Origin of the sequence: Micromonospora sp. C81 (assembly GCF_018070425.1) — a bacterium.
Classification (GTDB): Bacteria; Actinomycetota; Actinomycetes; order Mycobacteriales; family Micromonosporaceae; genus Micromonospora; species Micromonospora zamorensis.
Map to the genome: position 1 here is coordinate 57,180 of NZ_JAGPXS010000012.1, position 57,304 is coordinate 114,483.

Below are 57,304 nucleotides of genomic sequence, written 5' to 3' on the forward strand. Positions count from 1 at the left end.
CTTCACCGCTTCTGCGACATGACCTGCGCGACGTTTCCCGCAGGTGCCGGCACACAGTTACGTTGCGACCGTCCCGATCGAGGCAGCCGCCTGTTTCCTGAGGGCCGCGGTCGCCGAGGACGGTGGGTCTTCTCGGTCGGTTTGATGCGCAGTGGCGTCTGTGTACCGGTGTCCCCGCCGTCAGGCCGGGTACTCGGAGGTCCCCGATCGCGGGTGCTCGGAGGCGCCCGGTCATGGGTGCTCGGAGGCACCCGGTCGAGGGTGTCGGAGGTTCCCGGTCGCGCCCGATGGAGGTCGCCATGTCGCACGGTCCCGACGAGGAGAACCCCAGGCTCGACAAGGAGGTCCGGGAGGCCGAGCGTCGGCTCGGCGACGACGCCAAGCCGTCGGACGACGCACTGACCGACGACGACGCCCGGGTGCCGGACGACGCCCCCTCCGAGCAGGACCCGGGCACCTGAGCCGGACGAACCGTCCGTGAACCCGACACGTGCGCTCCCGACCGATCCGGCGCCGGCCGCCCGCCCGTCGGCGATGCCGCCAGCCCCGCCCGTCAGACCCTCCGCCCGCCTGCCCGTCAGGCCGCCCGCCCGTCAGGCCACCGACTCTCAGGCCATGATCGACTCGGCTTTCTTGAAATCGGGGTATCGCAGGCGGTCTGACACCGCGACTTCATGAAAACCGAGTCGATCAACCGCACGCCGGCAACCCGAGACGGGCAAATCGGGTGACGTGCTGTCGGCGGTGCGGGTGGAACGCCCACGGGCCTGCCCTGCGGAAGATGCCGGACAGGCCCGTGGTCGTAGGGAAAAGCGGTCAGTGCTTGAGGGTGAACGTGAAGTCGCCGGAGAGCTTGCCGTTCAACCGGACCGCCGAAACGAGCTTCCCCTGGACGATCAGTCTCTCGACCTCGCCTCGGGTAAGACCGCAACCTTCAGCGATCAGTCGTACTGGTCGGACCGGGATCCGCGCCGCGAAGCGGACCGAGACGTCGATCGTCTCGCCGTCCGGGTGATCCGATCCGCCGGTGTCGAGGCGCCAGGCGCCAGTCCAGTCGAGGGCGATGCGGTTGGCGCGCTGCACGTCCGGATCCTGGAGCAGATCGGCTGTCAGTCCAGGGTCGTTGCCGTGCAACCGGTCCAGCAACTCCGGTGGGATGGTGCGAACTGTCATTCGCTCCAGGACGGTGAGCTTTGCCGTCTCCCCGCAGGCGGTGCAGAGCGCGAGGAGCCAGACGTCGATGAGTTTGTGGTTGGCGTTGACTCGAAATTTGCCGCTTGGCCGGAGGCGTTCGGACGCGCACGAGCGGCAACGGCGGTTGATGAGTGGCAGGCAGGTGGGCACGACGGCCCAGTTTCTGAGCACAGAGGTACACCGGTTTCAGTGAGAGGTCCGCAGCAAAAAGCGGCGCGGCGCACACGGCGCGACGCGCGACAGATCAGCGCTTGGGATGTCTCACAGGGTGTACAACGGCACGTCCTTGCCTAGACGACCTGGTTGCGCGCACGGTAACGGCGCCCAGCGGCGCCGATCCACTGGTTTTCGAGCGCTTCAGGACCGTCCGACCGGACAGGTGCCGGTTACGACAAGGTCAGACGGTGGGGACCGGCAGCACCGCGCCTTCGACCGCGGACCGGTGGGCCAGCTCGATCAGCTCGACCGTGGCGACCGAGTCCCGTGGGTCCACCGGCATCGGCGCGCCGTCGCGCAGCGCCGTCGCCACCTGCGCGTAGAAGCTCTGGTACGCACCGGGTTCCGTCGGCACGGGTCGGAGGTCGCCGTCGACACCGAGCTTGCCGTACCGCTCCGGCGGGACCTCGCCCCAGCCCGGCTGGTCCGGCCGGCCGCCGTCGTGCAGCGCCGCTTCCTGCACGTCCAGCCCGTACGTCGTGTAGCCGGCCCGGTCGCCCAGCACGCGCAGGCGGGGGCCGAGTTGAGCGGTGACCGCGCCCATCCACAGGTGCGAGTGGACCCCGTTGGCGTGGGTCAGCGCCACGAAGGCATCGTCGTCGACAGCTGCGCCCGCGCGGCGACGGTCCACCTCCGCGTAGACGCGGTCGACCCGGCCGAAGAGCTGCACCGCCTGATCGACGAGGTGGGCGCCGAGGTCGAAGAGTGCGCCGCCGGCCTCCTCGGGACTGGCAAGCTCCCGCCAGCCCGGCTTGATCGTCGGACGGAACCGCTCGAACCGGGACTCGAAGCGCAGCACCCGCCCCAACTCGCCCTGCTCGACGAGGCGGCGGGCGGTCAGGAAGTCGCCGTCCCAACGCCGGTTCTGGAACACCGTCAGCGGCACCCCACGCTCGGTCGCCTCGTCGACCAACGTGCGACCCTCGGCAGCAGTCGCGGCCAACGGCTTGTCGACGACGACCGGCAGGCCGGCTGCGAGCGCCGCCCGTGCCATCGGCACGTGCAGCCGGTTCGGCGTGGCCACCACGACCAGGTCCAGAGCGTCCGGCGTACGCCAGAACTCGTCGGCGTCGTCGACCAGGCGGGCGTCCGGGAAGTGCTGCCGGGCCTGCTCGCGCCGCTGCGGGTCGCGGGTCACGATGGCGTCGAGCCGCAGCCCGGGCGTCGCGGCGATCAGCGGTGCGTGGAACACCCGGCCCGCCAGCCCGTACCCCAGCAGGCCAACCCGCAGCGCCTCCGCCATGCCGTGCCCCCATCTCCCTGGTCCGCGCCCGACGTGGCGGCGGTACCGCTGAGGAAAACCTATCGCCCCGAGCGACCCGACCCGATCTCGGCCCGACGCTGGTCAGCTCGCCGGGTCGGCCCGCAGGTAGGTGAGCACCGCCAGCACCCGACGGTTGGTGTCGTCGCTCGGTGGCAGGTCGAGCTTCAACAGGATGTTGCCGACGTGCTTGCCGACCGCCGCCTCGGTGACGTGCAGCCGGAGGGCGATCGAGGCGTTCGACCGGCCCTCGGCCAGCAGCGCCAGCACCTCGCGCTCCCGGGCGGACAGCGCGGCGAGCGGATCGCGGGGGCGGTGCAGCAGTTGCCGGACCACATCGGGGTCGATGGCGGTGCCACCGGCCGTGACCCGGCGCAGCGTGTCGACGAACTCGGTGACCTCGGCCACCCGGTCCTTGAGCAGGTACCCCACCCGTTGGCCGTCTCCGCTGTCCAGCAGCGCCGCCGCGTACCCGGTCTGCACGTACTGGCTGAGCACCACGACGGGGAGGTGGGGTCGTTCGGCGCGCAACGCGACGGCTGCGCGCAGCCCGTCGTCGCGGCGGCCGGGCGGCATCCGGATGTCGGTCAGCACCAGGTCCGGTTCGTGCTCGCGGGCGGCGTCGAGCAGGTCCGGCGCGGAGCCGACCGCGGCGCAGACCGTGAAGTCGAAGCGGGTCAGCAGCGCGACCAGGCCCTCCCGCAGCAGCACCTCGTCCTCGGCGAGCACCACCCGGGTCAGCGACGGCACGGCAGCTCCACCCGGACCAGGGTAGGCCCGCCGGGCGGGCTGGACAGCAACAGCCGTCCGTCCACTGCGGCGACCCGGTCGGCGAGACCGGTGAGGCCCGTACCCCGGGTCGGGTCGGCACCGCCCCGGCCGTTGTCGGACACCTCGACCACGAGGTCGCCACCGGCCCGGGTGAGACGGACGTCCGCGCTGGTCGCGCCGGCATGCCGGACCACGTTGCCGAGAGCCTCGGACACCACGAAGTACGCGGTGGTCTGGACGATCTCCGGTAGCTCGTCGTCGAGGTCGGCGCGGACGGTGACCGCGACGGTGGCCGCGTCGGCCAACTCGCGTACGGCGCCGGCCAGGCCGAGGTCGGTGAGGCTCTGCGGCCGGATGCCGTGCACCAACTGGCGCAGCATCACCATCAGGCCCCGGGCCTGCTCGTGCGCGACGGCGAGCGGCCGGGCGGCGGGGGAGTCCTCGGGTACGTCCAGTCGGGCCAGGCCGAGTTGAAGGGTGAGGCTGGTCAGTCGCGGCTGCGCGCCGTCGTGCAGGTCCCGTTCGATCCGGCGGCGTTCGGCCTCGTACGCGCCGACCAGCCGGGTGCGGGACCGGGCGACCTCGCGCAGCGCCGCGGCGTCGACCGGCGAGGCCAGCGCCCACCGGGCCACGGCGGCCTGGGCGGCGGCGAGCAGACCGACGGCGTACCAGAGCACCGGGATCAGCAGCACGCCCACTATCGCGTACGGGATGGCTTCGCCTGTGGTGTCGATCGGCTGCCAGATCACGACGGGCTGGTTGGAGTCGCCGGCCAGCCAGGGGCTGGTGATCATCCCGAGGTCGAGCAGCACCACCACCAGGAACACCCAGTACGCGACCGGGGCGACCCCGCCGAGCCAGAACAGGTAAGCCACCTCCCGCCACCCGGCGGCGCTGCGGTAACGGGCGGCCAGGCCGGGCCACGGTGACGTGGGCAGTGGGCGGCCGTCGACAAGCCCCAGCCGCCACCGCTCGATGACGGCCACCGGGAAGCTCATGAGGGGCGCCAGCGCCAGCAGGGTGAGACTGCCGACCGCCAGGAACAGCATGAGCGGGATGCCCGGCGGCCGGCCGTGCAGCAGCAGCGCGTTGAGGGCGGCGAAGAGGGGCGCGCCGATGACGAGCAGCCCGACGGCGAGCACGCCCGCGATCGGCAGTGTGCTGACCAGGTAGGCCAGTGCCCGCCATGGCCAGGCGGAGACCAGCCAGTCGCGGCGACGCAGCGCCCTGGCCAGGTGAGAAGGGCTTTCCGGGGTCATGCCAGAGACGCTAATCGGGGACGACCACGCGCCCCAGCCGTCCAGATCCACTTTCCGGGGTATGCCCAGCACTACCCACCGAACGCCCGTGCGGCGCTGTCCGACGACAGCGAGGCCAGCTGACCCGGGCGCGCTGGCCGTTGCGCGTCAAAGCGGCGTCACGATCGCGCCGATCGGCGTAGCGGAAACGTGAAAGCCCTGGCCGGCGGTGCCCCCGTCGCGGTGCCATTGCCTTCGGCGGGCCCGAAGTACGGGTCTCCGCCCTCGCCGGAGGCGTGCTGTGGTTGTCGATCAGGAGCAGAAGACCGCCGTGGTCGGCGGGTCGACCCCGACCGGGGTGAGCGTGGCGATCGGTTGGACGGTGCTGATCGGCGCCGCGCTGCTCGCCGGGGCGCTGTTCTCCCCGGCCGAGCTGCCCGCTCGGACGCTGGTCATGTCTGTTGTCGCCGGGGCGTACGCGGCGGTGGTGGCCGATCTTCGCGCGGTCGTCGCGGTGACCGGGCTGGGCATGGCGACCTTCGTCGGCTTCCTGGCCAACCGCTTCGGTGATCTGAGCGCGGGCGGGGACGCCTGGTCGTACGCCGTGGTGATCGCCTTCGCGGCCACGCTCGGCGCGGGTTACCGCTGGTTGCGGTCGGTGCCCCCGGCGGCCGAGTGACCGCCGGCAGGGCCGGGGTGCGGCCAGCCGCGCGGCGTACGTCGTACGCCCGCGTTGTTAGGATGGCCGCACCATGGCAAGTGAGCGCAAGGCGACCGCGGACCCGGCCCGCAGCCTGGCCATCCTCTGGCGCACTCGGGAGCCGACCAGCCGCAGCGCCGGGCCCGGCCTCAGCGTCGACCGGATCGTCCGGGCCGCGATCGACATCGCCGACGCGGAGGGCCTCGACGCGTTGACCATGCGACGCGTCGGCGAGGCGCTGGGCGTCGGCACCATGTCGGTCTACACGTACGTGCCGGGCAAGGCCGAACTCGTGGACGTCATGGTCGACACCGCGTACGGCGAGATGCCGCGACCCGCTGTCGAGGGTGACTGGCGGGCCCGGCTGGAGCGGATCGCCCGCGACAACCTGGCGCTCTACCAGCGGCATCCCTGGATGCTGCGGGCCGAGACGACCCGACCGGTGCTCGGCCCGCACCTGCTGGCCAAGTACGACTACGAGCTCGGCGCGGTCGTCGACATCGGTCTCAGCGACGTCGAGATGGACGCGGTGCTCACGCTCCTCCTCGGCCACGTGAAGAGCGCGGCGCGGGCCGCCTCCGAGGTGGTCGACCTGGAGCGCCAGTCCGGCATGACCGACGGCCAGTGGTGGCAGTCGCACGCGCCCTGGCTGGAGACGTTCATGACGGCCGGCAGCTATCCGATCGCCTCCCGCGTCGGCACCGCAGCCGGTCAGCAGCACGGTGCCGCGTACGGCCCGGAGTACGCCTTCGAGTTCGGTCTGCAACGCGTCCTCGACGGGATCTCGGTGGTGGTCGCCGAGCGGGCGGCCAGCCGGTGACCGGCCCTGCAGAGCTAGCCTGATCCGTCGCCGTCGCCCGCCGCGCTTCGGGCCAGCCGGGCGAGCGAGCGCGCCGACGGGCCACCCGGCTCGGCGTGGTAGACGACCAGCGACTGGGTGGTGCCGCTGATGGTGAACTTCTCGTAGCGCAACTCCAGCTCGCCCACCTGCGGATGCCGGAACACCCGTAGACCACCGCCCGCGCGAACGGTGACGTCGTGTCGGGCCCACAACCGCCGAAACCGCTCGCTGCCGGCCGTCAGCTCCTCGACCAGCTCGGTGAGCCGGGGATCGTCCACCTCGGCGCCGACCTGTGCGCGCAGGCCGGCCACCGCGTTGGCCGCGACGGCCGTCAGGGCCGGGTAGAGCGCCGGCACGCTCGGGTCCAGGAAGACCGCGCGCAGCAGGTTCACCCCGGCCGTGAAGATCGGTGCCAGCGCGGTCGCGACGGGGTTGGCGAGGAGCACGTCCAGGTGTCGCCCGTGCACGAAGGCGGGGGTCTCGCTCCACGAGCCGACCAACTGCCTGATGCCCAGGGGCACCCGCTCCTGCCGGCGCACAGCCGGACCGGTCGGCGCCGGCCGGGCCAGGCCGTACAGGTGCGCCGCGGCCTCCGCGTCCAGCATCAGTGCGCGGGCCAGAGCATCCAGCACCTGCGTCGACGGGTGCCGGTCGCGGCCCTGCTCCAACCGCAGGTAGTAGTCGACGCTGATGCCGGCGAGCAGGGCAGCCTCCTCGCGCCGCAGGCCGGGCACCCGCCGACGGCCGTGCGCGGGCAGCCCGACGTCACCCGGCCTGATCAGCTCGCGCCGGGCACGCAGGTATTCGCCCAGCGGGCCGGCTGTGCTCACCCGCTCATCGTAGGAGCCGCCACCGGTGCCCATCCTGGTCCTGCCAGTCCCAGGAAAAGCAGGGATCCGGCTGGCACCGGCCGCCTGGGTGACAGTGTCGGGGTAAGCGTGATCGAGAGACGGGACAGCAATGACAACTCGGATCAACACTCCCTTCGGTTTCGCCTCGACCGCCGACGAGGTCCTCGCCGGTGTCGACCTGACCGGCAAGCGGGCCGTCATCACCGGAGGCGCCGCCGGCATCGGCGTCGAGACGGCCCGTTCGCTCGCCGCCGCCGGCGCCGAGGTGGTGCTCGGGGTACGCCGGGTCGCCGCCGGCGAGCAGGCCGCCGCCAACATCGCCGCCAGCATCGGTGCGGACCGGGTCAGCGCCCGCGAGCTGGACCTGGCCGACCAGGATTCGGTACGCCGGTTCGTCGCCGGCTGGGACCAGCCCCTGCACATCCTGGTCAACAACGCGGGGATCATGGCGCTGCCCGAGCTGGAGCGCACCGCCGAGGGCTGGGAGATGCAGTTCGCCACCAACTTCATGGGGCACTTCGCCCTGACCGTCGGTCTGCACGACGCCCTCGCCGCGGCCGGTGGCGCCCGGGTGGTGTCGGTCAGCTCCAGCGGGAACCTCTTCTCCCCGGTGATCTTCGACGACCTGCACTTCGCGTTCCGGCCCTACGACCCGCTGCTCGCGTACGGGCAGTCCAAGAGCGCCGAGGCGTTGCTCGCGGTCGAGGCGACCCGCCGCTGGTCCGGCGAGGGCATCCACGCCAACGCGCTCAACCCGGGCGCGATCGCCACCGGGTTGCAGAAGCACACCGGCGGGCTGCGTACGCCCAAGGAACGGCAGAAGACCCCGCAGCAGGGTGCCGCCACCTCGGTGCTGCTCGCCGCGTCCCCGTTGCTGGACGGCGTGGGCGGTCGCTACTTCGAGGACTGCGCCGAGGCGGCGGTCGTCACCGAGCGCCCTGCCGACTACACCGGTGTGGCCGCGTACGCAGTCGACCCGGGTAACGCCGAACGGCTCTGGAATGTCGCGTCGGACCTGATCTCTCATCGCGTCGGCACCACCGGCCGCTGAGTACGACGCGCCGATGGATGACACGCCGCACCAGCAGCGGCCCGGTCGGCACGACGTCGTGGAGTTGCGGGTCCACGGCGTGTCGGGGGCGCGACCGGAGCAGGTCCTCGGTCGGGCGCACGTCCGGCAGGTCGCGGGTGACGACAGCGGTGGTTTCCACCGCGTCGCCGAATCGGAGGACGCCGAGCCGGACGGTGTGACGCTGGAGGCGTACCGGTGGGGTGACCTGCCCTCCGGCACCGTGGCCCGGACGCTCTCGCTGGTCTTCCTGTTGCCGTTCATGCTCAGCAACGTGGCGGTCTGGATGCGGCCGACCGGCCGTCGCAGCGGCGCCGGGGTCACCGTGCTGTGCCGGCTCCTCGCCCTGAACCTCACGGTGCTGTACGTGGTGTCCATCGGCGGGGTGGCCCTCGACCTGCTCGCCTGGCGGTGTCTGGGCGCGGCCCGGTGCCGTGGTCCCTTCGACACCATGGCGGGGTTGGACGGACGGGAGATCGGGCCGCGGTTGGCCGTGCTCGCCTTGCTGCCGATCGCCGCCGTCGCCTTCCTCCGGCTGCTGGGCACCCGTCGGCCCCGTCCGGCCGGCAACCCGTTGTGGGCCGTCGAGCCGATGGTGGGACGGCTGCGCGCGGTCCACGTCGCCGCCGCGCTCGCGGTGCTCAACCTGATGCTGCTCGTGGCCCGGACCGCCGACGGTGCGACGGCCTCGACGACGGTGCTGCTGGCGCTCAGCGCGGCGGTGCTGCCGGTCTGCGCCGTTCTGCTCGCCGTCCCCGGCCTGCTGGACCGGGCGGCGACCATGCGGATGGTCACCCGGACCGCCAGCACGGTGGGCGCGGTGGCCGTTGCTCTGAGCGTGGCCACCCTCGTCGCCGTCGCCCTCGACGAGCGCCCCTGGCCGTCGTCGGACGGGCTGCCGGGCTACGACGAGGTCGTGAACTGGGCGCTGCTCACGCAGATGACGCTGCTGGTGGCGCTGAGCGGGCTGGTGCTGTGGCACCAGGGCCGGGGAGGCCGCCGCAACGCGCTGCCGCGGGGGCTGGGCGCGGCGGTGGTCGCGGCCATCGCGGTCGGCCTCGGCAGCGCGTTCGCCGCCAACCTCGTCTACCAGAGCGGCAACCTGCTCGGCGGCTACCGCGGCGACGGTGGGCCGCCGCTGCCGTACCAGTGGACGCTGTTGGCCTTCTTCGTGCACGTCATCGCGGGCGTGGTGTTGTGCGGTGGGCTGACCCTCCTGTCGCGACGCCGCCGGTGGCGGGCGGCGGCGGCGATCACCGCCCGCGACTTCCCGGCGGTGGGGCCGGAGGGCGCCGAGCGGCTGCGCCAGGTGACGAGGGCGGTCGCCCGCGCGCGGTTCGTCGAGTGGCTGGGACTCCTCGCGATCACGTACGCGGCCCTCTCGGTGATCGGTCTGGCCACGAGCCTGTTGAGGCTGACCGACCTGGCACCGGACCAACTGGCATGGCGTGTCCTCGGGCTGCCAGCCGGGGCCGTCGGCATGGGTCTCGCCCTGGGCAGTTATCTCGTCGCCGCGGTGCTGGTGGCCCTGATCCTCGGAGGCGTGTTCGCCTACCGCACGGCGTGGTTCCGCCGGCACGTCGGCATCCTGTGGGACCTGGGTACCTTCTGGCCCCGGGCCGCGCACCCGTTCGCACCGCCGAGCTACGCCGACCGTGCGGTGCCGGAGCTGGCCGACCGGATCACCCACCTGACCGCGCGGCACGACGGGGTGCTGCTCTGCGGGCACAGCCACGGGTCGGTGCTGCTCGCCCTCGCGGTGCTGCGGCTGCCCCCGCGGGTACGCCAGCGCGTCGTCCTGCTCACCTACGGGTCGCCGCTGGACCGCCTGTACGCCCGGCTCTTTCCGGCCTATCTCAACGAGACGGTGCTCCGCGCGGTGGGGGACCGTGTCGAGTGGCGGTGGCTCAACCTGTGGCGGGACACCGACCCCGTCGGTGGTTGGATCTTCGCCCCACACCGGCCCGGCGACCCGCCTCCGGACCCCGCCGACCCGGCCGGCCGGGTCGACCGGCGGTTACGGGACCCACAGGGCCTGCTGCCTCCTCCGGGGGAGCGCCGTCCGCCACCGGTGCGGGGGCACCATCCGGGCGAGTCCGATCCCGAGTTCCGGGCGGCGATGAGCGAACTCGCGGCACGCCTCCGTCGCGGTGACTGAGGCTTCCTGGCCGGGCAGTGCGAGGTCCGGTGCTGTTCAGGGATCCTCGGGTGAACGATCGGTCTCCGCCACCATGGCTCGGACCTTGCGCAGGGTGGCGTCGGGCGACTGGATCGCGGCCCGCCAACGGTCCAGCGTCCGGGTGAGCACCCGGACCGCGAACTGCAACTTGTTGACCTGCTCGCGGAGCACGCCCAACTCGGATCGTGCGCTGAGCGCCTCGCCCTCCAACTGGGTGATCCGGGACTGCAACGGCTGCACCAGGGTGAGTGCGGCCTCGGTGAGGGTGTCGGCGGCGTCGGCCCTGAACTTGCCCCGCTGCACCACCACAGTGGCGATCGCGGCCAGGCCGGTGCCTCCGCCGAGGATGGCGAGCACACTGAGCGCCATCTGCACCCAGTGCGGTGCGACTGGCGGCGGGGAGCTACTCACGTGGCACCTGCCGGCACCTTCTCGTAGCCCACGATCTCGCAGGCCCGCACCAGGCGGCGCAGGTCGACGGCGATCTGCGCCGCCCGCCAGAGCGACCCGATCGTCACCGCGATGACGAACGACGTCGCGACGATGGACTGTCGCCCCGACATGGCCACCACTGCCACCGCGTACATGCCGGTGATCGTGCCGAGCACCAGCACGGACGCGAGTTCGATGCCCAACCCGGTGGAGAGCCGGCCGGGCCACACGATGCCCAGCAGCCCGCCCACACCCACCGCGATGAGACCCAGCTCCCAGGCGACCTGGATGGGCACCGGCATGGCCGTCTGCACGGAGGTCGGCCGGACCTCGAGGGTCATCATCAGCACGCCACATACGGGTGCCGCGGCCAGGACAGCGATCTCGTACGGCTGGTGGCGGGATCGGATACGGAGGTTTCCCACGGCAACTCCTTGGTCGAGGACCGGCGTCCAGCAGCGGCCGGTGGGCCGGTGCCGTTCGGTGGGTCGCGACTGTGGAGCGGCGGTTCCGTGCGGCGTGGCCCGTTGGTGCGCTGCCTGTGGACGGTCGTTGAGCGAGAAAGCTGCGACTCGCCGTCGTTGGCTGCCGATATCTGCCTGTGTAGCACCGATGACCGGTTGTCGTCCACCAGGTGCAACGTCGTGTTACCGCAGCTCAGAGCCCATTTCGGGTCGGATTCGAGCGCGTCGGGTCGCCCGGAGCGCGGCGACCCGACCGCACCATCACCTCGGTGACGAAGAGTGTCGGATATCTTGCCGAGGGTGACAATGGTGCGATCGGGGCGCCGATCGGGTCAGCGGGCGAGCAGGGCCCGCAGTGCCCGGACCACCTCGGCGGGTGCCTCCTCCGCCATGAAGTGCCCGCAGGTGACCGTCCGATGCTCCAGATCCGGAGCCCAGGCGCGCCACACCGCCGCCGCGTCGTAGCCCAGCGCGGCACCCCAGTCCTGCTGAAGCACTGTCACCGGCATCCGCAGCTGGTTGCCGGCCTCCCGGTCGGCGGTGTCGTGGGCGACGTCGATCCCGGCCGACGCCCGGTAGTCGGCGACGATCGAGGTGACCGCCTCCCGGGACGCGCGCAGGTACTCCGCCCGGACGTCCGCCGGCATCGCCTCCGGATCACGGGTCCAGACGTCCAGGAAATGGCCGAAGAAGGCGTCCGGGCTGCCGCCGATCAGCGCTTCCGGCAGACCGGGCGGCTGTGCCATCAGGTACAGGTGGAACGCGACGGCGGCGGAGGTGCCGTGCAGCACCTCCCACGTGTCGAGGGTGGGCACCACGTCGAGCAGCGCGAGATGGCTGATCACCTCAGGGTGGTCGAGACCGGCGCGGAACGCGACCAGGGCACCACGGTCGTGGCCGGCCAACGCGAACCGTTGGTGGCCGAGCGCAGCAGCCAGCGCCACGACGTCGGCGGCCATGGTGCGCTTGGCGTACCCGTCGCCGTCGGGGTCGAGGGGCTTGTCACTGTCGCCGTAGCCTCGCAGGTCGGGGCAGATGACCGTGTGGTCGGCGGCCAGGTCGGCCGCGACGTGCCGCCACATGAGGTGGGTCTGCGGAAAGCCGTGCAGCAGCACGATCGCCGGCCCGGAGCCGCCCACGGCGACGTTGAGCGTCACACCGTCGGCGACTGTCACACGGCGGTAGTCGAATCCGTTGATCCTGGGGTCCACGGGAAACCTTCCTGGTGAGCGGTGCCGGCAGGGGCGGTGGCCCTCGCCGTCGTACCTGGTCGAGCCTGCGCGGTGGTGATCAGCAGGCGATCAGTGCCGAGTCAGTGCGGTCCGCCCGGCGCGCCTAGATTGATGCCATGACCAGGCAACCGGCGGCACCGGACGCGGTGACCTTCGGCGTCCTCGGGCCGGTGACCGCCGTGACCGCGCGTGGCCCGGCCCCGCTGCGCGGGCACCGGCAGCGCCTGGTGCTGGCGCGGCTGCTGATCGCCCACGGGCGGGTGGTGCCGGTGGAACGTCTCGTCGACGACCTGTGGGAGGTCGCAACCGACGGCGCGGTGGGCGCCATCCGCACCTTCGTCGCCGACCTGCGCCGGGCCCTGGAGCCCGACCGACCACCCCGGCAGCCGCCCCGGATCCTGGTCACCGAGCCACCCGGGTACGTGCTGCGGGCCGCCCCGGAGGCGGTGGACGCCGGACAGTTCGAGGCGGCCGTCGGCGAGGCGGGCCGGTTGCTGGCGGCGGGACGTCCCGCGCCGGCCCTGGCGACGCTCGACGGGGCAATGCGGCTCTGGCGCGGGCCCGCGTACGCGGACTGCGCCAACGAGCCCTGGGCGGTCGCCGAGATCAACCGGCTGGACGAGTTGCGGATGCTGGCCGTCGAACGGCGCGCGGAGGTGCTGCTGGCCTTGGGTCGGCCCGACGAGGCCGCCGCCGACCTGCCGGCCCACCTGGCCAGCTATCCGCTGCGCGAGGATGCCTGGCGGTTGCTCGCGGTGGCCCGCTACCGCGCCGGGCGACAGGGCGACGCGCTGGCCGCGCTGCGCGAGGCGCGACACGCCCTGGTGACCGAGCTGGGCGTGGACCCCGGGCCCGAGCTGCGCCGGTTGGAAGCCGACATCCTGGCCCAGGCGCCGCACCTCACCCCGGCCCTCGACGACGACGCCACCCCCAGCCCCGTGCGACCCGTCGAACCGGGTCCGGCGCGGCAGCGCCCGTTCGTCGGTCGGGACACCGAGCTGGATCGCCTGCGGCAGGCCGCCGAGGCCGCGTCCCGCCGCCGCGAACCCACCCTCGCGCTGCTCAGCGGCGACCCGGGGGCCGGCAAGACCGCGATGGCCGAGACCCTCACCGAGCGGCTCGCCGCCGAGGGCTGGACCACGGCATGGGGACGCAGCCCGGAGTACGAGGGCGCGCCGCCGGCCTGGCCGTGGACCCAGATCACCGACGCGCTCGCCGGACCGGCCGACGGCCTTGTTGCCGACGATGGCTCGGGTGACCCCGCCGGGACGCGCTTTCGCCGACACCGTGCGGTGGCGTCCCTGGTCTCGGCGGTCGCCGACCGCGGGCCGGTGCTGCTGGTCCTCGACGACCTGCACCGTGCCGACGGCGACACCCTGGACCTGCTGACCGCCCTGCTCACCGGCCCGCAGCCGGCCACCGGGCCGGTCTTGATCCTCGGCACCTACCGGGCCACCGAGATCAGCCCCGAGCTGACCGCCGCCCTGGCCCGCGCCGCCGGGCTGGAGCCGATCCGGGAGTATCTCGCCGGCCTGCCCGTGTCGGCGACCGACGAGTTGGCCCGAGCCGTCGTCGGTGCGGCACTGGACCCGGCCACCGCCCGGTTGATCCACGATCGCAGCGGCGGCAACCCGTTCTTCGTCCGGGAACTGGCCCAGTTGTACGCGAGCGAGGGGGAGGCAGCGCTGGCCGCGGTGCCGCCCGGGGTGCGCGACGTGATCCGGCACCGGTTGGCGCAGCTACCCACGCCGACGCGTACGGTGCTGCGGCAGGCAGCCGTGCTCGGCCGGGACCTCGACCCGGAGGTGCTCGGTGCGCTGGCCGGTGACCCCACCGCCGTGCTGGACGCCGTCGACCGCGCCCTGCAAGCCGGTTTCCTCACCGAGCGGGAGCCCGACGGGCGGCTGCGCTTCACCCACATCCTGGTCCGCGACACGCTCTACGCCGACCTGTCCACGCCGCGCCGCGCCGCCTGGCACGCAGCCGTCGCGGAGGTGCTGCGACAACGGGAGCCCGTCGAGCCCGCCGCGCTCGCGCACCACCTGCTCCGCGCCGGCGGACCGGTCGCCGCCGGTCGCGCTGCGGCGTACGCCCGCACAGCCGCCGAGCAGGCCGAACGGGGCGGTAACCCGCACGAGGCCGCCCGCCTGTGGGGGCAGACGATCGAGGCGTACGACCGCGCTGGTGCGGGCGAGCAGCGCGAGCGGTTGACGGCGTTGCTCGGTCTGGGACGCGCGCTGGCCGTGACGGGCCGCCTGGCCGAGGCGCGACGACGGCGTGCCGAGGCGATCACCGCCGCCGAGTCCGTCGGCGATCCGCTGCTGATCGAGGAGGTGCTGGCCGGCTTCGACGTGCCCGCCATCTGGACGCGCAACGACGACGACCTGCTCTCCGGGCACATCGTCCGCGCTGCCGAGCACGCCCTGACCGCTCTCGGCCCGACCGGTTCGGCTCGGCGCAGCCGGCTGCTGAGCACCCTCGCGCTGGAGCTGCGCGGCACCACCACCGACCGGGGCCGCCGTGCGGCGCACGAGGCCGAGACGATCGCCCGGACCGTCGGTGACCCGGGGCTGCTGGCCTTCGCGCTCAACGCCCGCTTCATGCACTCCTTCGACCGCGTCGGCCTGGCCGCAGAACGGGCCCGGATCGGCGCCGAACTGGTCGACCTGGCGGCCCGGCACCGGCTGGTGACCTTCGAGGTGCTCGGTCACCTCGTCCTGGTCCAGGCACACTGCGCGCTGGCCGACCGGCCCGCTGCCGACGCGCACGCCCGCGCCGCCGACCGCCTCGCCGAACGGTACGAACTGCCGCTGGTCGGCGTCTTCACCAGCTGGTACGCGGCACTGCGCCTGGCTCTGGACGGCGACCCGGCCGCGGCGGCGGACGCGTACCGGTTGGCTGCCGACCGGCTGAGCGCCGACGGCATGCCGGGTCTGACCCGCGGGTTGCTTCCGCTCGCCCTGCTCGGCCTGCGGCTCGCCGAGGCCGTCGGCGGTGACGGGCCGCACGCCGGTCCGGACCAGCCGATCCCCGGGCCCGACGGCGCGGACTGGGCAGATGGGCCCGGCGGTGCCGGGTGGGCGGACGGGCCCGGCGGTGCCGGTTGGGCAGATGGGCCCGGCGGTGCCGGGTGGGCGGATCTGGACTGGGGGCCGCACGAGCCGTGGGTCCGGCCCTTGCTGCTGCTCGCCGACGGTGACCGGGACGCTGCCGAGGCGGCCCTGCGGACTCTTCCGGACGGGCCGCACGATCTGCTGCGGGAGGCGCGGCTCTGCCTCGTCGGCCGGGCGGCGCAAGCCCTCGGAGACCGGGTCACGATGGAACGGGTCTACGTCGAGCTGCTCCCAGCGGCGGATGAACTGGCCGCCGGCAGTGGGGTGCTCACCGTCGGCCCGGTGGCCGGGCACCTCGCCGCCCTGGCCGACGCGCTGGGCCGCGACGAGGAAGCGGCCGCGCACCGCCGCGCCGCCCGCGCGGTCACCGCCCGGGCTCGCGCCGTCACCCCGGCGCCCTGACCGCCTGGGCCCGCGCCGTCACCCCGGCGCCCTGACCGCCGTCCGCTGCCGGCGGCGACTTGCCGATTCGCGTCGGAACCCCGCGGCGGGTGCGGTCAGATGGAACCACCGGCGCGTCCACCGTCGGCCGTCGATCAAGGGGGTACGCCGTGGAGGTGCTCGTCCTGATCGTGGTGCTGGGCGCGACCGTCCTGATCGGCACCACCCTCGGCGGTCGGTACCGGGTCGCCCCGCCGGTCCTGCTCATCGCGTTCGGGGTGCTGCTCGGCCTGACGCCGCCGCTGTCCGAGGTGACCCTGGAACCCGACCTGGTGCTGCTGATCTTCCTGCCGGCGATCCTGTACCGGGAGAGCCTCACCATCAGCCTGCGCGAGATCCGGGCCAACCTGCCGGTGATCGGGCTGCTGGCCGTGGTCCTGGTGGTGCTCACCATGGTCACGGTGTCGTTCACCGCGCAGGCGTTCGGGGTGAATCCCGCCGCGGCCTGGGTGCTCGGCGCGGTCCTCGCCCCGACCGACGCGGCGGCGGTCACCGGTCTCGCCAAACGGCTGCCCCGGAAGCTTCTCACCACCCTGCACGCGGAGAGCCTGATCAACGACGGCACCGCACTGGTGGTCTTCGCCGTGGCCGTGGGTCTGCTCAGCCAGAGCGCGGAGCCGGGCGTGCTGGGCATCGGCGAGGAGTTCGTCGGTGCCAGCGTCGGTGGCGTGGTCGCCGGTCTGCTGGTGGGCGCCGCCGTGGTGCTGATCCGCAAACGGCTCGACGATCCGCTGCGCGAGGGCGCGCTCAGCGTGCTGACACCGTTCGGCGCCTTCCTGCTGGCCGACTCGGTGCACGCCAGCGGTGTGCTGGCGGTGGTGGTCGCCGGCCTGGTGCTGGCCTATGCCGGCCCCCGGGTGATCCGCGCCCGGTCCCGGGTGCTGGCGTACGCGTTCTGGGACCTGTCCACGTTCCTGATCAACGGCGGTCTGTTCGTCCTGCTTGGCACGCAGATTCCTCGCGCGGTCCGGGGCATCACCAGCACCTCGGCCCAGCGGGCTCTGCTGATCGTGGTGATGGTCACCCTGGCCGTCGTCGGCACCCGCCTGGCATTCGTCTACCTGACCGCGCAGGTCGCGAAGTTGCGGCGCCGCCGGATCCTCGACCCGAGCCAGGGGCCGTCGAGCTGGCGGGTGGGAACAGTTGCCGGCTGGGCCGGTTTCCGGGGCGCCGTGTCGCTCGCCGCGGCCCTGGCCGTCCCGACGATGACGGCCTCCGGTCGACCGGTGGTCGAACGAGACCTGATCATCTTTGTCACCGCGCTGGTGATCGTGCTGATCATGCTCATTCAGGGCACCACCCTGCCGCTGGTGGTGCGCTGGGCCCGGCTGACCGGCGACCCGGAACGCGTCGACGAGACCCGCAACGCCCGCCGACGGGCCACGGAGGTGGGCCTGGCCGCTCTTCCCCGGGTCGCCGCCGAGATCGGCGCCCAGCAGGAGGCGGTGCAGAGGTTGGAAGCCGAGTACCAGCGGCATCTGGCGGACCTCAACGAGAGTGGCGGGAGCACGGCCGAGGAGCGCCGGCTGGAACGCAGGCTGCGCCTCGGGGTCCTCGCCCACAAGCGTCGGGAGGTCACCCGACTGCGGGACAACCGGGAGATCGACGATCTCGTGCTTCAGGAGCTCCAGGCCGCGCTGGACAACGAGGAGATCCGGCTGCTGGGTCGCGGGCCCAACGAGTGAGGACCTGCGCCCCGGCTCCCGGTCGGCTCAGAGCACCTGGGCGAGGAAGCGGCGCAGCCGAGGATGCTCGGCCCGCTCGAAGACCTGCCCGGGCGGACCGGCCTCCAGCACCACGCCCCGGTCCATGAAGGCCACGGTGTCGGCCACCTGCCGGGCGAAGCCCATCTCGTGGGTGACCACCACCATGGTCATGCCAGCGGCGGACAGGTCGGCCATCACCGCGAGGACGCCCTTGACCAGCTCCGGGTCGAGCGCGGAGGTGGCCTCGTCGAAGAGCATCACCTCGGGTCGAAGTGCCAGCGCCCGGGCGATCGCGACCCGCTGCTGCTGACCGCCGGAGAGCTGAGCTGGTCGGGAGTTGGCCTTGCCGGCCAACCCCACCAGCTCCAACTGGGCCCGTGCCACGGACTCCGCCTCGTCCTCGCCGAGCTTGCGGAGCCGGCGCAGCGCGAGGGTGACGTTGCGCAGCACGCTCATGTGCGGGAAGAGGTTGAACTGCTGGAACACCATGCCGACCCGCTGCCGCAGCGCGTCCGGGTCGTCGCCCAGCACGCTGCGTCCGTCCAGCAACACGTCGCCACGGTCCGGCTCGATCAGCCGGTTGATGGTGCGCAGCAGTGTGGACTTACCCGACCCGGACGGGCCGATCACGCAGGCTGTTGCTCCGCGCGGCACCGTGAGGTCGACGCCGCGCAGCACCCGGTTCGGCCCGAAGGCGAGGTGCACGTCGCGGACGTCGAGGCTGACCGAGGTGGTCGTGTCGGTGCTCATCGCCGGTCTCCTTCGGTCGGGGCGTACGCCGGGGTGGTGTCTTCGTCGTCCTCGTCTGTCGGCGCGGCGGCCGGCCGACCGTTGCGCAGCCGTCGGTCGATCCAGTTGACGACGTGCGTCAGCGGGACGGTCAGCGCCAGGTAGAACACCCCTGCCAGCAGCAGCGCCGACTCGTTGCCGGTGGTGGCCGCGTAGTCCTGCCCGATCCGGAACAGCTCCCGCTGGCTGGCCACCAGCCCGAGGAAGTAGACCAGACTGGAGTCCTTGATCAGCGCGATGAGCTGGTTGACCCAGGCCGGCAGCACCCGCCGGATGCCCTGCGGGATGATCACCAGCCGCATCGAGTCGGACCAGGAGAAGCCGAGAGCACGGGCACCCTCCAACTGGGCGGCCTCCACCGACTGGATGCCGGAGCGGAAGATCTCCCCGATGTACGCGGCGGCGATGAGCGACAGCGCCAGGATCCCCAGCGGGTAGGGGTCCGGTCCCCAGACCTGCATGCCCAGCGGGGCCAGCCCGACGCCGATCAGCAGGATCGTGGCCGCGGCCGGCAGGCCACGGAACACGTCGGTGTAGACCCGCGCCGGCCAGCGCAGCCACCGGCTGCGGGAGATTCCGGCGACGGCCAGCAGCAGGCCCAGCACCGAGCCGAGCAGGGCGGCGGAGACCGCCAGGATCAGCGTGTTGGGCAGCCCGACGGTCAGCATCTCGGGCAGAGCCTCGCCCATCGCCTCCCAGTCGAAGAAGGTTTCCCACAGGGTGCTCAACGGATCCATCGGTTGCCTCTCCTACCGCCCTGCTCGCTCGTCACCGGTTCAGGACGCGGTCGACGCGGACGCCGACGGCGCAACGGACGCGGACGCTGACGGCGCAGCGGACCCGGACGCCGACGGCGCAACGGACGCGGACGGTGCCGCCACGGTGCCGCTGCCCGGCGTGAAGTCCGCCGGGATCGGCCGGCCCGGGTAGTACTGCGCCTGCAACCGGCTCCACGTGCCGTCCGCGATGACCTCGTCGAGGCCCTTGTTCAGCGCCTCGCGCAGCTTGTCGCTGCCCTTGGCGACGGCGTACGCGGTCGGCGCCGGGCTGAGCTGCTTGGCAGCCACGGTGATCTTGCCGTTGCTGTCGGCGGCCGACTTCTCGCCGATCTCGGCCGGGGCGATCCACGCGTCGGCGGTGCCGGCCTTGAGCTGGTTGATCGCGCCGTTGTAGTCCGGCACCCGCACCGGGTCGAGCTGCTTGCCGCTGGCGTAGTCGTCCTGGACGGTGCCCTGCACCACCACGACCCGCTTGCCGGCGAGCTGGTCGAAGCCGGTGATCGGGGAGCCGGCCGGGACGTCCAGGCCGAAGTAGCCGAAGTCGTAGCCGTTGCCGAAGTCGACTGTCTTCTTCCGCGCCTCGGTGATGGTGATCGAGGAGCTGCCGACGTCGAACTTGCGGTTGTTGACCTGGGAGAGCAACGCGGAGAAGTCGGTGCCGACGAACTCCACGGTGAGGCCGAGCTTGCCGGCCACAGCGGTCAACAGGTCGTTGTCGAAGCCGGTGAACTTCCCGTCCTTGAGGAAGACGTTCGGCGGGGCGTCGGTCAGGGTGCCGGCCCGCAGCACGCCCGGCTGGGCCAGGCCGTACGGGTTGGCGGCGGCGTCGGACGAGCTGTCGTCGCCGCAGGCGGTGAGCGCGCTGGCGGCCAGGATGGCGGCCGCGCCGAGGGCGGCGGCACGGGTCAGGGCAGGAAGAAGTCGCACGGGTGTCTCCGAGAGGTCGTGTCTCGGCACGCACGGGTGTGCGTCGCCGACGGTGCGCCCGATGGGCGTACCGGTGAGGGAGAGGGTTCGGGAGAAGTGCTGCGCTAGTGCGTCATGCCGCGACAGGCGGCGCTGCACATTCGCATCATGTCCACGTGCCGTCGCCGGGTCAGTGCCGGCGAGGGCCAACCGGCGCGGAGTTCCGCGACGTCGGTCGGTGGGGTGGTGCTGAGGATGCGCATGGTTCTCCCGGGTCTGTGCTGACCTGGGTGCCAGGCCACGCTTGCACCGACGTCGTGCCGGTGCCTGGTCTTCACCCGGGGCACCCCACCGCGGAGGAGGGTTGCCGGCCAGCGAGCCGGGGCTTCGCGCTGGCGCTCATGACCTGGGCCGAGGCTAGCAGCAGGCACCGGTGGATCGTCCAGTCGTTATGACCACGCTCACCGCGACGAGGTGCCCGGCCCCGCAGGTCAGCCGGCATGTACGTGCGGCCGGCGGCGCGGGTCGGGCTCCTGGCGGCGCAGGATCTCCCGGGTCACCGAGGCGATCGCACCCTGCCCGAACGCCAGATAGCGCAGGATGTTGCGGCCCGGGCTGCCCTCGCTCCACTCGAAGTAGATGTGTGGGCGTCGCCGGCTCCGGTCGCGGATCTCCAGCAGCAGGGCGGCGAGCGCGGTGGGCACCGAGGAGCTGGCCAGGCTGAGCACCGGAAAGCGGTGGTCCGCCATGCTGCCGCGGACCAGCAGCTCGGTTTCGAAGTCCGAGGGGTCGGTGACGTGCACTTCGACGAAGATGACGTCGCTGTCGTCGGGGAAGTCGTTGTCCGCCATGGTCTGTGCCAGCTTGGCGCGGTACTCCGCCACGTCCCGGTGGTCGGGTTCGTGCGCGATGAGGCGGATCCGCCGCCCGCTGCGCTCGTCGATCATCCGGGTCGCGACCGTGTCCAGCTCGACCTGGCTGACCCGCAGCTCGTAGGCCCGGGACAACCGGGAGAGCACCGAGACCACGATGATCGCGCTGATGAAGCAGGCCGCGATCTTGACGCCGTCGGGGCGTTCCACCACGTTCGCCACCGTGGTGTAGATGAAGATCACCGCGATGGTTCCGAACGCGATGGTGCGGCCGTGCTGCCGTCGCCGTCTTGCCGCGAGCGTCACCGCCGTCGCCGCCGACGTGATCAACACCAGGACCCCGGTGGCGTACGCGCCGCCCTGCGCGTCCACGCTGGCCTCGAAGAGGATCGTGATCAGGAACGCCACCGCGGTGAAGACCAGCACCAGCGGCCGGACCGCACGCGCCCAGGTCGGTGCCATGCCGTAGCGCGGCAGATACCGGGGTACGAGGTTGAGCAGACCGGCCATCGCCGACGCCCCCGCGAACCAGAGGATCCCGATGGTGGACAGGTCGTAGACGGTGCCGAACACCTCCCCGAGGTGCTCGTGCGCCAGGTAGGCCAGCGCCCGGCCGTTCGCCGGCCCACCCGGCTGGAAGGCCTCCGGCGGGATCAGGACGGTGGTCGTCACGCTGCTGGTGATCAGGAAGACGCTCATGATCACCGCGGCGGTGGTGAGCAGCCGGCGCGCGCCGCGGATCCGGCCCAGCGGGCGCGCCTCGGAGTCCTGCGGGTCGCCTCGTACGCTCGGCATGACGGCCACCCCGGTCTCGAAACCGGACAGCCCCAACGCCAGTTTCGGGAAGACCAGCAACGACAGCCCGACCACCATCCAGGGATCGCCGTGCCCGGTGCTCAGCGTGGTCGTCCAGTCCTCGACGGCGCTCGGGTGCGTCACCACCCGCCACAGCGAGTCGACCATCACCACCGCGTTCAGCCCCAGGTAGAGCGCGACCAGGACGACGGCGATCCCGATGGCCTCGGTGAATCCCTTGAGGAACACCGCGCCCAGCAGCGACACGAGCACCAGCGTGACCAGCACCTCGTGTCCCTTGAGCCCGCTGGGCCAGAACGGGTTCTCGTCGATGTGCGCTGTCGCGTCGGCCGCCGAGAGGGTGATGGTGATGATGAAGTCGGTGGCCGCGAAACCGAGCAGCACCAGCACCAGCAACTTGCCGGGCCAGTAGCTCAGCAGGCGTACGAGCATCGCGATGGAACCCTCACCGTGTGGGCTCTCCACCGCCACCCGCCGGTAGACCGGCAGCGCGCCCAGCAGTGTCACCAGCACCAGCACCAGGGTCGCCACCGGTGAGAGCGCCCCGGCGGCCAGCGCCGCGATGCCCGGCTGGTAGCCGAGCGTCGAGAAGTAGTCGACGCCGGTCAGGCACATCACCTTCCACCACGGGTGGTGCCGGTGCTCCGGCGGTCGCCCGTGCGGCCCCGGGTGCTGCACGGGCTGCTCCGAGCCGGTGCCGAGCAGCCACCTGCGCAGCCGGCCCGCGCGTCTGTCGACCTCCACCGGCGCGTCCCCCGTCATCCCGCCCATGGTCACCGTGAGTATCCGCCCGCCGTACGGCGCCCGTCCGCCGGTGCGCGGAACCCAGCCGCCGCCGCAGCGGGTTTCGGGCCCGGGGCAGGGGGGAAGCAGCGCCCCCGGGTCGGCGGGCGTGCGCCGTGCCGGGCGTCGCCGGGGGAGGGGACAGGGCATGGTCGGTGGCCGTCGCTTCCGCCCGGGTGGTGGCTTCGGTCGCCAACTCGACGAGTACGAGACCAGGATCGGCGTGCCGCCGTCCACGGACTCGTCCGCTGCGCCGGCCGGCGGGCTGGTGGACAGCGCGGTCTACATCCGAGGCCACCGGTTCGCCTCGCCGTCCGGCCTCGCCGAGACGTACCGCTGCCTGCAGGAGCAGGACGGCGCGATGGCCTGGATCGGTCTGTACCGGCCCGACATCGAGCAGATCACCTCGCTGGCCCGGGAGTTCCGGTTGCACGACCTGGCGGTCGAGGACGCGATCAACGCCCACCAGCGCCCCAAGCTGGAACGGTACGGGGAGACCCTGTTCGTGGTGCTGCGCGCCGCCCGCTACGACGACCTGCGCGAGGAGGTCGAGTTCTCCGAGCTGCACCTGTTCATCGGGCCGGGCTTCGTGGTCACCGTCCGGCACGGTGAGGCACCGGACCTGGCCGCGGTGCGGCGGCGGTTGGAGACCGAGGCGCACATGCTCGCCCGGGGCCCGGAGGCGGTGCTGTACGCGATCCTCGACCAGGTCGTCGACGGGTACGCCCCGGTGGTGGCCGGGCTGGAGAACGACATCGACGAGATCGAGACCGAGGTGTTCGGTGGCGACCCGAACGCGAGCCGGCGCATCTACGGCCTCAGCCGCGAGGTCATCCAGTTCCAGCGGGCCGCCCGCCCTCTGCTCACGGTGCTCGACGCGCTGGCCGACGGCGCCGGCAGCGGCAGCGAGGACGAGGAGCTACGCCGCTACCTGCGCGACGTGACCGACCACCTGACCCAGGTCGTGGAGCGGGTGGACGGGTTCCGGCACCTGTTGCAGAACATCCTCACCGTCAACGCCACGCTCGTCTCGCAGCAGCAGAACGAGGAGATGCGCAGCCTCACCGCGGCCAGCTACGCGCAGAACGAGGAGCTGAAGAAGGTCTCGTCCTGGGCGGCGATCCTGTTCGCTCCCACGCTCATCGGCACCGTGTACGGGATGAACTTCGTCCACATGCCGGAGTTGAACTGGCGCTTCGGCTACCTGTTCGCGTTGTTGCTGATGTTGTTGGTCTGCGGCACCCTCTACCTGATCTTCAAGCGGCGCGGCTGGCTGTGAGCAGCTCGGCCGGGATCACTCGATGCCGCGCAGGATGTGCCGTTCGTCCTCGACGTCGTCGTCGCCGGCACTGATCCGGCCGAGCAGCACGGCGGCGGCCCAGATCGTCAGTGGCGTGGCCGCCCCGGTCATTCCGCCCCCGGTCCGGTCGTCCCGGGTCTGGCTCCGCTCCGCGCGCGGTGGCCTGCGCTGAGCCTGCATAGGCACTGCCTCTCCTCGTCGAAGCCGCCTCGGCGACACGGGGTGCGCCCGCGCCACCGGCCGGGCCACCCGCGCTCGGGCAGGTCACCACCGGTACGGCATCCATGTCGAACCATCCCACGTCGGGCCGCGTCACCACCGCTTGTTTTCAGTTTCCCGACTGTCGCCCGCCAAACCGGACATTTTGTGGGTGCCTCCCGCGCCCGTCAGGGGGCAGACCCCTGGACAGTGCTCAGGGCAGTGGATGGGCGATGCCGCGCGCGTGGTCGGTGAGCGCCGCGCCGACCACGGTCGCGGCCAGTGGCAACACCTCCAGACAGCGCCGCACCGCGGCGGCCATCAGCGCGTTCGGCACCCGCATGGAGAGCGTGCAGTGCGGCACCCAGCGACCCGGCTGGTAGTGCTCGGCCAGCGGGATGCCGGCGGCGGTGAGCCGGTCGGACACCAGGCGTTGGTGGGCCAGCAGCTCCGGGGTGGGCGCCGGGCCGAGCCAGAGCACCCGACCGACGAACTGGCCGGCGTGTTGGAAGTCGAGGCGCAGCGGGGCCGCGACCACCGTCCCGCGCAGCGCCTCGGCGACCTGCTCCGGGTCGAAGCGGGGCGCCACCGCGAGGGAGACGTGCGGTCGGTGGCGCCGCTCCAGCAGCGAACGCATGCTCTGCACGCCCTCGGCCTCCAGCGCGTCCCACAGCACCCGGATGCGGCGGCTGGCGTCCGGGTCCAGATACAACTCCAACGCCGCGACCATTCGATCACCGTAGCGGCCGAGGTTTGAGCGCCCGTCTCCGGCGGTACCTGGTGCGAAACCGACCAGGAGGCGTGCCCGGTGGACGTGAGTGACCTGCTGACCGAGACGTACGACCGGCTGCCCGACCTCGTCCGCGCGGCGGTCGACGGGCTCAGCCCGGAGCAACTGCGCCACGAGCCCGGGCCGGGCACCAACTCGATCGGTTGGCTGGTCTGGCACCTCACCCGGGTGCAGGACCACCACGTCGCCGACCTGCTCGACGCCGAGCAGATCTGGGTGAGCGGCGACTGGGCGGGCCGGTTCGGCCTCACCGCCGACCCCGACAACACCGGCTACGGGCACTCGCCCGCGCAGGTCGCCGCAGTGCGACCGGAGAGCGCACAGGCGCTGATCGACTACTACGAGGCGGTCGCGTCGCGTACCGGATCGTTCGTGGCCGGTCTGCGCCCGGCGGACCTGGACCGGGTGGTCGACGAGGGGTGGGACCCGCCGGTCACCCTCGGCGTCCGACTGGTCAGCGTCGCCGACGACGACCTGCAACACGTGGGCCAGGCCGCCTACGTACGCGGCCTGATCAAAGCCGGCTGACCGGGGTCCGCCGGGCTCAGGGCACGATCACCGCCCGGCCGTCCAGTGTGCCGTCGCGCATCTGCCGGTACGCGTCGAGCGCGTCGTCCAGGGCGAAGGTGGTGGTCCTCGGCCGGATCAGGCCACGGGCACCCAGATCGAGCACCTCGACCAGCTCCGGGCGACTGCCCCAGTAGGTGGTCGCGATGCTCACCTCGTACGGCACGGAGAAGAACGACACCGCCACGGTGCCCCCTCCGATGCCCACGATGGTCAGGTCACCCACGGTGCGGGCCGCCGCCACACCGAGCGCCATGGTGGCGTCCGCACCGACGAAGTCCAGCACCACGTCGGCACCCCGACCGCCGGTCGCCTCGCGGATCTCCTCGGCGGCGGTCGGACCCGACATCACGGTGCGGTCGGCGCCGCACTCCTCGGCCAGCCGCAGCGCCTCGGCGCGGGTGTCCACCGCGATGACCCGCGCGGCTGTGGTGGCCTTGAGGATCTGCACGCCCACATGCCCCAGCCCGCCAACCCCGATGACCACTGCCGTGCTGCCCGGCGGCAGCTTCGCCCAGGACCGCCGGACGGCGTGGTACGGGGTGAGGCCCGCGTCAGTCAGCGGCGCGGCGTCCACCGGATCCAGCCCCTCGGGAAGGGGTACGACGTGCCGGGCGTCCGGGACCAGCTCGAACTCGGCCATGCCGCCGTCCAGTCCGAGCCCGCCACCCCCGCTCGGCACCGGTGCACCAGCAGGGTTCTCGCAGTACGGGTCGACGCCGACCCGGCAGCGGGCGCAGGTGCCACAGCCCCACGGGCCGAAGACGGCTACCGGTTGCCCGACGGACAGCCCGGTCACGCCGTCACCGAGGGCGTGCACCCAGCCAGCGTTCTCGTGGCCGAGGGTGAACGGTGGGTTCCAGGGCATGGCGCCCGGCTCGAAGTCGTCCATCAGGTGCAGGTCGGAATGGCAGGCGCCGGCGCCGCCGATCCGGACCACCACCTGACCCGGCCCGGGCGTCGGATCGGGGACCTCGACCAACTCCGGTTCCGACTTCCACTCCTGCAACCGCAGCGCGCGCATCCGATGCTCCCGTCCGTCCTGACTCTCGGCTGGACCGGTGGCTGCCCGCTCTGCCGCCGCGCAAACGGGCCGACGCGGGCGCAAGCTCGGTGGCCCTCATCCCATGCGGGTGAACCGGCGTCACCCCGGCGCCGGTGATCCTGCGGAGAACCGTGGGAGGGGAACCTGATGCGTACGACGGCGGAGCAGTACCTGCGACAGCTGGATTCCGGCCGGCGCCCCGACCTGCCGGAAACGACAGCGGGCACACTGCGCCTGGACGTACGCGCCGACGGCTGCACCGACCACTGGTATCTGACCATCTCCGACCAGCACGTCAACGTGGCCCGCTCGGCCGACGACGCCGAACTGGTGGTCCGGGCGGACCGGTCGGTCGTCGACCAGATGGTCAACGGTGAGCTGCATCCGGGCGCGGCTCTGCTGCGCAACGAGCTGACCGTGCAGGGCAACATCCAACTGTTGATGTTGCTGCGGCGGATCTTCCCGGGGCCGACCGGCGCCCGCCATCCGCGGGAGCTCGGCCGGGCCGCGTTGGCGCGCCGGGCACCGGAGCGGGACGCGGTGGCCACCCGGGAGGCCGGGCGGTGAGGCAGGAACTGCTCCACGTGATCGCCGGCAGCGTGTTCGCCAACAGCGACGCTCAGGGCGACATGGAGGTCGACCCGCAGCAGCCGGTCGGTCTCTTCGCGTTCGACACCCGCTTCCTGTCCCACTGGGTGCTCAGGATCGACGGCGAGCGGATCAACGCGCTCTCCCGCGACGACATGACGTACTTCGAGACCCGGTTCTTCCTGGTGCCCGGCGCGGCGAGTCACTACGTCGACGCCGACGTCTCGATCATCCGGCACCGGTCGATCCACGACTGTTTCCACGAGAAGATCACCGTGCTGAACCACTCGGCGCAGCCCGCCGAGTTCACCGTACGGATGGAGATGGGCAGCGACTTCTCCGACATCGCCGAGCTCGGGCTCCGGCAGCGGACCGTCGAGGCCACCGCCGACTCGGCGAACAACCGGCTCGTGCTGCGCTATCAGCGGGACCGGTTCGTCCGCCAGACCACAGTGCGAAGCACCCTTCCCGTCGAGGTGGACGAGGGGGGAATGACGTTCCGGATCCGGATCGACGCGGAGGGGCAGTGGGAGACGGACCTGCACGTCGCCATGACCATGGGCGGCGAGGACGGCCAGGACATGCGCGCCCACCTCAAGTCGCACCAGTGGGCCGTGCGGACCGGGATGCGCGAGGACCTGGCGGACTGGATGGACCGGGCGCCGCAGCTGGTGGCCGAGCGCCGCGGGCTGGAGGAGATGTACCGGGGCAGCCTGGCCGACCTGGCGGCGCTGCGGTACAGGCCGTTGTCGTACGACGATCGGGTGCCCGTCGCGGGTCTGCCGTGGACGATGTGGTTGTGCGGACGGCACAGCATCATCACCAGCCTCCAGACGTTGGCGTTCACCCCCGAACTGGCCCCCGCGACGCTGCGGATGCTGGCGCTCATGCAGGGCGGTCAGCTCGACGACGACATCGACGAGGAGCCGGGCAAGATCCTGGCCCATCTGCGCTACGGCGAGTCCGGAGCGTTCGGCGACCGGGCGAACGCGCTGTACTACGGCTCGGCGGACACCACCCCGCTCTTCGTCGTCCTGCTCGACGAGTACGAGCGCTGGTCCGGTGACGCGGACCTGGTCCGCGAGCTGCGCCACCCGGCCCGGATGGCGTTGGACTGGATCGACGAGTACGGCGACCTGACCGGGGACGGCTACGTGCGCTACCAGCGTCGCAACGAGCGGTACGGTGCGATCAACCAGGTCTGGAAGGACTCCCCGGAGTCGATCACCGACGCGAACGGCCGGCAACCCGCCTTTCCCCGCGCCACCTGCGAGGTGCAGGGCTACGTCTACGACGCGAAAGTGCGCGGCGCCCGGCTGGCCCGGGAGTTCTGGGGTGACCCCGCGTACGCCGACCGTCTGGAGCGGGAAGCCGCGGCGCTGAAGGAGCGCTTCAACCGGGACTTCTGGCTGCCGCACCAGGAGTATTACGCGTTGGCCCTCGACCCGTACGGTGAGCCGGCCGACGCGCTGTCATCCAACATCGGGCATCTGCTGTGGAGCGGGATCGTCCCGGACGACCGCGCCGAGGCGGTCGCCGAGCACCTGGTCGGGTCGCGGTTGTTCGGCGGTTGGGGAGTGCGCACCTTCGCCACCGGGCAGCGGTCGTACAACCCGATGGGCTCCCACCTGGGCGCCGTGTGGCCGGCGGACAACGCCCTGATCGCCGCCGGGCTGCGCCGCTACGGCTTCGACACCCAGGCAGCCACCATCGCGGCCGCCATCTTCGACATGGCACAGACCCTCGGTGGGGCGGTGCCGGAGATGATCGCCGGCCACGAGCGCCGGCTGACGAAGTATCCCGTCCAGTTGCCGGCGGCCGGGCGCCCGCAGGCATGGTCGTCGGGTGCGCTGCTGATGCTGCTGAGCACCATGCTGGGGCTGCGACCCACCGGCGACAACCTGCTGGTGAACCCGGCCGTGCCGGCCGGCTTCGGTCGGTTGGACCTGTTGGACATCCCCGGTCGATGGGGTCACTCCGACGCCTACGCGAGGGACCGGAACACCGCGCACAGGGCCCGCCCACGGGAGCGCTGAGACCCGCCGCCGTCGACGCTCAACGGCGCCTCGGTCAGCCCATGGTCCTGGCGCCGTCGATCGACTCCCGCAGGATGTCGGCGTGCCCGGCATGCTGGGACGTCTCGGCGATCAGGTGCAGCAGCACCCGACGAACCGTCCAACTCGCACCCGGCTCGAACCACGGCGCCTGCGGCAGCGGGTGTGCCGCGTCCAGGTCGAGGGTGGCGACCAGCTCGTCGGTCTGGGCAGCCACCTCCTTGAATCGCTCGACGAGCCCGGCCAGGGTCTCGCCCGGCTCCATCCGGAACTGACCGACCCAGTCGACGGCCTCGCGCTCCATCGCCTCCGCGCCGCCCACGGCGAAGAGCATCCAGCGGTGCTCGATGCCGGCAACGTGCTTGACGAGGCCACCGAGGCTGAGCGCGCTGACCGTGGGACAGGTGGCCGCCTGCTCGTCGGTGAGCCCGTCGACGGTCTGCAGGAGGAAACCGCGATGCCTGCGCAGACTCTGCAACAGGTCGGCCCGCTCACCGGTGAGCTGCTCCGTGCTGGTCATGCCGCCACCCTTCGTCGCTGTGCGCTCGACACCCGAAATCTCATCCGGTGTCACCGTAGGACGAGGCACCGACACTTCCCGGGCGCGACACCGGGGCGACGCGCGACCCGCCAGCGGTTGCCGATCCGCGCCAGCGGCCGTCCACTGAATGACATGGGTGTAATCAAGGTGGGCACGTCGTCCTGGGCGGACCAGTCGCTGCTGCGCTCCGGGTGGTATCCGCGCTCGGCCAACACACCGGCCCGTCGACTGGGCTTCTACGCCGGCCGGTTCCCGTTGGTCGAGGTGGACACGTCCTACTACGCCGTCCCGGTGCCCGAGACCACGCAGGGCTGGGTCGACGCCACCCCGGACGACTTCACCTTCGACGTCAAGGCGTTCAGCCTCTTCACCGGCCACCCGACGCCGGTCGCCGCGCTGCCCCGGGACCTGCGCCCGGCGGGCGGCCCGAGCCGGATCCGCCGCCGGGACCTGCCGCCGGAGGCGTACGACGAGTTGTGGACCCGGTTTCGCGCGGCCCTCGACCCGATGGCGGCGGCCGGCAAGCTGGGTGTGGTGCTGTTGCAGTTCCCACCGTGGCTGGCCCGCGGCGTCGCGGCCGAACGCCGGATCGTCGAGCTGGCGCAGCGCTGCCGGCCGTGGCGGGTCGGCGTGGAGCTGCGGCACCGGTCCTGGTTCGACGGTCCGGCCGCGGCGGACACCCTGGACCTGCTGCGCGCGCACGACCTGTCCCTGGTCTGCGTCGACATGCCGCAGGGGCATCCGTCGTCGGTGCCACCGATCCTCACCACGACGGCGGAGCCGGCGATCGTCCGGTTCCACGGCCACAGCGCGGCCTGGCGGGACGGCGACAAGCAGGAGAAGTTCCGGTACGCGTACGCCGAGGACGAGCTTCGGCACTGGGCCGGTCTGCTGGCCGAGCTGGCCACCGAGGCCGACGACCTGCACGTGCTGTTCAACAACTGCTGCGCCGGGCAGTCCCAACGCGACGCCACCCGGCTGGCGCAACTGCTCGCCGAGACGATGATCGCCGATCAGGCTGTCCCGGCCCGGGCGGCGTCGCCCACCGGTTGACGATCGGGAAGGCCGGCGTTCGGGTCAGGAGCGCCGGCCCCGGGCACGGAACGCGTCCTGCGTCGACTCGCCGATGTCCGCGTCGTCGGGGAAGGTCCGGCCGCTGGGCGCCGGGTCGGGTGGGGCACCCGGACCGGCCATCGTCGTACGGGTCGGCTCCACCGAACCGAAGCCGTGCCGTCCCGCCGGATCGGACGGCCCCGCCGGGGCACCCGCGCGTCGCTCTCCGCGCCGCCCCTCGGGCACCGCGGTCTCCTCGCTGCCCTCGTCCATCGGTGAATCCTCGTCCGTGCCCCAGGGCGCGTCGGCGTCGAAGCCGTCGCTGGTGCCCCACGGCTTCACCGCCTCCGGCTCCTGCCGGTCGTTGTCGCCGCTGCGTGCCTCGTACGCCGCCATGGCCACCCCGCTCGTCGGTCCGCCGCTACCGGCGGACGGTGTGCCGTCTCCGCCCACCGTCGTCGCCACCTGGCCTGCGCGGCGCGTCGATGAGCCTGCGTAGGGCCAGCCAGCGCCCCGCCGTCGAGGTGGCGGCGGGACGCCGGCCGGCCCGACGTTCAGCGTCCGGCCATCGCCATCGGCCGCTTGCCGTTGCTCATCCCCGCCATCTTGATCATGGTCTTCGAGGCGCTCTTCATCCCGCCGCCCCGGCCGAGCATCCCCCGGAACACCTGCCCGGGCTTCTGCTGCTCGCCCATGTAGGCGGTGACCACCACCAGGGTCCCGGTCAGTGCCGGAATGGCCCACTGGAGCAGCTTCATCTGCCGCTGCGAGGAGGCCACACTGGCCGGAGTCTGGTGGTTCGGTTCGGTGGCGCCGCTCACCGACGGGCCACCCGCCTTCTCCAACCGCATGCCGATCAACCGGCTGTAACCGGTCACAGCGAGGGCCCCGATCGTCAACGCGGTCTTGATGACGCTCGTCCGGGCGACGCCGGACTGGGCCGCCACCCGTGGGCTCTCCGTCACCAGCTCGCCCACCGCGCCGGCCAGGTGTGCGCCGATCGCCGCCGCGTTGACGGGGGTCCACCTGGACCATCCCGCCGAGGCGACCGGGAGTCGCTGAGTCGAGTCGCTGATTTTCGCCGCTGCGCCGTTGACACCGAAGGCACCCATGAGGGAGCCGCCAAACCAGGCCGCCAGGCCCAGATCGTGCATCGAGCGCAGTGCGGTATGCCGTTCGGACATGTGATCCCCTTCCGCCGTGTCGGGCGCTGCGGCTTACCCGCCGGTCGGGCGGCTAACCCCGCCCCGTGCGGGCCGATCCAGGCCGTACCGGGCAGCCAGGGGACGTTGCGGGCACCGCTGGGCCGTATCGCGCAAGCAGGAGTCGTCCGCGCGGTGGCGGGTAGATCCCGAGCGACGCCGACGAGAGGGGAACGCGATGTCGCAGCCGGACGAGAGCCGGGAGAAGACCCCCAAGACAGACGCTGTGCTCATGCACCCGGACAACGACCCGCACAAGAACACCGCGGAGGTCGCGCCGCGCAAGGATCACGCGGCGATCCAGGTGGAGCGCGACGATGAGTTGGTGCCGCTGGAGCGGGACGAGTGAGTCGGCCGGCCGGGCCGTCGCACGGCGACCGGCCGGTACGACTCAGCGTGGCGGCAGGTCGCCGGCGAACTCGGCGACCCGCCGCGCCAGCGGTGCGCCCGCGCGGACCCAGGTGAAGTGGTCCAGCGGCGCGCCGGCCTGGGCCACTGTGTAGCGCTCCCGGGTCACCGGGGCCGTGGCGAGCTTCTCGCAGAGGTTGTCCACGGTCTCGTGGGGGGTGAACTGGTCGTCGTCCACACTGACGGCCAGCACCGGTGTCCGCACCGCGCGTACCGCCGCCTCGGTGTCCGTGCCGTTGAGCCGGGGGAACCGGCCGGTGCGCGCGGTGTACGCCCAGTCGCGGATCACGCCGCGCGCCTGCCGGCCGCCGAACCCCCAACCCGGCCACACGCCGAGCAGCGCCGTGGTGGCGGCGATCCCCTGGGTGTACGGCAGCACGCCGAGGCCGCGCCGACCCGGATAGTTTCGCCAGTACGGGATGCCGACAGCGATCAGCGCCAGCCCGTCCACCTCGTCGCCGCCGTGCAGGGCGAGGTGCAGCAGGGCGGCCTGCCCACCGAGCGAGTGCCCGACCAGCAACCGGGTGCGCCCGTCCAGTCGTGGCTTGAGCGCGGCCAGCACGGCGCCGACGTCGGCGGCCAGCTCCGGGTAGCCGTACCGGTCGGCCCGGCTCGGCGTGGGGGTGCTCGCCCCGGTGCCACGCAGGTCGGCGACGACCACGGCCAGCCCGGCGGCGCGCAGCTCGGCGGCGAAGGGCCGGTAGTAACGGGCGCGGACGCCCATCGCGGGCCAGATCACGGCCACCGGCGCATCCGTCACACCGGTCGGCTCCGGATAGACCTGCACACCCAGCCGACCACCGTCGACCTCGACGAACTCCTGCGCGTACTCCGGGTCCCCGTTCACCGGCCCAGCCTACGGCCTGACGTTACTGGCGGGTAGCCGCAGGTGGTCGACACGACGGAGGCCCCGCCGATCGGCGGGGCCTCCGGGATGGCGATGCGGTCAGGAGACGGAGATCGTCCCGTTGCCGGCGCGGACGCAGGCCACCGACCGGGCGCTGGTGGAGGCCGCGCCGCTCAGGCACTGGCCGAGCACCTGGTGCCCGGTCGCGTTCGGGTGCCACGACTCCTGGCAGGTCTGGAAGTAGCTGACGCAGGTGTTGGCGATCCGCTGGATGGCGATCTTGTCCTTGCCGGCGAGGCTGGTGACGAACGTGCCGGTCGCGCCGTCCTGGAGCCGGATCGGCGTGGCGAGCGAGCCCGTCGGGCTGCTCGTCTGCTCACAGAGCCGGGCGCCGTTGAAGGCCTGCTGCACGTTCAGGTACACCAGGTCGTCGCCGGGGAACTCGGCCGCCAGAGTGTCCCGGGTGGACTTCACGATGGTGCCCAGAGCCTGCGAGAAGCGGTGCCCCGGGGCCAGGCTGGCCCGGTGGATCGGGCAACCGGCCGCGTACCGCTCGGCACCCAGGTCGCGGAACTTGTCCCGGGTGTCGTCCCGGCTGTCCTCCTCGTGGAACTGCGGGTTCAGGTCCAGCGGCAACGGGTTCGTGTAGTCCTGGAACACCACCCGGTGCTGTCCGTCCGCGTCCACCTGGTCCAGGGTGGTCAGCAGCTGGCGTACGGCGGCGGTGGTCTCCGCGGTCGCGGCGCTGATCTGCGCTGCGGTGGCCAGGTCGGCGTCGCTGCACGGCTTCTGCTCCACCGGGCCACCCAGGTACGCCCAGAACTCCCACCAGCCGGTCCACGCGTCGGCGATGAACCGGTTGGCGCACTTCTCCGCGACGCTGCCGAACGTGAACGAGCTGTTGTTGGAGCCCAGGCCGATCAGCACCAGGTCGATGTCCTGGGTCTGCGCGACAGCGCGGAGCTGGTCGATCTGCGCGGCCACCGTGCGGCCCTTCTCCCGGGCGGCGGAGGCGGTGGCGATGTCGCGTGGCTGGCCGCCGGAGCAGGCCAGGTTGAACCGGTTCTGGATGCCCGGCAGGTTGGCCTTGTTGAGCGAGGCGTTCGCCGACCGGTGGCAGAAGAACGCGTTGTTGTTGGCCGCTGTCCAACCGGGGAAGCCCTGGGCGACCCCGTTGACGTCGACCACCGGGGTGTACGCCCCGGCGCCCTCGCCGCTGATGAAGCTGTCCCCGAGTGCCACCGCGGCGGTGGGCAGCGCGGCGGACGCGGGTGCGGGCAGCGCGACGGCTGTCGACAGCGCGGCCATGGCGATCGTTAGTCCCGCGGCGAGCGCGGTACGGCGGAACCTGGGCATGGGGCCCCCATCCATCGAAAGATGAAAGATTCTCTGAGAGCGAGATCAGATCACCCCTGTGCGACGGGCGTCAATGGCCCGTAACAGAATCGTTCGATGAAAGACATGCGCGTGTAGACGTGCCGTGCGCCTCGCCGAGGCGGACCAGCACTTCCGGATGACGGTGGCCGTCGACCACGCCGGCCTTCGCCGGGTGGCCGCGCCGAGCTACCTGCGGCTCAGGTCGCCGCCGCGCTTGAGCACGGCCGCGCCGGCGGCGTTCAGACCGACACCCCAGAGCAGCAGTACGCACAACCACTGCGCCCACCGCAGCACTGTCATGTCCCCCGAGAGCAGGTTGCGGACGCTGCCGAGCGGGGTGAGCCACGGCTGCGCCGGACGCAGGGCGTCCACGGCGCCCAACAGCCCGAACAGGCCCAGCGGCAGGACGATCGTGGCGAGGAACGCGACCACCGTCGACCGCAGCAGCAGACCCAGCCCGGTGCCGACCAGGCCGGCGACGACCTGCACCAGCACGCTGCCCACAGCGACCGTGCCGGCGTGCCGCCACGGCTCGTCGGCGACCTCGGCCGGGGAGAGCGCCAGCGTCGCCGCGCAGATCAGCACCCCGACGACACCGATGACCACGGCCGGCAGCACCACCGCGAGCACGCTGGGCAGGACCGGGGCGGAGCCGGGCGCCCGTCGTAGGTCGCGCACCAGCAGGATGCCGAAGAGCGGCGTCACGACCGACATCAGGCTCTGGACCGTCTCCGAGAGCGCCGCGAACGTCCGGTCGGCGGGAGCCGCCGCCGCCACCAGCGCCACCGCGTACAGCACACCCGCCAGCACGGTGCCCACGAGCAGCCACCGCCGGGCGCGGGTGCCGAGGGAGCGTCGCAGGGCGTCACGTGTCGTCTCGTCCATCCCGGTCGCCTCCCGACGAATGCCCTCGACCAGCCGCGATCATGAGAGCGTACCGACGCCGGTGCCTCTGCGTGGTCCCGTGATCACCCGCAGGCTGTTTCCTCGCTCACGTCCGGAGGCTCCCGCGCGGCGGGTCGCGCGGGCCCTCCGGGAGTTGTCCTAGCCTCGGGCTAGGCTCGCTGCGGCGCGCCACGCCGGCTGATGTCGCCGGTGACCGGCTGCACACCGCCGAGACCGGGGAGTACGACCAGTTGACCGCAGAGCCTGACACCCTGTACGGGGCCGATGACCTCACCCACCTTGAGGGGCTGGACGCTGTCCGCAAGCGGCCCGGCATGTACATCGGTTCCACCGACAGCCGTGGCGTGGGTCACCTCGTCAACGAGATCCTCGACAACTCCACCGACGAGGGCGTCGCCGGTCACGCCAGCACCGTCGAGGTGATCCTGCACGCCGACGGCTCTGTGCAGGTCGACGACGACGGCCGGGGCATCCCCACCGACGTGCATGCCAAATCCGGCATCTCCGGCGTCGAGCTGGTGCTCACCCGGCTGCACGCCGGCGGCAAGTTCGGCGGCTCCGGCTACAAGACCTCCGGCGGCCTGCACGGCGTCGGCGCCTCGGCGGTCAACGCGCTGTCCCGCCGGTTCGACGTGACCGTCCGCCGGGCCGGAAAGATCCACGCGATGTCCTTCCGGCACGGCGTCCCGGGCATCTTCGACGGCGACGGGCCGGACGCGCCCTTCACCGCCGGCCCCGGGCTCCAGGTCGTCGGCGCGGTCAAGCGCGGCCAGCGCACCGGCACGTCGATCCGCTGGTGGCACGACGCCCGCTACTTCGAGACCGGCGCCGCGCTCGACGTCGAGGCGGTCCGCACCAAGCTGCGCAACACCGCCTTCCTGGTCCCCGGCGTGACCTACCTGCTGCGCGACCTGACCGGCGAGGCACCCACCGAGGAGCGGTTCCACTACCCCAACGGGCTCAGCGACATGGTGGAGTTCCTCGCCCCGGCCGGCGACCGGCCGGTCTCCGGCACCCTGCTGGTCAACGGCGAGGGGACCTACCGGGAGAACGCCGCCGACGCCAACGGCGTCATGCAGTCCAACGTGCAGCGGCGCGCCGAGGTCGAGGTGGCGTTCCGGTGGGGCACCGGCTACGAGCGCACCGTCGAGTGCTTCACCAACACCATCCGCAACGCCCACGGCGGCACCCACCGCAAGGGCTTCGAGCGGGCCCTCGTCCGCAGCCTCGCCGACGCGATCCGCAACACCCGCGGCCTGCTCAAGGCCAAGGAGGAGCCGCCCACCCTCGACGACGTCCTGGAGGGGATGACAGCGGTGGTGCACGTGCGGATCCCCGAGCCGCAGTTCACCTCGCAGACCAAGGACGAGCTCTCCACCACCGGCATCACCAAGGTCATCCAGACGCAGGTCGACGCGCACGTCAAGGCCTGGCTGGAGGACCGGCGCACCAAGGCCGAGGCCCGCACGGTCCTCCAGAAGATCGTCGACGCGGCCCGGGTGCGGCTCACCCAGAAGCAGCAGAAGGACGCCGCCCGGCGCAAGACCGCCCTGGAGGGCGCGTCCATGCCGCCGAAGCTGGTCGACTGCCGGGCCACCGGCATCGACCGCAGTGAGCTGTTCATCGTGGAGGGTGACAGCGCACTCGGGACGAGTCGCATGGCCCGATCCTCGGAATACCAGGCGCTGCTGCCGATCCGCGGCAAGATCCTCAACGTGCAGAAGGCCAACCTCCAGCAGGTTCTGGACAATGCCGAGTGCGCGGCGATCGTCCAGGTCCTCGGCGCGGGCTCGGGGCGCACGTTCGACCTCTCCGCACTGCGCTACGGCCGGGTGCTGATCATGGCCGACGCCGACGTGGACGGCGCGCACATCCGCACGCTGCTGATCACCCTCTTCGCCCGGTACATGCGCCCGCTGATCGAGGCCGGTCGGCTCTACGCCGCGATGCCGCCCCTGCACAAGATCACCACCAAGGGGCGCAGCCCGCAGACTGTCTACACCTACACCCAGGCCGAGATGGAGACGACGGTCCGCAAGCTGGAGAAGGCCGGCAAGCAGATCGTCACGCCCATCCCGCGCTTCAAGGGTCTCGGTGAGATGGACGCCGACGAGTTGTGGGACACCACGATGAACCCGGCCACCCGCGCCGTACGCCGGATCACCCTCGACGACGTCGACGCCGCCGAACGCATCCTCGAACTGCTGATGGGCGAGAAGGTCGAGCCGCGCCGCAACTGGCTGATCGACTCCGCCGACCGCGTCGACCGGGATGCGATCGACGCATGAGCGCTTTTTTCGTTCCGATGGAGAGCTGAGTCATGGCACGCCGTAAGGAAAACAAGGTCGACCTCTCCTCGTTCGACCAGGCCGGCGCGCGGGTTTTCGACAACCCGCTGGTCACCGAGGTGTCCGACTCCTACCTGGAGTACGCGTTCTCGGTCATCCACTCCCGCGCGCTGCCCGACGCGCGCGACGGCCTCAAGCCCGTGCACCGGCGCATCCTCTGGTCGATGTACGAGCAGGGCTACCGCCCGGATCGCGGGCATGTGAAGTCCGCCCGAATTGTGGGTGACTGCTTCGTCGCCGGCACACTCGTCTCGACGCCCGCTGGCCTTCGGACCATCGAGGAGATCGAGGTCGGTGACCTCGTTCTGGATGGTGCTGGCGCACCAGTGCCGGTGACCGCTGTCTATCAGAATCCAGTGTCCGACCTCGTGCGCGTGACCTGGAGCAACGGGCACACGATGCTCGTCACGCCGGGCCAACGCTTCCGCGTGGTCGCCGATGACCTTTCGGTTCAATGGGTGGAGGCTCGGGACCTCCCGGGGCGACTGGCGTTGGCGTACGGCAGCCGCCGAAATGTGGTGTCAACACCGACCGGCGACATCTACGACTATGTGCGCGGGCTGCTGGTAGCCGAGGGCTTCCCAGTGCACCGATCTCGCGCGGCGGACGGTCGGGTCCGGATCCACATGTGTGACATTGAGCCGCTCGATGTCGCCCATGGTTGGGCCATCGCCAGTGGGCTGAACGTTTCCCGAGGAAAGCGTGAGGCCGAGAATCCGCTGCACCGCGACCAGCACATTCTTACCTTCAGCCGACACGAAGGACTGCTAGAGGCCACGCGCCCGCTCAGCCGCGACAAGCGTGTGCCCGCCGACATCATTCGCGACCGGTCGGCCTGGGTGCCATTTCTCGCCGGCTTCTTCGATGGAGACGGCTACATTCGTAAGCGTTTTCGGGAGGTTGTCTTCGTCAGTACCAGCGAGGTGCTGGTGCGGCAGATTTACGCCATGCTTGCCGACCTGGGGCTACATGGGCACCATTGGACCAGCGGTCGTGGCTCACAGGAGCACCCTCTTCATGGCCTGTCGGTCAGCGGCCGGGACGCCTCGGATCTCGCCCGTCTTCTGCTGCCGTGGGTGCGGATCGGTTACAAGCACGACGACTTGCAACGGGTCGCCGAGATCGACTACCAGTACGGCGGCAAGCAGGGCAATGACCGGCTGCCGTACGCCCCGGTCATGGCCGCGTTCACGGCCGCGCACCAGGGCGGCGGGTGGTTTCGGGACCGGGATGGCCAAGCGTTCCGCGACTCCCTGTCGGCTAGCGGCGGACCGAAGGTGCGATATGGCAAGGACCGCAATGGCGTCCCGCTCGCTGAACGATCTTTCCAATTAGAGCGTGCGGTACGAGACGGCTGGATCCGCAAACTCCACCGCCTCGGTTCACCGCTCGCTTCTCGGCTGGACGCGTTGGTCGGTGGATCCTTCCTACGGGTCACCTCGGTGGAGCCGGTGTCGCCCGACGTCACCTACGACATTCAGGTCGGCAGCGACGAGCACGCCTTCGTTGCCGAGGGCTACGTCGTCCACAACTGCATGGGTAAGTACCATCCGCACGGCGACACGGCGATCTACGACGCCATGGTTCGCCTCGCACAGGACTTCTCGCTCAACGTGCCCCTCATCGACGGGCATGGAAATTTTGGATCTCCAGACGATGGCCCGGCAGCCTCGCGTTACACCGAAGCACGAATGTCCCGTGAGGCCATGCTGCTCGTCGGTGAGCTGGGCGAGGACACCGTCGACGTCGAGCCCAACTACGACGGGTCACTGACCCAGCCGACAGTGCTGCCGGCCGCATTCCCCAACCTGCTGGTCAACGGCGCGTCCGGGATCGCGGTCGGGATGGCCACCAACATGATCCCGCACAACCTGGGCGAGGTCGTCCAGGCAGCCCGCTGGCTGATCAACCACCCGGACGCCACTCTGGACAAACTCATGGAGTTCGTCCCCGGCCCCGACCTGCCCACCGGTGGGGTGCTGCTCGGCCTGGACGAGGTGCGCCGGGCGTACGAGACCGGGCGCGGCGTGGTGCGGATGCGCGGCAAGGTGGAGATCGGCCCGATCGAGGGCAGCCGTGGTCGCCAGGCGATCACCGTGGTCGAGCTGCCCTACGGCGTCGGCGCGGAGAAGGTCATCGCGGCCATCACCAACGAGGTCACCAAGACCAAGCGTCTGACCGGCATCGCCGACGTCAAGGACCTCACCGACCGGGAGAGCGGCACCCGCCTCGTCGTCGAGTGCAAGGTGGGCGTCAACCCGCAGGCGCTGCTCGCCGACCTCTACCGGTTGACCCCGCTGGAGCAGTCGTTCGGCGTCAACAACCTGGTCCTGGACGGCGGTCAGCCGCGCACGCTGGGGTTGAAGGCGCTGCTGGAGGTCTTCCTTGCCCACCGCTACGAGGTGGTCACCCGGCGCACCTCGTACCGTCGGCGCAAGCGGCAGGAGCGGCTGCACCTGGTCGACGGTCTGCTGATCGCCCTGCTGGACATTGACGAGGTGGTCCGGCTGATCCGGGGCAGTGACGACGCGCAGGCCGCGAAGGACGGGCTGATGAGCCGGTTCGGCCTGTCCGACATCCAGGCCACCTACATTCTGGACACTCCGCTGCGCCGGTTGACGAAGTTCGACCGGATCGAGCTGGAGGCCGAGCAGGAGCGGCTGCGCGCCGAGATCGCCGAGCTGAGCAAGATCCTCGACGACGAGCGGGTGCTCAAGAAGCTGGTCTCCGACGAGCTGGCCGCCGTGGTCAAGCAGTTCGGCACCGAACGGCGTACGACGCTTGTCGACGGTGACCTCAAGGAGGTGCTGGCCGCGTCCGTGCCGGCCGGCCCGCTGGAGGTCGCCGACGACCCGTGCCAGGTGATCCTCTCCGCGACCGGGCTGGTCGCCCGGACCGCGGCCGAGTCGGAGGAGAGCTCCGAGGGGCGCCGACGCAACGGCCGGGTCAAGCACGACACCGTACGCGCCATCGCGCACTCCACCGCCCGGGGTCGGGTGCTGCTGTTGACCAGTGCTGGCCGGGCCTTCAAGGTCGACGTCCTGCCGCTGCCGGTGTTGCCGGAGCAGGCCGGCACGGTGTCGCTGCGAGGCGGGATGTCCGCGGCCGAGCTGGTGCCGTTGGAGGCGGGGGAGACCGTCGTCGGCCTGGCCCCCCTGGGTGGGCAGGCGGAGGGCTCGCCGGGGCTGGCGCTGGGCACCCGGCAGGGCGTGGTGAAGATCTGCGCTCCGGAGTGGCCGGTGCGCTCCGACGAGTTCGAGGTGATCGGTCTGCGCGACGGTGACGAGGTGGTCGGGGCGACCTGGCTGACCGATGGCACCGAATCGCTCACGTTCGTCACGTCGGAGGCGTCGCTGTTGCGCTTCCCCGCCGGGCTGGTTCGTCCGCAGGGCCTCAAGGGCGGCGGGATGGCCGGCATCAACCTGCCGGCCGGTGCGCGGGTGACGTTCTTCGGCGCGGTCCGCACCGACGACCCGGGGCACGGCGAGCCGATGGTGGTCACCTCCACCGGGGCGACGGTCAAGGTGACGCCGTTCAAGTCGTACCCCGCGAAGGGCCGGGCGACCGGCGGCGTGCGCGCGCACCGCTTCCTCAAGGGTGAGACGGACGTGGCGGTTGCCTGGGTGGGCCCGCGCCCGGTCGGCGCGACCGGCACCGGCGATCCGGTGGAGCTGCCGGCGGCGGACCCCCGCCGCGACGGCAGTGGCTTCGCGGTGATGCTCGGCCCAACGGTGGTAGGCCACCTCATCGAACGCGACTGACCCCCCAAACCCGCCGCCCCCCGGGGCGTGCGGGGTGTCCCGACCTCAAGATCCGCGCAACTTCGGGGGAGTTGCTGCCTCCGACATCCCGCAGGCAGCGCTTTCCCTGAAGTTGCGCGGATCTTGGCGTCTGAACGCGGTCCGTGCGCGGGGTATGGTGAGGGTTCTTGTTGTCGGTGATGGCCTGGGTGCGCCGCCAAGCACCTCTCACATGATCTTTCTTCTGTCCGGCGGAGTCGCCGGCGCGGCGTGAGCGCCGCCATCCGGGTCCGGCCAAGGCGTGAGCTGCGTGCCGCCCGCCGACCCCGCCAGCATCGCTGCTGGGGTCATCTGATCGCCGCCCCGCTCTGGCCGCTGCACGGCGCGAACCTGGGCACCCTGCTGCGCACCTGTGACGCGGTCGGTGCCTGCCTAGCCGTGCCGCCGTTCCGGTGGGTGGACGAGGCTCTGGCCCGGGGCAACACCCTGCGCCGGCCGGGCTGCGTCCACCGGGTCGGCAGCCCGCTGCGGTGGCTGGCCGCCGAACGGGCCGCCGGCACCCGGATTCTCGGGGTGGAGCTGGCCGACGAGGCCGTCAGACTCGGTGACCTGCCCGCCGCTCGGGGGCGCACCGTGGTGCTGCTCGGGCACGAGTCGACCGGCATCCCGCCCGAGGCACTCGACCACCTGGACGCGGCCGTGGAGATTCCCATGGTCGGGCACGGCCAGAGCCTGAACGTCGCCGTCGCCGGGTCGCTGGTCCTCTACAGACTCGCCGGCCTGCTGTAGGGCAGGCCGGGGCGGCGCCGACGAGGTCAGGCGACGTTGACGGGGCGGAACTGCACGCTGACCCGGGGGCCGACGGGGCGGGCGGTCTTCGGGATGGCATGTTCCCAGGTGCGTTGGCAGGAGCCGCCCATCACGATCAGGTCGCCGTGGCCCACCGGGAAGCGCAGGCTGTCGCCGCCGCCGCCACGTGGGCGCAGCAGCAGAGGGCGGGGTGCTCCGAAGGAGACGATCGCGACGATGGTGTCGGTGTGTGCTGACCGGCCGATGGTGTCGCCGTGCCAGGCGACGCTGTCCCGTCCGGAACGGTAGAGGCACATGCCTGCGGTGACGAAGGGCTCGCCCAGCTCGGGCGCGTAGTGCCGGGTCAGCTCCGCCCGTGCCGTGGTGAGCACGGGGTGGGGGAGTTGCCGGTCGCCGCCATACCAGCAGAGCAGGCGGGGCACGTCGACCTCGGTGTCGTACATGGTGCGCCGCTCGGCACGCCAGGGCACCTCGGTGAGCAGGGTGTCGAGGACGGCGTCGGAGCCGCGCACCCAGCCCGGGAGGTGGTCGACCCAGGCGCCCCGGCTGAGCTGGTGTCGTCGGATCTGACCGGGCAGCGCCCCCAGGGCCGGCTCGGCGTCGGCGAGGTCGAGCATCGACGGCTGGTAGGCGGCCTGCATCATGCGGCCACCCTAGCAGTCCTTTCGTACACCCGTGCTATTCCTGTGCCACGCGGATCCCTCAAGATCGTGCTCGATCCCAGATCATCCGGCCGGTCCCGCCCACCACCTCGCTACCGAAGCTGATCACCGAAGCTGACTTGGTGGTCAGCGCCGCAGGCACGTCCACCTGGGAACTCCGCTGCCTCGGCGCACACGCCCACGGATGGTCCGGTCCGCCACCAGGGCAGCCTGTGCCTACCCATTCCGCGTTGGCCGGGGTGGAACGCGTCCGATTCACCCGGGAGTGCCCCGGGTAGGGTGCCCCGGGTACGGCCCCTTCTGGGCCGTCGCGGGCGTCGCCGTCGCGCCGTCCGACGTCGTACCGAGGAGGACACGCACGTGCTGGTGACCTTGCCGAGCGTCGGGATCCCAGCATGACGAGCGCCGCCGCGGCGACGGCTGCCCGGCCCACCCCCGCGCCGGCCCGGCTGCCCTCGCTGACCGGGCTGCGCTGGATCGCCGCGTTGCTGGTCTTCGGATTCCACGCGGGCACCATGCGGATCATCGCCGAGCCGGACTACAAGGCCGTGGTCGACGCGCTGTTCACCCTCGGCCTGTCCGGGGTGCAGTTCTTCTTCATCCTGAGCGGTTTCGTGCTGGTCTGGTCGGCCCGCGTAGGCGACTCCCGGCGCACCTTCTGGCGGCGACGGGTCGCCAAGATCTATCCGAATCACCTGGTGCTGTGGGGGGCGGCGCTGCTGGTCGCCTGGTGGTTCGCCGACCCGGTCCTGCCGGCGGTCGCGCTGGAGAACCTGCTGTTGTTGCAGGCCTGGGATCCCCGACCGGGCTGGTTCTACAGCATCAACACCGTGAGCTGGTCGCTCTCCTGCGAGTTCTTCTTCTACCTCTGTCTGCCGTTGGCGCTGCCGCTGCTGCGCCGGGCCCGGCCGAAGCTGCTCTGGGTGCTGATCGTCGCGCTACCTCTGCTGATCCTCGCGCTCTGGCCGGCCCAGCACCTGGTGCCGGAGGCGAGCCGCTGGTGGTTCACGCAGATCTTCCCGCCCGTACGGTCGCTGGAGTTCTGGATGGGCGCGGTGGCGGCCGAGCTGATGCGCCGTGGCCTCTGGCGGGGCCCGGGGCTGACCGCAGCCAGCGTGATCTTCCTGGCCACCTGGGTGGCAGCGGCAGAATGGATTCGCGCCGAGCTGTGGACCACGCTGCTCGCGGTGGCGTATCTGCTGGTGATCACTGCCGCCGCGGACGCGGACGTCCGAGGTAAGCGTTCCCCATGGCGGTCCCGACCGGTGGTCTGGCTCGGCGAGGTCTCCTTCGCCTTCTACCTGGTGCACGTGCTGGTGATGACGAGCGTGCTGCGCTGGAGCGGTGACTGGGGGACGGGCTTCCAGGGCTGGCGTGGCCCCGTCGCGGTGCTCGGCTTCCTACTGGTGAACCTGGTCCTCGCCGGGCTGCTGCACCGCTTCGTCGAGACCCCGATGATGCGCCGGCTCGCTCCACGCCGCCCGGCCCGCCAGGTGGCCGTCCCTCAGCAACGCACCGCCAGTATTGAAGTCAACGGCCGCGAAGACCGCACCGCCGATGCCGTCGGGACCCAGGCCCAGGCCGGCGAAGCTGCCGTCGGCGACGTCGAGCAGGCCAGCAGTCGATCGACGTACGTCGACTCGCGCTGAGGCGTCCGCACTGGTCAGCGCGGTCGGCGCGGTCGGCGCGGCGTACGCCGACACGCCCGTGGTCGATGCGCCCGGCCCGGCGTGACGGTAGCGTGGGGGCGTGCTTCCGGTCGCGTTCACCTGTCCCCTGTGGTGGGTGGCGCGCTGGGCGACACGGGTGCTGACCAGCCTCGCCGTCGTCGCGGCCCTGGCGCTTGGCGCAGGCCCGGCCTCGGCCGCCGCGCCAACGCCGACCGCCGCGCCAACGCCGACCGTGCACGCGGCCCCGGCGGTCGCTGAGGGAGCCGCCGAGAAGGCCTTCCCGGTCTGCTCAGTCGACTCGCACCCGGCCGTGGTGGCCGGAGTGCCGCTGGTGTGCGCGGCCAGGTCTGAACGGCTGCCCCTCGTGGACGGTCCGAGGAGCTGGGCGCCCCGGGCTCCACCCGGGCGCTGATCCACCGGGACGAGCGTCCCGTCGCCGCGCCCTGTCGATCCACCCGTCCCGCACCTCGCCGATCCGTGGCCCACCGTGGCCCGGTGGCCGGTGGGGCTCCCACCGCATTGTTCTCTCCCCGAGGTGCCGACCATGGAGACCGTCGTCTTCTACCAGTTCGTGACCGAGGTGCCGCAGGCCGCCGCCATCTGGTCAGCCCTGTTCCTGCTGGCACTGGGCGTACTCGTCGTGCTGGCCGCCCGCCCCGAGCGGGACCGGCCAACGGACGACCCGGCCCCGGCGGCGCCCACCGCCCGGGAGTTGGCTGAGGCCGAGGCCGTCGACCTGCGCCGGTACGCCGAGGAAGTGGCCGTCGCCGCGGCCGGCGCGGGGCAGAACGCCCGGCGGCGACGGGCTTCCTGGCTGACCGCTCAGGAGGAGATGGAGCGGGCCTGGGGCGGGTACGACGAGGCGGACGCGGCCGCGCGTCGCTTCGCGGGGGCCGGGGCGCTGCCCACCCCGCATACCCCCCGCACCCCCGCCGAGTACGCCTCCCGGGAGCGCTACCTGCATCGCGCGGCGGCGGCGGCGCACTGGCGGGGCGACCTGACCATGGCGCAGTTCGGCGACGTGTTCGGGCACCGGCACGGTTGGGATCCCCGGCGGCACCCGGTCGAGCAGGAGGTGCTGCTGAGCCGGGCGATCCGGGACGCGAGGCTGGCCGACTACCAGGCCGCAGCCACCCGGGAGCGGGCCGCCTGGCGGGACGCGGAACTGGCCGCCGAGTCGGCCCGCACTCTCGCCGAGGAGGCGTACGCGGCAGCGGCCCGGCTGCGGCCGAACCCGGTACCCGCCCGCCGGGCGGCTACCCGGGCGTTCCGTCCCGCCCTCGTGGCACGTTGGCGCCCGGCTCGCGCGGGTTGAGCCCGATCCGTTATGTGAGCCCGGTCATGTCAATGGCGAATCGGGCGTCGGGCACGATTGGCTCGATTGTCCCCGTGATTGTGGCCGCATAATCGGCGACCTGTCCGGTTGTCGCCCGTTGGCGTCACCGTAACCGCTTGTCCCATCGAGTCACGTCATCGGCAATACGCGCAGAAATTGTCGCGCCGATTGGGGTTTACGCAGCTGAACCCGGCTTGGCAGGGTGAGAGCCGGCCAGTACTGTCGTCCCGTCCGGTGCGGTAACCGATCGCAAGAGGCGACGCCGCGCCGACCCGCTCAATCGTGATCTACGAACCGGGGACCCATCAGTAAGTCCGGGGTGAATCCGCGAGCCACGGCCCGCGGTAGGGCGATCTTCCCGCCCGAATCCGTCAGCTAACCCGGTAGGCGGTGTCGGAAGGAGTTCCATCCTCGTGCATCACCTTTCCACCCCTCGGTTGTTCCTTCGCCTCCACGGCGTAGCGGTGCCCCCGCTCATTCGTCCAGTGACGGTGAGCTGACCCCCCGGGTCATCGCCTAACCGCCCGGCCACGCCGGGCGTTCCCCTGAGCGGTTCACCATCCGCGGACCATCGTCCGCGCGCTGGCGCCTGCCCGGATGCCGGTCCGGCCCCGGTGTGCCGCTCTCCCCCCGATCCGTGGAGGACCCCGTGAAGCACACCCTGAAGCGTCAGCTCCGCCGCCTCACCACCGAGCGTCCGTACCAGATCGTTGTCGCCTCCGCCGCGGCCCTCGCCATCGCCACCACCACCGGCGCCCTGGTCACCAGCGCCGACGACGCCCCGGCCAGTCAGCACACCGCGACCACTGTCGCCGAGATGCGCAGCGACACCGCTGCCTCCCGCAGCGAGGCGCGCGACGCGTCCCCCTCGGCCAGCACCGCACCGACCACCGCCGCCCCCGCGCCGGCCACCAGTGCCGCGTCGCCCGCAGCCAAGGCCAGCAGCAACCCGGACCTGACCCGTAAGCCGGAGCGGCCGAAGCCGCCGGCGACCAAGGTGCTCGACTACGACTACCAGGCGCAGAACACGTACTACAACTGCGGCCCGGCTGCCACCCGCAACGCTCTCAGCGCCGCCGGAATCGACCGCACCCAGAACGAGCTCGGCGCCGAGCTGGGCACCACCGAGATGGGCACCAACTCGGCCCTGGACACCACCCGGGTGCTCAACGCCGAGGTGAAGGGCTCCCCGTACCGGACCCGGATGTTCGCCGGCACGCCCAGCCCGGCCCAGATGGACCAGCTCCAGGCCGACGTGGTCAAGGCCATCACCGACGGTCGCGGTGTGGTGGCCAACGTCGTCGGCGACGCCACCGACACCAACGGCGGCTGGCACTCCTACGGCGGCGGGCACTACATCGCCGTGGTGGGTTACAAGGACAACGGCCGGACCGTGCGAATCGCCGACTCGGCCAACGCGGCCGACCCGTCGTACTGGATCACCACGATCGACCTGGCCAACTGGATCGCCAGCCGGGGCTACTCCGCCTGACCCAGGCACGTTGACCGCTTCGGGCGCCGTCCCCCACAAGGGGCCGGCGCCCGCGGCGTCTTCACCGAGCGGTCAGGCCTGCGCCGCATCGACGACCCTCGTACCCGTTCGCGAACCGTGGGAGACTGCGGCCGTGGTGGATGAATCAGGTGGCCGGGCAGGCCGTGGGCCGATCCTGTTGCTGCTGCACGGGATGGGGGCGACCGGGGACGTCTGGTTGCCCTCGGCCCCACTGCTGAAGCAGCACTGGCCCGGGCGGTGGCTGGCACCGGACCTTGCCGGTCACGGCTGGTCGGCCCCGCTGCCGTCGTACTCCTTTGATGGGTTCGCCGAGCGGATCGCCCACGGCCTGGTCGCCGGCGACCGGATCGTCGTGCTCGGGCACTCGCTGGGCGGGGTGGTCGGCCTGGCGTTGGCCGCCCGCGCCGCCGGGATGCCGGTGGACGCGGTGGTCGGGCTGGGCATCAAGGCGGTCTGGTCACCCGACGAGCTGACCCGCGCGGCCGAGCTCGCCGCGCGCCCGGTGAGCTGGTTCGCCAGCCGCACCGAGGCGGCCCGCCGCTACCTGCGCGTCTCCGGGTTGGTCGGCCTGGTCCCGCCGGATCATCCGGTGGTGGACGCCGGGTTGCGTCAGGTCGACGGCCGGTGGCGCCTCGCCATGGACCCGACAGCCTTCGGCGTCGGCGAGCCAGACCTGGTCCCGTTGCTGGCGGCGACCGACGTGCCGGTGGTGCTGGCCCGTGGCGAGCACGACCCGATGGTCACCGACGAGCAGCTAAGGGCGTACGGCGTACCGGTCGTCACGCTGCCCGGTCTCGGCCACAACGCACACGTGGAGGACCCGGCTGCCGTGCTGGCGCTGCTCGACCCGTACCGACGGGGGTGAGCTGGATGAAGCGGACGCGGTGGCTGGTCACCTGGCTCCGAGCATCCGGCGGACCCGGCCGGCGACGGCCTGCTTGACCCGCACGCGCAGTGACCGCGCGTGGAGGGTATTGACCTCTGTCTGGAGCGTCCGGGTTTCGTCCCGCAGCCACTGGATGCGCGTCAGCAACTCCTCGGGAGAGTAGGCGGAGACCGGCCGGACCGCAGGTGGGTAGACGGTCTGGCGGACCTGCTCGTCGAAGCGGGTGGCGCTGTCTCCATCGGCGAACGAGAGGCCGAGGTCGTGCTTGGCGAGGAACGCGGTGATCCGTGCGAAGCGCTCCTTGTGGCCCTCGTTCAGGGCCGTGTAGTCGGCCTCCGCATAGAGTTGGGCAGCGTCGACGTCGGCCGGCGCATCGCGCAACAACCGGTGCGGGATGTCGAAGTATCGGGCCAGCTCCAGGGTGCGCGAGTCGTGCGCCAGCAGATAGCCGGGGATGCCCGAGATCAGCGCCGTGATGGTGCCGTGGATCCGGGTGCCGAAGGCGAAGTCGAACCCGGAGAGATAGTCCATCCAGGGCCACGGGTCCATGAACATCCGCACCTTGTCCTCGACGAAGAGCGGGTGCGAGGTGTGGATCGGCATGTCGGCGGTCTTGCCCCGCAGCTTCGGCGCGTCGCCGTAGAGCAGGGTGCCGAGGGTGTAGAGGTCCTGTGCCACGTAGCGCAGGTTCGGGTAGCGCTGGTGGTGGTGCAGGATGAGGGGGGCCAGCGCCTTGACGTACGGCGAGATGACGAACGCGAGCCGGTCGTCGATGCCCAGGGTCGCCTTCGTCTTCTCGATGCGCAGGCTGTCGCCGTGTAGGAACATCGACGGGCAGCCGATCTGCTCGACAGCCGAGAAACCCAGCTTGCGGAGGTAGTTCTCGGTGATCTCGCCGCGTACGCCGATGCTGTGCGAGCGGTCGAGCACCGCCCGGCAGAACGCGCTGACCGGCTCGTCGATCGGGCGGAGCTGCTCCAGGTCGCCGTCCACGTCGGTCTGCGCCCCGACGCCGAGCACCACCACCGGGATCTTCAGCCGTTCGATCAGCCGGGCCATCGACGTCAGCCGCTTCGCGTAGTCATGACGGAACGCGTTGGCCAGTGGTATCACGAAGACGTCGTACTTCTCGTTGATCTCGTCGGCGTCGCGTGGGTCCGCCCGGAAGCGCGACGGGGTGATCTCGGCCGTGGAGGTGGCCAGCAGCTTGTGCGCGGCGTGGCTGAAGACCAGATTGCCGGTGTTCTTACCGATCCAGTCCCGCTCGTACGTCTCCTCGGCGCTGAGGACGTCGAACGGGCCCTTGCGGGCGCGCAACAGGATCCGCTTATGCATCGGTGGCTCCACCTCTCGTCCGGCGGCGGAGGCGTCCGACCCCGGAGATCGCCCGGCAGTGTCCCGGGAGGCGGCACATCTGTCACCTCCAGGCCCCGCGATACTAGGCCACCGGCCGGCCGGCGGCCCCACGCGGCGATCGGCCCGCAGGATCGCGGCGGGTCAACGATTCAACAAGCGTCGCACCCGGCCGCCGACCGCCTGCCTGACCCGGGTCCTCAGCTCTTGCTGCTTGAGGGTCTCGACCTCGGTCAGCAGCCTTCGGTTGTGGTCGCGCAGCCACTGCACCCGTTCCAGCAGCACATCGGAGCCGGTGGCGCCGGCCGGGCGGACGGCGGGTGGGAAGGTGGTGGCGCGGACCTGCTCGTCGAAGCGGGTGGCGCTGTCGCCATCGGCGAAGGCGTGCCCCAGGTCGTGCTTGGCGAGGAAGGCGAGCATGGTTTCGAAGCGGGCCTTGTGCCCGTTGTTCAGCGCCGTGTAGTCGGCCTCCGCGTAGAGGTCGGCGGCGTCGACATCGGCCGGCACGTCCGCCATCACCCGGTGCGGGATGTCGAAGTACCGGGCCAGCTCGAGCGTGCGCGAGTCGTGCGCGAAGAGGTAGCCCGGCGTGCCGGCCACCAGCGCGGTGATGGTGCCGTGGATGCGGGTACCGAAGGCGAAGTCGAACCCGGCCAGGTACTCCATCCAGGTCCACGGGTCCACGAACATGCGCACCTTGTCCTCCGTGAACAGGGGGTGCGAGGTGTGGACGGGGATCGCGCTGGTTTTCCCGCGGTCCGCGGGAGCGTCGCCGTAGAGCAGCGTGCCGAGGGTCTTCAGGTCCTGCGGGAGGTAGCGCAGGTTCGGGTAGCGCTGGTGGTGGGCGGAGACCACCTCCGCCATCGACTTCACGTACGGCGAGATGGTCAGCGCGACCCGGTCGTGCGGGGTCAGGAACTCCTTGCGCTTCTCCACCCGCAGGCTGTCACCGTGCAGGAACATCGACGGGCAGCCGATCACGTCGACTGCGGAGAAGCCCAGGGTGCGCAGGTAGCTCTCGGTGATCTCGCCCCGAACCCCGATGCTGTGCGAGCGCTCCAGCACGGCCCGGACGAAGCGGCTCACCACGTCGTCGATCGGGCGCAGGTATTCCCGGTCGCCGGCGACGTTGGTCTGCACGCCCACCCCGAGAACCACCACCGGGATCTTGAGCCGCTCGATCAGCTTGGTCATGGCCGCCACCCGATGCGCGTAGCTGCGCCGGAAGGCGTTGGCGAGCGGGATGACGTACACGTCGTACTGCTCGTTGATCTTGTCGGCGTCGCGCAGGTCGATCTTGAACTCGGTGGAGGTGATCTGCGCCGTCGTTGTGCGGAGCAGCTTGTGGGCGGCGTGGCTGAAGACCAGGTTCCCGTTGTTGTCGCCGATCCAGTTGCGTTCGAAGGTCTCCTCCGGCGCGTAGACGTCGAAGGGGCCCTTCTTGGCCCGCATGAGGATCCGCTGGTGCACCACTAGCTCCACCTCTCGTCCGTGGCGACGTTCGCCCGGAACACCCCGGACCGGCCTGGATTGGCGGTGCGCATCGAGCACCTCCGGCCCCGCGATTTTAGGGCACGCGACAGCTGACGCCTCGGACCGTACCCGTCCAACCGTTCCCCAGCTGGCCAAGCGGTCGGTCGAGCGGGCGGCCCGCCCAGGCTGCTCTCCCCGGACCACCGGGGGTGACCGAGGCGGTGCCGCCCCCGGCGGCCCGGCGGCTCAGGTGGTGGGGGAGGCCGCCACCCGGTCCGGCTCGACCGGCCGCCCGGGCGACGGCGGGCTCCAGCCCGGTTCCAGCTCGCGCCTGGCGGCGTCCAGGAACGCGTCGGCGTACGACTCGGCCGGGAAGTCACCGAGGTAGCGCCGCCGGGTCGCCCAGCGCTCCGGTGCCATCGGATCGGTGCCGAGCAGCCGGCCCAGCACATCGTCCAGGTTCGTCATGTCCCGGTGCAGCACGTAGCCCGCGCCGGCCAGCGGGAACCGCTCGGTGAACCGGTCACCCTCGTCGCCCATGTCGGTCACCGCGAAGGGCTTGCCGGAGTAGAGGTAGTCCGAGATCACCCCGGAGACGTCGGAGATCAGCGCGTCGGAGCGGTTCACGCAATCCACCAGGCTCAGGTCGCGGGCGGCGGCGCCCCAGACGTGCGGCCGACCGGTCCGCGCCCGGTCCGCCGCGAGCAGCTCGGTCAGCCGACCCAGCTGCCGCGCCGATGCCGGGTTCTGCGTGGTGTACGGGTGGGCGCGCAGGATGACCGTTACGCCCCGGTCGAGCAGCTTGCGCAGCATCGGTTCGGCCACCGGCAGCGAGCAGTAGTCCGCGTCCGCGTGGTGTCCCGTCCAGGTCGGGGTGTAGAGCACCGTGCGGGGTGCCTCGGCAGCCAGGGGCTCCGGGCGTACGTTCATCGACTCGACCTGCGGGCGGCCCACTACCACGAACTTCTCCGCCGGGATCTGCACCCCGGCCCGGGCGTACCGGTCGATTGCCGCCGGGCCGGCCACGAAGATCCGGTCGAAGATCCCCGACACCGGGTTGGCGCTCGGCGCCTTGTCGCTGTCGCCGTGGTGCAGCTGGACGTGGGTGAGCTGGGTGAAACGGATGCAGTGGCTGTTCTTCGCACCGTGGTTGACGTAGAACGCCGCCCGGAGGCTCGGCACCAGCACCTCGTCCATCGCCCTCAGGGTGGGGCAGTAGACCACTGGCGCATCGGTGGCCGCGGCGATCGGGGCCAGGAACTCCGGCTCCCTCAGCACGACCATGAACGGCCGGCCGATCCGCTCCAGATACGGCAGCCACATGGTGACCTGGTACTCCGAGCCGGGAGGCGCGGAGAAGTAGAGCAGGAACTCCGGCTGATGCCGGCGCAGCGCCCGGCCCACCGCCCCGCCGCCGGCCGGTGGCCGGAACCGGCGCCGGGCCAGATCCAGCGCGATCGCGCCGGCGCCGGCGCCGACCAGCAGGGCCGCCGCGAGAGCGACCAGGGCCGGCATGGTCGCCGCGGCGGCCAGCGCCACCACGGCGAGAAGCCCGAGCAGCGCGTCGCCGAGGTGCGTGGCGACCGGCACCGTCCAGGACCGCACCGGCAGGTTGGCCGCCCGGATCTCCAGGTTGCCGGCGTGCCGCAGCGGGCCCACCAGCAGCACCAGCCCGAGCAGCACCAGCGCGGCGGCGGCCAGCGCGGGGTCGAACCCACCGTCCAGCCGTCGGGCGTAGCCGACCAGGACGGCGGCGGCGATCAGTGTCGTCTCGGCGGCGGTGTCCGCGCCCCGGCGGATCCGTCGCTCAGCGGCGGTGGCGACGAGGGCGGCCACCGCCAGCGCCAGCCCCCAACCGGTCGCCCCGGTCAGCGCCACGACCAGGAAGGCCAGCACGGCCAGCCCGATGCTCAGGCACCGTGCGATCAGTTTCCGGACCAGGTCACCACGCATGTCGCTCCGTTCACCATCGTCCCGGTCAGCAGTGCTCGGCCGTCAGCCGACGGTCGCCGAGGCGACATTGGTCTCGTCGGCCAGCCGCGGCGTCTGGGCCGGCACGGCCTGCGTCGCTTCGCCCGGCGCCCGGCGTACGTCGATGACCTGCCCGGTGAGCTCCGAGATCAGCACGTCCAGCGACGACTGGGCGACGGCCTCCGGGGCGAGCAGGGTGTGCTCCGGCTCCTCGCCGAAGGCCCGCGTCCGCATCGGGGTGGCGGTCCGCTCCGGGTTGATGCAGTTGACGCGTACGCCGACGTCGGCCCATTCGTCGGCGAGCGCCTGGGTGAGGTTGACCAGGGCGGCCTTGGTGGCCGAGTAGAGCGCGTAGCGGGCTCGTCCCCGGGTGTAGGAGCTGGACGTGTAGAGCAGCAGCTGGCCCTTGGTCTGCTGCAGATACGGAAGGGCCTGGCGGGCGATGGTCACCGGGCCGACGAAGTTGACCTGGAGCAGCCGGTCCATCGTCTCCTCGTCCATCTCGGCGAGGGCGCCCCTCTCCAGGATGCCGGCGGTCACCACCACGTGGTCGATCCGGCCGGTGGCCTCGAAGGCGGTCTTCAGCGCGGCCTCGACGTCCCCGGCCCGCTCCACGTGGGTGCCGGTTGTGGAACGGCTGAACGGGAAGACCTGGGCACCGTAGCGACGGGCCAGCTCGGTCAGCTCGTGGCCGATGCCGTAGCTGCCGCCGAACACGACGATGGTGCGGCCGATCAGCTCCTCGCTGTAGCTGCGGTGGTCGGTCAGCCGGGGTGCCTGCGCCGCGGCGAGCTGGAAGAGCTTGTCCGCCAGGTGCACGTCGACCGGGTGGGTGACCTTGATGTTCTCGTCCGAACCGTCGATAACCTTGATCGGCGTGCCGGGCAGGTAGCGCAGCACCACACCGCAGTCGTCGGTGGCGGCGAAGTTCGGGTCGCCCTCGGCGATCCGGTACGCCTCGCGGATGGTGGGGGAGCGGAACGCCTGGGGGGTCTGGCCGCGGCGCAGCGCGGAGCGGACCGGAATGTCGGTGATGCAGTCGTTCTCGTCGACCTGGATGATCGTGTCCGCCGACGGGATGGCCACGTCGACCGCGGAGTAGCTCCAGAGCGCGTTCACGCACTCGCGGACGATCCGACCGCTGACCAGGGGCCGCACCGCGTCGTGGAAGAGGATGTTGACGTCGCCCTCGCCGACCGCGTCGAGCGCGATGCGGGTGGTGGCGTTGCGGGTGTCGCCACCCTCGATCACCTTGGTCACCTTGCGGAAGCCGGCCTTGTCGACGATCTGCTGGGCGTCGGGGACGTGCCCGGTCGCCATCAGCACGATGATCTCGTCGATCTCCGGGGCGGCCTCGAAGATGGCCAGGGTGTGCTCGATGATCGGCTTGCCGGCGATCTTCAGCAGCTGCTTGGGGATGCCGAGCCCGAGTCGCGTCCCCGTACCCCCGGCGAGGATCACGGCCACTGTCCGCGAGGGGCGCCAGAGTGCCGGGCTCGCCGGCGTGGCACCCAGTGCGGGGCTGTGATCCTGGATCATTCTGCCGGTCCTCGCTTCCACCAAAAGGGTGTTTGTGCGTCGATGACGAGATATGAACTGTGGTCGGCGCTCAGGAAACCTTAGCGCCTACGACTGACCGCACCGACCGGGCAAGCGTGCGCCCGGCCGATGCGGTCGTCGACCTGTCTACTTGCCTTCGTAGGCGTTGCACACCTCGTCGGTCGGGCCGTCCATCTTCAGGACGCCACTCTCCAACCAGATGGTCCGCTCGCAGGTGTCCCGGATCGAGCCGATTGAGTGGCTCACCAGGAAGACGGTGCCGGCGCTGTCGCGCAGTTCGCGGACCCGCTGTTCGCTGCGGCCCCGGAACTTGCGGTCACCGGTGGCGAGCGCCTCGTCGATGAGCAGCACGTCGTGCTTCTTCGCCGAGGAGATGGCGAAGCGCAGCCGGGCGCCCATGCCGGAGGAGTAGGTGCGCATCGGCAACGAGGCGAAGTCGCCCCGTTCGTTGATCCCGGAGAACTCGATGATCTCCGGAGCCAGCCGCTTCACCTCCTCGGGAGGCATGCCCATGGCCAAGCAGCCGAGCACCACGTTGCGCTCGCCGGAGAGGTCGTTGAGCAGGGCCGCGTTCACGCCGAGCAGCGAGGGCTGGCCGAGCGTGTAGACCGCGCCCCGGGCCGGGGGGAGCAGCCCGGCGATGGCCCGCAGCAGGGTCGACTTGCCGGAGCCGTTGCTGCCGATCAGCCCGATGGCCTCACCCTGGTACGCGGTGAAGCTCACGCCCTTGACCGCGTGCACCTCGCGGATGTTCGGCGCGTTCGTGCGGGACACGATGCGCTTGAGGGCGGAGACCGGACTGGTGGTACCGGTGGCGCCCTTGTGGATCTTGTAGATCACATGCACGTCGTCCACCACGACGGTGGGCACGCGCCCCGTGTCCACCACAGCGTCCACCGCCGGCAGGGTCTGCTCAGCCACGGCCGTACTCCTTCTCTCCGCGCCAGAAGTAAACGAACCCGCCCAAGCCGACGGCGACTGCCCAGCCCGCGGCGAGGAGCCACAGCCGAGTCGGTGAGGACGCGATGTGGTCGGGGTACGCCGATTCGAGCAGTGAATACCGGGCCAGCTCGATGTAGACCAGGATCGGGTTGGACTCCAGCGCGGTCGCCGCCCAACCGGGAAGCCGTTCCGCGAAGAGCGTGACGCTGTAGAGCACGCCGGAGCCGTAGAGCCAGGCCCGCATCACGAACGGCATGACCTGCTTCAGGTCGGTGACCTTCGAGCCGATCCGGGCCATGATCATGGTCAGCCCGATGTTGAAGATCGACTGGAGTAGGAGCGTTGGCGCGATCAGCAGCCAGCGGAAGGTGATCGGCTCCCCGGTGGCCAGCACGATCGCGGCCAGCACCAACATCGACATGAGCAGCTGCTGGAACTGCACCAGGGTGACAGTGATCGGCAGGGCGGCGCGCGGGAAGTGCAGCGCTCGAATCAACCCCAGGTTACCCGTGATCGCGCTGGTGCCCTGCAGCGCCGCGCTCTGGGTGAACGTGAAGATGAAGATGCCGGTGCAGAGGTAGGCGATGAAGTTCGGCACGTGCCGGTCCTGCGCCACGATCACGCCGAAGATCAGGTAGTAGACCGCCGCGTTGGTGAGCGGGGTCAGCACCTGCCACAGTTGGCCGAGTTGCGTGTTGCTGAACGACGACGCGACCTTCGCCCGCGAGTATGCGGACATGAAGTGTCGATACGCCCACAGTTGGCGGGCGTACGCGCCCAGGGACGGAGGTTCCCCGGCGACCTTGAGCCCGTACCGCTGCGCGAGTTGGGCGCGGGTCAGCCCGGATTCGAGGTCGGCCACCGCGGTGTTGGCCATGGTGAGGCGCTCCGATCTTTCGTGCTGATGGGGAGCAATGAGAATGCTTCGCGGCGATGAAATCTAGCGTGGCCGGTATGGGGAGGCCGCTCCGCTGCTGCGTGGAAGGTAGTGGAAAACACGTCGGGACGCAACCGTAGCGTCGTTGCGCTACATTCTCCCACGTGACGACCGAGAAGAGGCGTGCTCCCGCCGGTGCGGCCGTTCTTCGCGACGACATCACCACGGCCATCCGCCGAGCCGTCATGCAGGAACTGGCGCAGACCGGCTACGGCCGGTTCTCCGTCGAGGCGGTCGCCCGACGGGCCGGTGTCAGCAAGACGGCGATCTATCGGCGGTGGCGTTCGAAGCTGGAGCTGGTGCTCGACATGGTGAGCGCGGTCGCCGGCAAGAGGCTGCCGCAGCTCGACACCGGCAGCCTGCAGGGCGACGTCCAGCTGCTGCTCATGGTCGCCTCGGGGGCCCTTGGCCACCCCCTGGCCTCGCAGATCATTCCGGACCTGCTGGCCGAGGCGGCGCGCAACCCGCAGATCGCGGAGACCCTCCAGCGGGCGCTGCGCGACTACCAGGTCCGGATCGGGGAGATGGTCATCGGCCAGGCGGTCGACCGGGGAGAGCTGCCGGCCGGCACCGA

50 protein-coding genes, 3 pseudogenes and 2 riboswitches (1 of these 55 running past the window's edge) are annotated in these 57,304 nt (G+C 71.5%); of the genes and pseudogenes, 25 read left to right on the forward strand and 28 right to left on the reverse strand.

Features of this window, described 5'->3' with window-relative positions:
• Positions 1–299 precede the first annotated feature (299 nt).
• Positions 300–461: a hypothetical protein gene (locus KBX46_RS20060; RefSeq protein ID WP_185755252.1), complete on the forward strand. Its 162-nt coding sequence runs from the start codon at positions 300–302 to the stop codon at positions 459–461.
• Positions 462–816: 355 nt separating this feature from the next.
• On the opposite strand, the gene KBX46_RS20065 is transcribed toward KBX46_RS20060, so the two are convergent.
• From KBX46_RS20065 to KBX46_RS20080, 4 genes are all read right to left on the reverse strand, one after another.
• Positions 817–1,365 carry a DUF1062 domain-containing protein gene (locus KBX46_RS20065; RefSeq protein ID WP_088947170.1) on the reverse strand — a complete coding sequence of 183 codons (549 nt, stop codon included), beginning with the start codon at positions 1,363–1,365 and terminating at the stop codon, positions 817–819.
• 226 nt (positions 1,366–1,591) lie between these two features.
• Entirely contained in the window at positions 1,592–2,653 is a 1,062-nt protein-coding gene (locus KBX46_RS20070; RefSeq protein WP_088947171.1) for a Gfo/Idh/MocA family oxidoreductase, read from the reverse strand.
• A 102-nt stretch (positions 2,654–2,755) separates the two neighbouring features.
• On the reverse strand, positions 2,756–3,421 hold the full coding sequence (locus tag KBX46_RS20075; RefSeq protein WP_088947172.1) for a response regulator transcription factor: 666 nt from the start codon (positions 3,419–3,421) through the stop codon (positions 2,756–2,758).
• Entirely contained in the window at positions 3,409–4,701 is a 1,293-nt protein-coding gene (locus KBX46_RS20080; RefSeq protein ID WP_210793625.1) for a sensor histidine kinase, read from the reverse strand. Before KBX46_RS20080 ends, KBX46_RS20075 begins: the two co-directional genes overlap by 13 nt.
• A gap of 280 nt (positions 4,702–4,981) precedes the next feature.
• On the opposite strand from KBX46_RS20080, the gene KBX46_RS20085 reads away from it, so the two are divergent.
• Entirely contained in the window at positions 4,982–5,359 is a 378-nt protein-coding gene (locus KBX46_RS20085) for a hypothetical protein (RefSeq protein ID WP_210793626.1), read from the forward strand.
• Between the two features lie 73 nt (positions 5,360–5,432).
• Entirely contained in the window at positions 5,433–6,200 is a 768-nt protein-coding gene (locus KBX46_RS20090) for a TetR/AcrR family transcriptional regulator (protein ID WP_088947174.1), read from the forward strand.
• A 14-nt stretch (positions 6,201–6,214) separates the two neighbouring features.
• Here the strand turns inward: KBX46_RS20090 and KBX46_RS20095 are convergent, their stop codons facing one another.
• Positions 6,215–7,051, reverse strand: coding sequence for a helix-turn-helix transcriptional regulator (locus KBX46_RS20095; RefSeq protein ID WP_308159628.1), 837 nt, complete (start codon positions 7,049–7,051; stop codon positions 6,215–6,217).
• Positions 7,052–7,181: 130 nt separating this feature from the next.
• On the opposite strand from KBX46_RS20095, the gene KBX46_RS20100 reads away from it, so the two are divergent.
• Both KBX46_RS20100 and KBX46_RS20105 read left to right on the forward strand, forming a co-directional pair.
• On the forward strand, positions 7,182–8,123 hold the full coding sequence (locus KBX46_RS20100; protein WP_210793628.1) for an SDR family NAD(P)-dependent oxidoreductase: 942 nt from the start codon (positions 7,182–7,184) through the stop codon (positions 8,121–8,123).
• 13 nt (positions 8,124–8,136) lie between these two features.
• Positions 8,137–10,299, forward strand: coding sequence for a hypothetical protein (locus KBX46_RS20105; protein WP_210793629.1), 2,163 nt, complete (start codon positions 8,137–8,139; stop codon positions 10,297–10,299).
• 36 nt (positions 10,300–10,335) lie between these two features.
• Here KBX46_RS20105 and KBX46_RS20110 read toward each other — a convergent pair whose 3' ends face one another.
• From KBX46_RS20110 to KBX46_RS20120, 3 genes are all read right to left on the reverse strand, one after another.
• Positions 10,336–10,731: a hypothetical protein gene (locus tag KBX46_RS20110; protein ID WP_210793630.1), complete on the reverse strand. Its 396-nt coding sequence runs from the start codon at positions 10,729–10,731 to the stop codon at positions 10,336–10,338.
• Entirely contained in the window at positions 10,728–11,096 is a 369-nt protein-coding gene (locus tag KBX46_RS20115) for a hypothetical protein (RefSeq protein WP_210793631.1), read from the reverse strand. The genes KBX46_RS20110 and KBX46_RS20115 overlap by 4 nt, the downstream gene beginning before the upstream one ends.
• A gap of 452 nt (positions 11,097–11,548) precedes the next feature.
• Positions 11,549–12,427 (reverse strand): alpha/beta fold hydrolase, encoded by an 879-nt coding sequence (locus KBX46_RS20120; RefSeq protein WP_210793632.1) that lies wholly within the window; start codon positions 12,425–12,427, stop codon positions 11,549–11,551.
• Between the two features lie 137 nt (positions 12,428–12,564).
• Between KBX46_RS20120 and KBX46_RS20125 the strand changes: the two genes are divergently transcribed.
• Together KBX46_RS20125 and KBX46_RS20130 are read left to right on the forward strand one after the other, a co-directional pair.
• Positions 12,565–15,963: an AfsR/SARP family transcriptional regulator gene (locus KBX46_RS20125; protein ID WP_210793633.1), complete on the forward strand. Its 3,399-nt coding sequence runs from the start codon at positions 12,565–12,567 to the stop codon at positions 15,961–15,963.
• Between the two features lie 149 nt (positions 15,964–16,112).
• The gene (locus KBX46_RS20130; protein WP_210793634.1) at positions 16,113–17,687 is read left to right on the forward strand and encodes a Na+/H+ antiporter; all 1,575 of its coding nucleotides are present in this window, start codon (positions 16,113–16,115) and stop codon (positions 17,685–17,687) included.
• Between the two features lie 27 nt (positions 17,688–17,714).
• Here the strand turns inward: KBX46_RS20130 and KBX46_RS20135 are convergent, their stop codons facing one another.
• From KBX46_RS20135 to KBX46_RS20150, 4 genes are all read right to left on the reverse strand, one after another.
• The gene (locus KBX46_RS20135) at positions 17,715–18,458 is read right to left on the reverse strand and encodes an amino acid ABC transporter ATP-binding protein (RefSeq protein ID WP_179783018.1); all 744 of its coding nucleotides are present in this window, start codon (positions 18,456–18,458) and stop codon (positions 17,715–17,717) included.
• A complete protein-coding gene (locus KBX46_RS20140) occupies positions 18,455–19,234 on the reverse strand; it encodes an amino acid ABC transporter permease (RefSeq protein WP_210793635.1) in 780 nt (259 codons plus the stop codon). The genes KBX46_RS20135 and KBX46_RS20140 overlap by 4 nt, the downstream gene beginning before the upstream one ends.
• Positions 19,235–19,273: 39 nt before the next feature.
• Positions 19,274–20,203 carry an ABC transporter substrate-binding protein gene (locus tag KBX46_RS20145; protein ID WP_210793636.1) on the reverse strand — a complete coding sequence of 310 codons (930 nt, stop codon included), beginning with the start codon at positions 20,201–20,203 and terminating at the stop codon, positions 19,274–19,276.
• Positions 20,204–20,477: 274 nt separating this feature from the next.
• Positions 20,478–20,589, reverse strand: a riboswitch (SAM riboswitch).
• 84 nt (positions 20,590–20,673) lie between these two features.
• Positions 20,674–22,632: an amino acid transporter gene (locus KBX46_RS20150; protein WP_247667851.1), complete on the reverse strand. Its 1,959-nt coding sequence runs from the start codon at positions 22,630–22,632 to the stop codon at positions 20,674–20,676.
• A 169-nt stretch (positions 22,633–22,801) separates the two neighbouring features.
• Between KBX46_RS20150 and corA the strand changes: the two genes are divergently transcribed.
• Positions 22,802–23,932, forward strand: coding sequence for a magnesium/cobalt transporter CorA (corA, locus tag KBX46_RS20155; protein WP_210793637.1), 1,131 nt, complete (start codon positions 22,802–22,804; stop codon positions 23,930–23,932).
• Between the two features lie 15 nt (positions 23,933–23,947).
• Here corA and KBX46_RS20160 read toward each other — a convergent pair whose 3' ends face one another.
• Together KBX46_RS20160 and KBX46_RS20165 are read right to left on the reverse strand one after the other, a co-directional pair.
• Positions 23,948–24,139, reverse strand: a complete 192-nt coding sequence (locus tag KBX46_RS20160) for a hypothetical protein (RefSeq protein ID WP_141908638.1) — start codon at positions 24,137–24,139, stop codon at positions 23,948–23,950.
• A 226-nt stretch (positions 24,140–24,365) separates the two neighbouring features.
• Positions 24,366–24,881: a 2'-5' RNA ligase family protein gene (locus KBX46_RS20165; RefSeq protein WP_088947185.1), complete on the reverse strand. Its 516-nt coding sequence runs from the start codon at positions 24,879–24,881 to the stop codon at positions 24,366–24,368.
• Between the two features lie 78 nt (positions 24,882–24,959).
• Between KBX46_RS20165 and KBX46_RS20170 the strand changes: the two genes are divergently transcribed.
• A complete protein-coding gene (locus KBX46_RS20170) occupies positions 24,960–25,469 on the forward strand; it encodes a DUF664 domain-containing protein (RefSeq protein ID WP_210793638.1) in 510 nt (169 codons plus the stop codon).
• Positions 25,470–25,485: 16 nt separating this feature from the next.
• Here the strand turns inward: KBX46_RS20170 and KBX46_RS20175 are convergent, their stop codons facing one another.
• The gene (locus tag KBX46_RS20175) at positions 25,486–26,532 is read right to left on the reverse strand and encodes an NAD(P)-dependent alcohol dehydrogenase (protein WP_210793639.1); all 1,047 of its coding nucleotides are present in this window, start codon (positions 26,530–26,532) and stop codon (positions 25,486–25,488) included.
• A gap of 168 nt (positions 26,533–26,700) precedes the next feature.
• Here KBX46_RS20175 and KBX46_RS20180 point away from each other — a divergent pair, with 168 nt between their 5' ends.
• Both KBX46_RS20180 and KBX46_RS20185 read left to right on the forward strand, forming a co-directional pair.
• The gene (locus KBX46_RS20180; protein ID WP_099857236.1) at positions 26,701–27,120 is read left to right on the forward strand and encodes an SCP2 sterol-binding domain-containing protein; all 420 of its coding nucleotides are present in this window, start codon (positions 26,701–26,703) and stop codon (positions 27,118–27,120) included.
• Positions 27,117–29,177 carry a glycogen debranching N-terminal domain-containing protein gene (locus tag KBX46_RS20185; protein WP_210793640.1) on the forward strand — a complete coding sequence of 687 codons (2,061 nt, stop codon included), beginning with the start codon at positions 27,117–27,119 and terminating at the stop codon, positions 29,175–29,177. The genes KBX46_RS20180 and KBX46_RS20185 overlap by 4 nt, the downstream gene beginning before the upstream one ends.
• 34 nt (positions 29,178–29,211) lie before the next feature.
• Here the strand turns inward: KBX46_RS20185 and KBX46_RS20190 are convergent, their stop codons facing one another.
• Positions 29,212–29,715, reverse strand: a complete 504-nt coding sequence (locus KBX46_RS20190; RefSeq protein WP_210793641.1) for a DinB family protein — start codon at positions 29,713–29,715, stop codon at positions 29,212–29,214.
• A 153-nt stretch (positions 29,716–29,868) separates the two neighbouring features.
• On the opposite strand from KBX46_RS20190, the gene KBX46_RS20195 reads away from it, so the two are divergent.
• Complete coding sequence (locus KBX46_RS20195; protein ID WP_141908644.1) at positions 29,869–30,789, forward strand: DUF72 domain-containing protein; 921 nt, start codon at positions 29,869–29,871, stop codon at positions 30,787–30,789.
• Positions 30,790–30,813: 24 nt separating this feature from the next.
• Here KBX46_RS20195 and KBX46_RS20200 read toward each other — a convergent pair whose 3' ends face one another.
• On the reverse strand, positions 30,814–31,254 hold the full coding sequence (locus KBX46_RS20200) for a hypothetical protein (RefSeq protein ID WP_308159630.1): 441 nt from the start codon (positions 31,252–31,254) through the stop codon (positions 30,814–30,816).
• 89 nt (positions 31,255–31,343) lie between these two features.
• Positions 31,344–31,973, reverse strand: a complete 630-nt coding sequence (locus tag KBX46_RS20205) for a hypothetical protein (RefSeq protein ID WP_210793642.1) — start codon at positions 31,971–31,973, stop codon at positions 31,344–31,346.
• A 196-nt stretch (positions 31,974–32,169) separates the two neighbouring features.
• Here KBX46_RS20205 and KBX46_RS20210 point away from each other — a divergent pair, with 196 nt between their 5' ends.
• Complete coding sequence (locus KBX46_RS20210; protein ID WP_157743920.1) at positions 32,170–32,340, forward strand: hypothetical protein; 171 nt, start codon at positions 32,170–32,172, stop codon at positions 32,338–32,340.
• Positions 32,341–32,382: 42 nt separating this feature from the next.
• Here the strand turns inward: KBX46_RS20210 and KBX46_RS20215 are convergent, their stop codons facing one another.
• The 3 genes from KBX46_RS20215 to KBX46_RS20225 form a co-directional block, all read right to left on the reverse strand.
• Entirely contained in the window at positions 32,383–33,246 is an 864-nt protein-coding gene (locus KBX46_RS20215) for an alpha/beta fold hydrolase (RefSeq protein ID WP_210793643.1), read from the reverse strand.
• A 99-nt stretch (positions 33,247–33,345) separates the two neighbouring features.
• Positions 33,346–34,602 carry a hypothetical protein gene (locus tag KBX46_RS20220; RefSeq protein ID WP_088947193.1) on the reverse strand — a complete coding sequence of 419 codons (1,257 nt, stop codon included), beginning with the start codon at positions 34,600–34,602 and terminating at the stop codon, positions 33,346–33,348.
• A gap of 207 nt (positions 34,603–34,809) precedes the next feature.
• Positions 34,810–35,508, reverse strand: coding sequence for a hypothetical protein (locus KBX46_RS20225; protein WP_210793644.1), 699 nt, complete (start codon positions 35,506–35,508; stop codon positions 34,810–34,812).
• 251 nt (positions 35,509–35,759) lie between these two features.
• Here KBX46_RS20225 and KBX46_RS20230 point away from each other — a divergent pair, with 251 nt between their 5' ends.
• The 5 genes and pseudogenes from KBX46_RS20230 to KBX46_RS20240 all read left to right on the forward strand — a co-directional run bounded on the left by KBX46_RS20230 (position 35,760) and on the right by KBX46_RS20240 (position 42,406).
• Positions 35,760–37,817, forward strand: coding sequence for a type IIA DNA topoisomerase subunit B (locus KBX46_RS20230; RefSeq protein WP_247667852.1), 2,058 nt, complete (start codon positions 35,760–35,762; stop codon positions 37,815–37,817).
• Positions 37,818–37,849: 32 nt separating this feature from the next.
• Positions 37,850–38,104 (forward strand): annotated as a pseudogene (locus tag KBX46_RS33165) (DNA gyrase subunit A); the annotation flags it as partial.
• Positions 38,105–38,275: 171 nt separating this feature from the next.
• Positions 38,276–38,908, forward strand: a pseudogene (locus tag KBX46_RS33310) (LAGLIDADG family homing endonuclease); the annotation flags it as partial.
• Between the two features lie 147 nt (positions 38,909–39,055).
• Positions 39,056–41,638, forward strand: coding sequence for a DNA topoisomerase (ATP-hydrolyzing) (locus KBX46_RS20235; protein ID WP_308159640.1), 2,583 nt, complete (start codon positions 39,056–39,058; stop codon positions 41,636–41,638).
• A gap of 249 nt (positions 41,639–41,887) precedes the next feature.
• Positions 41,888–42,406 (forward strand): TrmH family RNA methyltransferase, encoded by a 519-nt coding sequence (locus KBX46_RS20240; RefSeq protein WP_210793646.1) that lies wholly within the window; start codon positions 41,888–41,890, stop codon positions 42,404–42,406.
• Between the two features lie 26 nt (positions 42,407–42,432).
• Here KBX46_RS20240 and KBX46_RS20245 read toward each other — a convergent pair whose 3' ends face one another.
• A complete protein-coding gene (locus KBX46_RS20245; protein ID WP_210793710.1) occupies positions 42,433–43,068 on the reverse strand; it encodes an alpha-ketoglutarate-dependent dioxygenase AlkB in 636 nt (211 codons plus the stop codon).
• A gap of 80 nt (positions 43,069–43,148) precedes the next feature.
• Here KBX46_RS20245 and KBX46_RS32580 point away from each other — a divergent pair.
• The 6 genes and pseudogenes from KBX46_RS32580 to KBX46_RS20270 form a co-directional block, all read left to right on the forward strand.
• Positions 43,149–43,262, forward strand: a pseudogene (locus KBX46_RS32580) (spore coat protein); the annotation flags it as partial.
• Positions 43,263–43,484: 222 nt separating this feature from the next.
• Positions 43,485–44,738 (forward strand): acyltransferase, encoded by a 1,254-nt coding sequence (locus tag KBX46_RS20250; protein ID WP_210793647.1) that lies wholly within the window; start codon positions 43,485–43,487, stop codon positions 44,736–44,738.
• A 100-nt stretch (positions 44,739–44,838) separates the two neighbouring features.
• Positions 44,839–45,171 (forward strand): hypothetical protein, encoded by a 333-nt coding sequence (locus KBX46_RS20255; protein WP_210793648.1) that lies wholly within the window; start codon positions 44,839–44,841, stop codon positions 45,169–45,171.
• Positions 45,172–45,303: 132 nt separating this feature from the next.
• The gene (locus KBX46_RS20260; protein WP_210793649.1) at positions 45,304–46,074 is read left to right on the forward strand and encodes a hypothetical protein; all 771 of its coding nucleotides are present in this window, start codon (positions 45,304–45,306) and stop codon (positions 46,072–46,074) included.
• A gap of 284 nt (positions 46,075–46,358) precedes the next feature.
• A riboswitch (cyclic di-AMP (ydaO/yuaA leader) is annotated at positions 46,359–46,500 on the forward strand.
• A 232-nt stretch (positions 46,501–46,732) separates the two neighbouring features.
• The gene (locus tag KBX46_RS20265; protein WP_210793650.1) at positions 46,733–47,587 is read left to right on the forward strand and encodes a C39 family peptidase; all 855 of its coding nucleotides are present in this window, start codon (positions 46,733–46,735) and stop codon (positions 47,585–47,587) included.
• Between the two features lie 133 nt (positions 47,588–47,720).
• Complete coding sequence (locus KBX46_RS20270) at positions 47,721–48,473, forward strand: alpha/beta fold hydrolase (protein ID WP_210793651.1); 753 nt, start codon at positions 47,721–47,723, stop codon at positions 48,471–48,473.
• 27 nt (positions 48,474–48,500) lie between these two features.
• Here the strand turns inward: KBX46_RS20270 and KBX46_RS20275 are convergent, their stop codons facing one another.
• The 6 genes from KBX46_RS20275 to KBX46_RS20300 form a co-directional block, all read right to left on the reverse strand.
• On the reverse strand, positions 48,501–49,829 hold the full coding sequence (locus tag KBX46_RS20275; RefSeq protein ID WP_210793652.1) for a polysaccharide pyruvyl transferase family protein: 1,329 nt from the start codon (positions 49,827–49,829) through the stop codon (positions 48,501–48,503).
• 162 nt (positions 49,830–49,991) lie between these two features.
• Positions 49,992–51,317, reverse strand: coding sequence for a polysaccharide pyruvyl transferase family protein (locus KBX46_RS20280; protein WP_210793711.1), 1,326 nt, complete (start codon positions 51,315–51,317; stop codon positions 49,992–49,994).
• A 249-nt stretch (positions 51,318–51,566) separates the two neighbouring features.
• Positions 51,567–53,273 (reverse strand): CDP-glycerol glycerophosphotransferase family protein, encoded by a 1,707-nt coding sequence (locus tag KBX46_RS20285; protein WP_210793653.1) that lies wholly within the window; start codon positions 53,271–53,273, stop codon positions 51,567–51,569.
• Between the two features lie 42 nt (positions 53,274–53,315).
• Positions 53,316–54,830 (reverse strand): bifunctional cytidylyltransferase/SDR family oxidoreductase, encoded by a 1,515-nt coding sequence (locus tag KBX46_RS20290; protein ID WP_210793654.1) that lies wholly within the window; start codon positions 54,828–54,830, stop codon positions 53,316–53,318.
• A 147-nt stretch (positions 54,831–54,977) separates the two neighbouring features.
• Positions 54,978–55,772, reverse strand: a complete 795-nt coding sequence (locus KBX46_RS20295) for an ABC transporter ATP-binding protein (RefSeq protein WP_210793655.1) — start codon at positions 55,770–55,772, stop codon at positions 54,978–54,980.
• Positions 55,765–56,670 (reverse strand): ABC transporter permease, encoded by a 906-nt coding sequence (locus KBX46_RS20300; RefSeq protein WP_210793656.1) that lies wholly within the window; start codon positions 56,668–56,670, stop codon positions 55,765–55,767. Before KBX46_RS20300 ends, KBX46_RS20295 begins: the two co-directional genes overlap by 8 nt.
• A 164-nt stretch (positions 56,671–56,834) precedes the next feature.
• Between KBX46_RS20300 and KBX46_RS20305 the strand changes: the two genes are divergently transcribed.
• On the forward strand, positions 56,835–57,304 hold the 5' portion of the coding sequence (locus KBX46_RS20305) for a TetR/AcrR family transcriptional regulator (RefSeq protein WP_210793657.1). The gene runs 175 nt beyond the window's last position; 470 of the gene's 645 nt are visible here — the first part of the coding sequence; its start codon is at positions 56,835–56,837; the stop codon falls past the right edge of the window.

Coding starts and splice junctions, on each gene's coding strand:
- KBX46_RS20060 (WP_185755252.1), top strand. CDS start 300: ATGTCGCACGGTCCCGACGAGGAGAACCCCAGGCTCGACAAGGAGGTC.
- KBX46_RS20070 (WP_088947171.1), bottom strand. CDS start 2,653: ATGGCGGAGGCGCTGCGGGTTGGCCTGCTGGGGTACGGGCTGGCGGGC.
- KBX46_RS20080 (WP_210793625.1), bottom strand. CDS start 4,701: ATGACCCCGGAAAGCCCTTCTCACCTGGCCAGGGCGCTGCGTCGCCGC.
- KBX46_RS20090 (WP_088947174.1), top strand. CDS start 5,433: ATGGCAAGTGAGCGCAAGGCGACCGCGGACCCGGCCCGCAGCCTGGCC.
- KBX46_RS20100 (WP_210793628.1), top strand. CDS start 7,182: ATGACAACTCGGATCAACACTCCCTTCGGTTTCGCCTCGACCGCCGAC.
- KBX46_RS20105 (WP_210793629.1), top strand. CDS start 8,137: ATGGATGACACGCCGCACCAGCAGCGGCCCGGTCGGCACGACGTCGTG.
- KBX46_RS20115 (WP_210793631.1), bottom strand. CDS start 11,096: ATGATGACCCTCGAGGTCCGGCCGACCTCCGTGCAGACGGCCATGCCG.
- KBX46_RS20125 (WP_210793633.1), top strand. CDS start 12,565: ATGACCAGGCAACCGGCGGCACCGGACGCGGTGACCTTCGGCGTCCTC.
- KBX46_RS20135 (WP_179783018.1), bottom strand. CDS start 18,458: ATGAGCACCGACACGACCACCTCGGTCAGCCTCGACGTCCGCGACGTG.
- KBX46_RS20140 (WP_210793635.1), bottom strand. CDS start 19,234: ATGGATCCGTTGAGCACCCTGTGGGAAACCTTCTTCGACTGGGAGGCG.
- KBX46_RS20150 (WP_247667851.1), bottom strand. CDS start 22,632: ATGACGGGGGACGCGCCGGTGGAGGTCGACAGACGCGCGGGCCGGCTG.
- corA (WP_210793637.1), top strand. CDS start 22,802: ATGGTCGGTGGCCGTCGCTTCCGCCCGGGTGGTGGCTTCGGTCGCCAA.
- KBX46_RS20165 (WP_088947185.1), bottom strand. CDS start 24,881: ATGGTCGCGGCGTTGGAGTTGTATCTGGACCCGGACGCCAGCCGCCGC.
- KBX46_RS20175 (WP_210793639.1), bottom strand. CDS start 26,532: ATGCGCGCGCTGCGGTTGCAGGAGTGGAAGTCGGAACCGGAGTTGGTC.
- KBX46_RS20180 (WP_099857236.1), top strand. CDS start 26,701: ATGCGTACGACGGCGGAGCAGTACCTGCGACAGCTGGATTCCGGCCGG.
- KBX46_RS20190 (WP_210793641.1), bottom strand. CDS start 29,715: ATGACCAGCACGGAGCAGCTCACCGGTGAGCGGGCCGACCTGTTGCAG.
- KBX46_RS20195 (WP_141908644.1), top strand. CDS start 29,869: ATGGGTGTAATCAAGGTGGGCACGTCGTCCTGGGCGGACCAGTCGCTG.
- KBX46_RS20205 (WP_210793642.1), bottom strand. CDS start 31,973: ATGTCCGAACGGCATACCGCACTGCGCTCGATGCACGATCTGGGCCTG.
- KBX46_RS20210 (WP_157743920.1), top strand. CDS start 32,170: ATGTCGCAGCCGGACGAGAGCCGGGAGAAGACCCCCAAGACAGACGCT.
- KBX46_RS20220 (WP_088947193.1), bottom strand. CDS start 34,602: ATGCCCAGGTTCCGCCGTACCGCGCTCGCCGCGGGACTAACGATCGCC.
- KBX46_RS20225 (WP_210793644.1), bottom strand. CDS start 35,508: ATGGACGAGACGACACGTGACGCCCTGCGACGCTCCCTCGGCACCCGC.
- KBX46_RS20235 (WP_308159640.1), top strand. CDS start 39,056: ATGGCCGCGTTCACGGCCGCGCACCAGGGCGGCGGGTGGTTTCGGGAC.
- KBX46_RS20245 (WP_210793710.1), bottom strand. CDS start 43,068: ATGCAGGCCGCCTACCAGCCGTCGATGCTCGACCTCGCCGACGCCGAG.
- KBX46_RS20250 (WP_210793647.1), top strand. CDS start 43,485: ATGACGAGCGCCGCCGCGGCGACGGCTGCCCGGCCCACCCCCGCGCCG.
- KBX46_RS20260 (WP_210793649.1), top strand. CDS start 45,304: ATGGAGACCGTCGTCTTCTACCAGTTCGTGACCGAGGTGCCGCAGGCC.
- KBX46_RS20275 (WP_210793652.1), bottom strand. CDS start 49,829: ATGCATAAGCGGATCCTGTTGCGCGCCCGCAAGGGCCCGTTCGACGTC.
- KBX46_RS20285 (WP_210793653.1), bottom strand. CDS start 53,273: ATGCGTGGTGACCTGGTCCGGAAACTGATCGCACGGTGCCTGAGCATC.
- KBX46_RS20290 (WP_210793654.1), bottom strand. CDS start 54,830: ATGATCCAGGATCACAGCCCCGCACTGGGTGCCACGCCGGCGAGCCCG.
- KBX46_RS20300 (WP_210793656.1), bottom strand. CDS start 56,670: ATGGCCAACACCGCGGTGGCCGACCTCGAATCCGGGCTGACCCGCGCC.